The sequence below is a fragment of the Halorientalis brevis genome, assembly GCF_023077655.1.
The window spans coordinates 1-53547 of record NZ_JALLGV010000015.1 but is presented as its reverse complement, the minus strand read 5'-3'; the positions used below and the strand labels follow the sequence as shown (position 1 = coordinate 53547).

General features: G+C 64.5%; 45 protein-coding genes. 21 read left to right on the top strand and 24 right to left on the bottom strand.

All coding sequences use genetic code 11. The annotated features are described in order from the left end of the window. A partial coding sequence (locus MU553_RS23500; protein WP_428222025.1) for an electron transfer flavoprotein subunit beta/FixA family protein occupies positions 1–317 on the bottom strand: 317 nt, incomplete at its 3' end. 351 nt (positions 318–668) lie between these two features. Between MU553_RS23500 and MU553_RS23495 the strand changes: the two genes are divergently transcribed. From MU553_RS23495 to MU553_RS23480, 4 genes are all read left to right on the top strand, one after another. Further along, the gene (locus MU553_RS23495) at positions 669–1658 is read left to right on the top strand and encodes a TAXI family TRAP transporter solute-binding subunit (protein ID WP_247382264.1); all 990 of its coding nucleotides are present in this window, start codon (positions 669–671) and stop codon (positions 1656–1658) included. Between the two features lie 24 nt (positions 1659–1682). Next, positions 1683–4046, top strand: a complete 2364-nt coding sequence (locus MU553_RS23490) for a TRAP transporter permease (RefSeq protein ID WP_247382263.1) — start codon at positions 1683–1685, stop codon at positions 4044–4046. A gap of 135 nt (positions 4047–4181) precedes the next feature. Further along, positions 4182–5750, top strand: coding sequence for a long-chain-fatty-acid--CoA ligase (locus MU553_RS23485; RefSeq protein ID WP_247382262.1), 1569 nt, complete (start codon positions 4182–4184; stop codon positions 5748–5750). A 103-nt stretch (positions 5751–5853) separates the two neighbouring features. Then, positions 5854–6993, top strand: coding sequence for an acyl-CoA dehydrogenase family protein (locus MU553_RS23480; RefSeq protein WP_247382261.1), 1140 nt, complete (start codon positions 5854–5856; stop codon positions 6991–6993). An 80-nt stretch (positions 6994–7073) separates the two neighbouring features. On the opposite strand, the gene MU553_RS23475 is transcribed toward MU553_RS23480, so the two are convergent. From MU553_RS23475 to MU553_RS23455, 5 genes are all read right to left on the bottom strand, one after another. After that, on the bottom strand, positions 7074–8213 hold the full coding sequence (locus MU553_RS23475) for a thiolase family protein (RefSeq protein WP_247382260.1): 1140 nt from the start codon (positions 8211–8213) through the stop codon (positions 7074–7076). Then, a complete protein-coding gene (locus MU553_RS23470) occupies positions 8214–9377 on the bottom strand; it encodes an acyl-CoA dehydrogenase family protein (RefSeq protein ID WP_247382258.1) in 1164 nt (387 codons plus the stop codon). Positions 9378–9451: 74 nt separating this feature from the next. Next, positions 9452–9868, bottom strand: a complete 417-nt coding sequence (locus MU553_RS23465) for a Zn-ribbon domain-containing OB-fold protein (RefSeq protein WP_247382255.1) — start codon at positions 9866–9868, stop codon at positions 9452–9454. Beyond that, positions 9868–10830 (bottom strand): hypothetical protein, encoded by a 963-nt coding sequence (locus MU553_RS23460; RefSeq protein WP_247382253.1) that lies wholly within the window; start codon positions 10828–10830, stop codon positions 9868–9870. The genes MU553_RS23465 and MU553_RS23460 overlap by 1 nt, the downstream gene beginning before the upstream one ends. Next, entirely contained in the window at positions 10827–11996 is a 1170-nt protein-coding gene (locus tag MU553_RS23455) for a thiolase domain-containing protein (RefSeq protein WP_247382251.1), read from the bottom strand. The genes MU553_RS23460 and MU553_RS23455 overlap by 4 nt, the downstream gene beginning before the upstream one ends. Before the next feature lie 102 nt (positions 11997–12098). Here MU553_RS23455 and MU553_RS23450 point away from each other — a divergent pair, with 102 nt between their 5' ends. The 4 genes from MU553_RS23450 to MU553_RS23435 all read left to right on the top strand — a co-directional run bounded on the left by MU553_RS23450 (position 12099) and on the right by MU553_RS23435 (position 16341). Beyond that, on the top strand, positions 12099–12989 hold the full coding sequence (locus MU553_RS23450; protein WP_247382248.1) for a 3-hydroxyacyl-CoA dehydrogenase family protein: 891 nt from the start codon (positions 12099–12101) through the stop codon (positions 12987–12989). Then, positions 12982–13794 (top strand): enoyl-CoA hydratase/isomerase family protein, encoded by an 813-nt coding sequence (locus tag MU553_RS23445; RefSeq protein WP_247382246.1) that lies wholly within the window; start codon positions 12982–12984, stop codon positions 13792–13794. Before MU553_RS23450 ends, MU553_RS23445 begins: the two co-directional genes overlap by 8 nt. Positions 13795–13920: 126 nt before the next feature. Continuing rightward, positions 13921–15240 carry a methyl-accepting chemotaxis protein gene (locus tag MU553_RS23440; RefSeq protein WP_247382245.1) on the top strand — a complete coding sequence of 440 codons (1320 nt, stop codon included), beginning with the start codon at positions 13921–13923 and terminating at the stop codon, positions 15238–15240. A 309-nt stretch (positions 15241–15549) separates the two neighbouring features. Then, on the top strand, positions 15550–16341 hold the full coding sequence (locus tag MU553_RS23435; protein WP_247382243.1) for an IclR family transcriptional regulator: 792 nt from the start codon (positions 15550–15552) through the stop codon (positions 16339–16341). A gap of 351 nt (positions 16342–16692) precedes the next feature. Here MU553_RS23435 and MU553_RS23430 read toward each other — a convergent pair whose 3' ends face one another. The 5 genes from MU553_RS23430 to MU553_RS23410 all read right to left on the bottom strand — a co-directional run bounded on the left by MU553_RS23430 (position 16693) and on the right by MU553_RS23410 (position 22189). After that, positions 16693–18636: an archaea-specific SMC-related protein gene (locus tag MU553_RS23430; RefSeq protein ID WP_247382241.1), complete on the bottom strand. Its 1944-nt coding sequence runs from the start codon at positions 18634–18636 to the stop codon at positions 16693–16695. Between the two features lie 138 nt (positions 18637–18774). Continuing rightward, positions 18775–19398, bottom strand: coding sequence for a rod-determining factor RdfA (rdfA, locus tag MU553_RS23425; protein WP_247382239.1), 624 nt, complete (start codon positions 19396–19398; stop codon positions 18775–18777). 837 nt (positions 19399–20235) lie between these two features. Then, positions 20236–20616 carry a Zn-ribbon domain-containing OB-fold protein gene (locus tag MU553_RS23420; protein WP_247382237.1) on the bottom strand — a complete coding sequence of 127 codons (381 nt, stop codon included), beginning with the start codon at positions 20614–20616 and terminating at the stop codon, positions 20236–20238. 55 nt (positions 20617–20671) lie between these two features. After that, positions 20672–21838, bottom strand: a complete 1167-nt coding sequence (locus MU553_RS23415; RefSeq protein WP_247382235.1) for a thiolase C-terminal domain-containing protein — start codon at positions 21836–21838, stop codon at positions 20672–20674. 30 nt (positions 21839–21868) lie between these two features. Continuing rightward, on the bottom strand, positions 21869–22189 hold the full coding sequence (locus MU553_RS23410; protein WP_247382233.1) for an EthD family reductase: 321 nt from the start codon (positions 22187–22189) through the stop codon (positions 21869–21871). Positions 22190–22279: 90 nt separating this feature from the next. Here MU553_RS23410 and MU553_RS23405 point away from each other — a divergent pair, with 90 nt between their 5' ends. After that, entirely contained in the window at positions 22280–23143 is an 864-nt protein-coding gene (locus tag MU553_RS23405) for a 3-hydroxyacyl-CoA dehydrogenase family protein (RefSeq protein ID WP_247382231.1), read from the top strand. Position 23144: 1 nt separating this feature from the next. On the opposite strand, the gene MU553_RS23400 is transcribed toward MU553_RS23405, so the two are convergent. After that, complete coding sequence (locus MU553_RS23400; protein ID WP_247382230.1) at positions 23145–24269, bottom strand: acyl-CoA dehydrogenase family protein; 1125 nt, start codon at positions 24267–24269, stop codon at positions 23145–23147. 157 nt (positions 24270–24426) lie between these two features. Between MU553_RS23400 and MU553_RS23395 the strand changes: the two genes are divergently transcribed. Further along, entirely contained in the window at positions 24427–25986 is a 1560-nt protein-coding gene (locus tag MU553_RS23395) for an acyl CoA:acetate/3-ketoacid CoA transferase (RefSeq protein WP_247382229.1), read from the top strand. Here the strand turns inward: MU553_RS23395 and MU553_RS23390 are convergent, their stop codons facing one another. Beyond that, positions 25987–26739 (bottom strand): IclR family transcriptional regulator, encoded by a 753-nt coding sequence (locus MU553_RS23390; RefSeq protein WP_247382228.1) that lies wholly within the window; start codon positions 26737–26739, stop codon positions 25987–25989. It abuts the gene before it with no gap. Between the two features lie 595 nt (positions 26740–27334). After that, complete coding sequence (locus MU553_RS23385; protein WP_247382227.1) at positions 27335–28141, bottom strand: IclR family transcriptional regulator; 807 nt, start codon at positions 28139–28141, stop codon at positions 27335–27337. 666 nt (positions 28142–28807) lie between these two features. Here MU553_RS23385 and MU553_RS23380 point away from each other — a divergent pair. After that, on the top strand, positions 28808–29782 hold the full coding sequence (locus tag MU553_RS23380; protein ID WP_247382226.1) for an asparaginase: 975 nt from the start codon (positions 28808–28810) through the stop codon (positions 29780–29782). Between the two features lie 254 nt (positions 29783–30036). Here the strand turns inward: MU553_RS23380 and MU553_RS23375 are convergent, their stop codons facing one another. Continuing rightward, complete coding sequence (locus MU553_RS23375; RefSeq protein WP_247382225.1) at positions 30037–30936, bottom strand: polysaccharide deacetylase family protein; 900 nt, start codon at positions 30934–30936, stop codon at positions 30037–30039. 305 nt (positions 30937–31241) lie between these two features. On the opposite strand from MU553_RS23375, the gene MU553_RS23370 reads away from it, so the two are divergent. Both MU553_RS23370 and MU553_RS23365 read left to right on the top strand, forming a co-directional pair. Further along, the gene (locus tag MU553_RS23370; RefSeq protein ID WP_282594436.1) at positions 31242–32582 is read left to right on the top strand and encodes an extracellular solute-binding protein; all 1341 of its coding nucleotides are present in this window, start codon (positions 31242–31244) and stop codon (positions 32580–32582) included. Between the two features lie 52 nt (positions 32583–32634). Next, positions 32635–33549: an ABC transporter permease gene (locus tag MU553_RS23365; RefSeq protein ID WP_247382223.1), complete on the top strand. Its 915-nt coding sequence runs from the start codon at positions 32635–32637 to the stop codon at positions 33547–33549. A 21-nt stretch (positions 33550–33570) separates the two neighbouring features. Here MU553_RS23365 and MU553_RS23360 read toward each other — a convergent pair whose 3' ends face one another. Next, positions 33571–35325, bottom strand: coding sequence for a TCP-1/cpn60 chaperonin family protein (locus tag MU553_RS23360; RefSeq protein ID WP_247382222.1), 1755 nt, complete (start codon positions 35323–35325; stop codon positions 33571–33573). A 148-nt stretch (positions 35326–35473) separates the two neighbouring features. Between MU553_RS23360 and MU553_RS23355 the strand changes: the two genes are divergently transcribed. Together MU553_RS23355 and MU553_RS23350 are read left to right on the top strand one after the other, a co-directional pair. Further along, on the top strand, positions 35474–36310 hold the full coding sequence (locus MU553_RS23355) for an ABC transporter permease (RefSeq protein WP_247382220.1): 837 nt from the start codon (positions 35474–35476) through the stop codon (positions 36308–36310). Positions 36311–36429: 119 nt separating this feature from the next. After that, on the top strand, positions 36430–37203 hold the full coding sequence (locus MU553_RS23350; RefSeq protein WP_247382218.1) for an SDR family NAD(P)-dependent oxidoreductase: 774 nt from the start codon (positions 36430–36432) through the stop codon (positions 37201–37203). Between the two features lie 4 nt (positions 37204–37207). Here MU553_RS23350 and MU553_RS23345 read toward each other — a convergent pair whose 3' ends face one another. The 3 genes from MU553_RS23345 to MU553_RS23335 all read right to left on the bottom strand — a co-directional run bounded on the left by MU553_RS23345 (position 37208) and on the right by MU553_RS23335 (position 40019). After that, entirely contained in the window at positions 37208–38383 is a 1176-nt protein-coding gene (locus MU553_RS23345; protein WP_247382216.1) for an ABC transporter ATP-binding protein, read from the bottom strand. Next, on the bottom strand, positions 38380–39510 hold the full coding sequence (locus MU553_RS23340; RefSeq protein ID WP_247382214.1) for an ABC transporter ATP-binding protein: 1131 nt from the start codon (positions 39508–39510) through the stop codon (positions 38380–38382). Before MU553_RS23340 ends, MU553_RS23345 begins: the two co-directional genes overlap by 4 nt. 77 nt (positions 39511–39587) lie before the next feature. Next, positions 39588–40019, bottom strand: a complete 432-nt coding sequence (locus tag MU553_RS23335; RefSeq protein ID WP_247382212.1) for a universal stress protein — start codon at positions 40017–40019, stop codon at positions 39588–39590. A 96-nt stretch (positions 40020–40115) separates the two neighbouring features. On the opposite strand from MU553_RS23335, the gene MU553_RS23330 reads away from it, so the two are divergent. Both MU553_RS23330 and MU553_RS23325 read left to right on the top strand, forming a co-directional pair. Further along, entirely contained in the window at positions 40116–40868 is a 753-nt protein-coding gene (locus MU553_RS23330) for an SDR family NAD(P)-dependent oxidoreductase (protein ID WP_247382210.1), read from the top strand. A 60-nt stretch (positions 40869–40928) separates the two neighbouring features. Next, entirely contained in the window at positions 40929–42308 is a 1380-nt protein-coding gene (locus MU553_RS23325; protein ID WP_247382207.1) for a dihydroorotase, read from the top strand. A 4-nt stretch (positions 42309–42312) separates the two neighbouring features. Here MU553_RS23325 and MU553_RS23320 read toward each other — a convergent pair whose 3' ends face one another. Further along, complete coding sequence (locus tag MU553_RS23320) at positions 42313–43551, bottom strand: Zn-dependent hydrolase (protein WP_247382205.1); 1239 nt, start codon at positions 43549–43551, stop codon at positions 42313–42315. A gap of 114 nt (positions 43552–43665) precedes the next feature. Here MU553_RS23320 and MU553_RS23315 point away from each other — a divergent pair, with 114 nt between their 5' ends. Beyond that, positions 43666–44427, top strand: a complete 762-nt coding sequence (locus MU553_RS23315; RefSeq protein ID WP_247382203.1) for a LamB/YcsF family protein — start codon at positions 43666–43668, stop codon at positions 44425–44427. A 5-nt stretch (positions 44428–44432) separates the two neighbouring features. Here MU553_RS23315 and MU553_RS23310 read toward each other — a convergent pair whose 3' ends face one another. From MU553_RS23310 to MU553_RS23300, 3 genes are all read right to left on the bottom strand, one after another. Further along, entirely contained in the window at positions 44433–45788 is a 1356-nt protein-coding gene (locus MU553_RS23310; protein ID WP_282594435.1) for an acetyl-CoA carboxylase biotin carboxylase subunit, read from the bottom strand. 90 nt (positions 45789–45878) lie between these two features. Beyond that, positions 45879–46844 (bottom strand): 5-oxoprolinase subunit C family protein, encoded by a 966-nt coding sequence (locus MU553_RS23305; RefSeq protein ID WP_247382202.1) that lies wholly within the window; start codon positions 46842–46844, stop codon positions 45879–45881. Then, positions 46841–47743 carry a 5-oxoprolinase subunit B family protein gene (locus tag MU553_RS23300; protein WP_247382200.1) on the bottom strand — a complete coding sequence of 301 codons (903 nt, stop codon included), beginning with the start codon at positions 47741–47743 and terminating at the stop codon, positions 46841–46843. The genes MU553_RS23305 and MU553_RS23300 overlap by 4 nt, the downstream gene beginning before the upstream one ends. A gap of 144 nt (positions 47744–47887) precedes the next feature. Between MU553_RS23300 and MU553_RS23295 the strand changes: the two genes are divergently transcribed. From MU553_RS23295 to MU553_RS23285, 3 genes are all read left to right on the top strand, one after another. Beyond that, positions 47888–48133, top strand: coding sequence for an acetyl-CoA carboxylase (locus MU553_RS23295; RefSeq protein WP_247382198.1), 246 nt, complete (start codon positions 47888–47890; stop codon positions 48131–48133). Between the two features lie 261 nt (positions 48134–48394). Next, positions 48395–50422 (top strand): hydantoinase/oxoprolinase family protein, encoded by a 2028-nt coding sequence (locus tag MU553_RS23290; protein WP_247382196.1) that lies wholly within the window; start codon positions 48395–48397, stop codon positions 50420–50422. Then, entirely contained in the window at positions 50422–52398 is a 1977-nt protein-coding gene (locus MU553_RS23285; protein WP_247382194.1) for a hydantoinase B/oxoprolinase family protein, read from the top strand. Before MU553_RS23290 ends, MU553_RS23285 begins: the two co-directional genes overlap by 1 nt. 168 nt (positions 52399–52566) lie before the next feature. On the opposite strand, the gene MU553_RS23280 is transcribed toward MU553_RS23285, so the two are convergent. Next, positions 52567–53016, bottom strand: a complete 450-nt coding sequence (locus MU553_RS23280) for a GNAT family N-acetyltransferase (RefSeq protein WP_247382191.1) — start codon at positions 53014–53016, stop codon at positions 52567–52569. Positions 53017–53547: the final 531 nt, after the last annotated feature.

The window sequence follows — 53547 nt, the reverse complement described above, 5'->3', positions numbered from 1 at the left end:
GCAGCCAGCAGGTCGGCTTTGGAGTCGGTGTCGAGGTACTCGGCGCTCTCGATGGAGTCGTCCCAGACGCGCACGGCACGGTCGGCGCCCTTCGCGAGGGCCATCCGGATGGTCTCCTCGGACCGTTCCGGGCCGATCGTGGCGGTGACGACTTCCACGTCGTCGTTTTCCTCGCTGATCTGGACGGCTTCCTCGACGGCGTAGTCGTCCCACTCGTTGAGGTCGTATTCGAGATACTGCTCGGCGATGTCGTCGCCCGAAATCTCGAACTCGTCTTCGACTTCCGCCACCTCCTTTACCGTGACAAGAATCTTCATACTCACCTGAGACTCTCGATTGATCCCGGTTAAACGTTTCCGAATGGCCACCCGTTAGCGTTCCTTAAATATCAGTGGAAATTAATATATTCTAACCCATCCAGGCGGCCCGTCGCCAGTCGTCAACGAGTGGTAAATTCCACCGTGAAACGTGCAAATATTGGCACACGGCACAGGGATCGGCAGCTCCGACGACATTGGTTGTTAGCTCTACGCAGTGAGTTCACAACACATTTCGCATAGAAAGTCATTTAGGACATGAATGTTAATGCCGTTTCTATGCGTGGTAATCGCAAAACAACGGGTATAGCCAGACGGTCATTCCTCAAGCGATCGGTCGGGACGGCTGGAATGGTCGGAACGGGCGCCCTCGCGGGCTGTTTCGGTGACTCGGGTGGCGCGAGCGAGACGGCGCCTGGCTCTGACGGCGAGATGATCATGAAGACGGCGTCGGAGACGACGGCGGCCTACTCGATGAGCCAGGTCATCTCCTCGGCCGTCAGCCAGAACTCGGACGTGAAAGTCGACGCGCGACCGAGTCAGGGAACGAACCGCAACGTGTCCGAGGTCGTGCAGGGCAAGACGGAGATCGCCTACGTCCAGAACTGGACCGCGAACAAGATCCGTCAGGGCGAGAAACCGTTCGGCGATCTCGCGTACCAGCCGAACCAGGTGTTCCACCTGTACGATCTGGCGTGGTTCCTGGCGACCGCGAACGACGGCTGGACGAGCGTGACCGACATCACGGCGGACTCGAACGTCTCGCCGACCCCAAGAGGTGCGGGGACGGCGGAGATGCTCGAATACGCGCTCGATTTCGCGGTCGACGACTACAACCGAACGAGCGTCAGTTACGGCGACCAGGCCGGCGCGATGAGCGAGGGTCGGCTGGACGTCGGGGCCGCGACGTACGTCAACCTCTCCATCGAGCCGGGATGGCTCCAACAAATGAAAAGCACCGTCGATCTCCGGGTGCTTAACTGGCCCGAGGAGATCGTCTCGGAGCTCGAAGACGATCCGGCGATCGTCGTCTCGGACATCGACATGAGTCAGTTCGACGATTACGGGTACACGCCGGAGACGCTGAGCACCCCGACGCTGGCGTACAACTTCATCGTTCGCGAAGATCACGACTACGACACGCTGAAGTCGTTCCTCGAGACGCTGTGGGAACAGCGCAAGGGCCTCCAAGAGCAGACCGGACTCCTCGCACCGATGGCGAACGGCGACTCGTGGGTGAAACACGCCTACACTGGGATTCCGTTCCACCCCGCTGCGGCTGACTTCTACGAGGAGAAGGGCCTCTGGTCCGACGAGTTCGAGCGCGGAACAGCACAGTAGAGCGGCTTCCCTCACAATTCAGTCATGACCGAAACACCCGACGATTCAGCAACGTCACCACGTGGGCTGCGTACTGCCTTTTTCGAGCGCTCCGTCCCGGAGATGTTGCTGTTACCCTTCGTGTCGCTCTTCGCGGTCGCGCTCACCGGATACACCGTCTACTACGCCTGGGCCCGACCGTTCACACAGATCATCCACGGAATGGTGTTCTTCCATTTCGGCCTCTCACTGTACTACCTCTATCTCGCGTACGAACACGTCGCGAAGGGGACGTCGGTGGTTGACGGCCCGCTCGTCAGCAGATTCGGCGACTCCGTCCAGCGCCTCTACGTGCGACTCGACGCAGTGGTGTGTCTCGCGGCGACGCTCGTGTCGGCCGGCGCTGGGTACTACTTCGTGACCGGGTACGACCGGCTGACCGGGAACGCCATCCTGATGGGTTATTCGAACACGGACCTCACGCTGGGGCTCGTCGTCGTCGTGCTGGCGATCGACGCGACGCGACGAGCCTACGGCTGGTCCATCGCGCTGGTCGGCGTCGGGTCGGTCCTCTACGCGCTGTTCGGCTCGGCGTTCCCCGGCTTCCTCCAGCACACTGGCCTGAGCCTGCGAGACGTGACGCTCTACGGTGCGGCCCAGCTCGAACGCTCCGGCGTCTACGGGTTCATCACCCAGGCCGGGGCGAAGTACGTGGCTATCTTCATCATGTTCGCCGGCCTGGCCAGAGCGTACGGCATCCTGGACGTCATCCTCGATCTGAGCCAACGCCTCGGCAAGCGCCTCCGCAGCGGGATCGTCCACGTGGCCGTCATCTCCTCGATGGCAATGGGATCGATCACCGGGAGCGCCGCGGCCAACGCCGCGACGACCGGGAGTTTCACCATCCCGATGATGCAGCGCCAGGGCGTCCGCGAGGACTTCACGGCTGCCATCGAAGCCGTCGCCTCCAGCGGCGGTCAGATCATGCCGCCCGTCATGGGCGTCGCCGCGTTCCTGATGGCGGACTTCATCGGCGCGCCGTACGTCCGCATCATCCAGGCCGGCCTCATCCCCGCGCTCCTGTTTTACTTCAGCGTCGGCGTCGCCGTCCAGTTCGCCGTGCTTCGGTACGGCTGGACCAGCGACGAGGGCGAGGACACCGGCGGCATCCTCGAAGTCCTGTTCAGCAAGCACGCGCTCGTGATCGTCTCGTACTTCGCCCTCGCCGTGGGGGCGTTCTACGCGAGTCGCCGGGTCGCAGACCTGCCGCTCGCGCTGTCGGGCGTCGCGACGCTCGGCGCGCTCCTTGCCGGGCGGTACGTTCACGGCGCGATTGCCACCTCAATGAGCGGTGGGCTGACGGAGCTCGTCGACGCCGTCGAGGGGTTCTTCCAGGCCCGATACTTCCTCGTCCCGATGGCAGTGCTGGTCTACGCGCTGGCGGTGATGCAGCTGTCAGCGCTGGCGACCGGGCTGTACACTGTCCTGACGCTGATCGCCGTGATGTACGTTCGCGACGTGACGCTGCTGGTCATCGGTGACGAACCGGCCGACGACTGGGTCACGGGGGCCGACGACGGAGCCCCGACGAACTCGACCGTCAGTGCGGTCGTGAACCAGCTGTTCGCGACGACGGTGAAGACCCTGCGCGGGTTCATGAAGGGCGCCCTCGACATGGCGCCGCTGGTCGGCGTGCTGGCCGCGATGGGCGTCATCATCAAGATGCTCACCCAGACCGGGCTGTCCGGGAAAATCAGTCTCCGGATGGTCGCGCTGGCGGGCGGCGTCCTGCTGATCGCGCTGATCCTGGCGATGCTGACCAGCATCCTGTTCGGCCTCGGGATGCCGACGCCGGCCGCCTACGTACTTGTGGCGGCGCTGCTGACGGCGCCGCTGCAGGAACTCGGCGTCGCAGAGATCACGGCCCACCTGTTCGTGTTCTACTTCGCGATGCTCTCGGCGATCACGCCACCGGTCGCCGTCGGGGTCGCCGTCGCCTCGCGCATCGCGGACAGCGGCTTCCTCACCTCGGCGAAACAGGCGCTCCGCATCGGGATCGCGGGCTTTCTCATCCCGTTCTCGCTCGTCGTGAACGACAGCCTCGTCACGTGGACCGTGACCGGAACGCCCGTGGCCGCGTTCTGCGTGTTCGTCGGCGTCATCGCGCTGACCGCCGTCACCATCGGCTTCGACGGCCGACACGTCCTCGGGATTCCCCACCGCGTCGTCTACCTCGTTCTCGCGCTCGGGGCGCTGTACGGTCCGGCACTGTCAGGCTACGTCGGACCGAGCACCGCAACGATGCTTCAGGTCGCGACCGCGACGATCGCTCTCGTCGGCCTGGCGCTCGCCCAGCTCGACCGGCTCCCCAGCGCAGTCACGCCTGCGACAGAACTGCGTAACCGGTAACCCCCACCTCCTTCGGGACCGCGTTTCTGATCGCTCTCCTTCGCTGACTGAACCGCCCGCGTTCTGCTGACGCCACGGGGAAGGCTCACAATCGAGAAGGCTTTTGTATCGAGGTGGCAAGGCTAGCACACTGTCATGACGAATCTGGTTGCGGAAGTGGCGGATACGGTATCGTCGACGCCCGACTCCGTGGCGATTTCCTTCGACGGAAACGAGCAGACCTACGAGACGTTCTGGGAGCGCACCGGACAGTTCGCGGCCGCGCTCAACGAGCAGGGAATCGGTGAAGACGATCGCATCGCCATCTACCTCCCGAACCTGCCGCAGTTCGTGACCGCGTTCTACGGGGCGCTCCGGACGGGGAGCATCGTCGTTCCGATGAACCCGCAGTACAAGGCCCGCGAGATCAGCCACCTCCTCGCCGACAGCGGCGCGAAAGCCGTCGTCACCCTCTCTGCGAACGCCGAGGCGGTCGCCGAGGTCAAGCCGGAGACCGACGTCGAGACCGTCGTCAGCGTCGGCGAACCGGTCGAGAGCGCGACCGACTTCGAGGCGTTCCTCGCCGACGAGACGGTCCCCGTCGTCGACCGCGCCGACGACGACGTGGCCGTCCAGCCCTACACCTCCGGGACGACCGGCAAGCCGAAGGGCGTCCTCCTGTCGCATCACAACCTCGCGTCGAACACCCGAGCGAACATGACGCTGCCCGAACCGTCGATCGGCCCCGACGACGACCTCGTCGGGACGCTGCCGCTGTTCCACATCTACGGGATGTCGGCCGTGATGAACGCCGCCGTGTTCACGGGCGCGACTTACTACCCCGTGGCCGAGTGGGACCCGCAGACAGTGTTCGACCTCATCGAGACCGAGGCGATCACCGTGATGTACGGCGTCCCGGCCATGTTCAACGACATGATCAACCAGCCCGACGCGGACGCGCGCGACCTCTCGTCGCTCCGGTTCGTCAACTCCGGCGGCTCCAGCCTCCCGATGGAGGTCCTCGAGCGGTTCGAGGACCTGTTCGAGACGCAGTTGTTCGAGGGGTACGGGCTGACCGAGACGAGTCCGGTCACGCACGCGAACCGGCCCGGTGCACGTCGCAAGGGGAGCATCGGCCAGCCGGTCGAGAACGTCGACGCCAAGATCGTCGATCAGGACTTCGAGGAGATGCCCAGAGTCGAGGAAGGCCCCGTCGACGAGTCGGACGTCGACCTCGACGAAATCGTCGGCGAACTCGTGGTGGCCGGTCCGAACGTGATGCAGGGCTACTACGGACTCCCGGCGGCCAACGAGTCCGCTTTCACCGAGGCCGAGGGTAAACGCTGGTTCCACACGGAAGATCTGGGCTACTGGGACGAGGAGGACTTCGTCTACGTCGTCGACCGTGAGAAACACATGATCGTCACGGGCGGCTACAACGTTTACCCGCGGGAAGTCGAGGAACTCCTCTACGAACACGACGCGGTCGCCGACGCGGCCGTCGTCGGCATCGACGACGACCGTCGCGGCGAGACGGTCAAGGCCCTTATCGTCCCCGCACCTGGGTACGAACCTGGGGACGACGTGACCGCAGACGAGATCAAACAGTACGCGCTCGACAACCTCGCGGAGTACAAACACCCGCGGATCGTCGAGTTCCGCGACGAACTGCCGCGCACTACCACCGGCAAAGTCCAGAAGTACGAACTGCGGAAGGACGGCTAACGGCGCGGCCTGGGGTTTCCATCTTGTTACTGGTTGGGGACATAATCTAACGGCAGTTCAGAATATCAGAATATATTTTACATGCCACGCGTAACTTCCCCACATGGCGTTCCAGCTATCGGACGAGCACCGCGCAATCCGGCAGGCCGTCCGTGAGTTCGGCGAGAACGAGATCAAACCAGTCGCGAAGGAACACGACCAGGAGGGATCCTACCCGATCGAGCTCCGCAAGAAGGCCGCGGAGTTCGACTTCGTCGCCCCGCACATTCCGCTCGAATACGACGGCGCGGGCATGAACCTGCTCGAGGCGGTCCTCGTCACGGAGGAACTCTGGCGCGCCGACCCCGGCATCGGGAGCGCCGTCGGCTCGGCCGGCTTCGGGACGAACATGATCATCAAGTACGGCGACGAGTGGATGAAAGAGGAGTGGCTCCCCAAGATCGCCAACGGGGAGGCCGCCTCCTACTCCGCCATCTCGGAACCGGCCCACGGGTCGAACGTGGCCGGCATCGAGACCCGCGCGGAGAAGGACGGCGACGGCTACGTCCTCAACGGCAACAAGATGTGGATCACGAACGGCACGGTCGCCGACGTGGGCGTCATGATGGCCAAAACCTCGCCCGACGAGGGCCACCGCGGCATCACCGCGTTCCTGGTGCCGACCGATCTGGACGGCTTCAAAACCGAGAAGATCGACAACAAACTCGGCATTCGCGCCTCCGACCTCGCGGAAGTCATCGTCGACGACGTCCGCGTCCCCGCGGAGAACGTCATCGGCGAGGTCGACGAGGGGTTCTACCAGCTGATGGACTTCTTCGCCTCCGGTCGCACTCGCGTCGCGTCCCAGGCCGTCGGGGCCGCCCAGGCGGCGCTCGACGCCGCGCTCGACTACGCCGGCGAGCGCGAGCAGTTCGGCCAGAAGATCGGCGAGCTCCAGGCGATCGAACACAAACTCGCCGAGATGGCCACGAACGTCGAGGCCGCTCGCTCGCTGACCTATCGCGCTGCCTCCCAGGTCGAGAACGGTGACGACGACCTCGCGGCCAAGTTCGCCAGCATGGCGAAGCTATTCGCCGGCGAGCACGCCGTCGACGTGGCCGACGAGGCCATCCAGGTGCACGGCGGCGCCGGCTACGTCTCCGACCACCCCGTCGAGCGCTACTACCGGGACGCTCGCATCACGAAGATCTACGAGGGCACCAGCGAGATTCAGAAGAATATTATCGCCGACCGCCTCCTGTAACGACGACGGGACGTCACTTCTCGTAGGACAAGTCGTGTCCGTCCCGCTTTTCGCGCGCCGAAACCCAGCGAGCCGCCGGCTCAGGGAATCCGGAACTCGATGGCGATGCCCTGCCCGTAGCCGATACACATCGTCGAGAGTCCGCGGTCCGCGTCGCGGCGGTGCAGTTCGTGGATGAGCGTCACGGGCAGGCGGGCGCCCGAAGCCCCGAGCGGATGGCCGATGGCGATGGCACCGCCGTTGACGTTGAACACGTCGTCGTCGATGCCGAGTTCGCGCTGGCAGTACAGCGTCTGGCTAGCGAAGGCCTCGTTCAACTCGACCAGATCGTAGTCGTCGATGGTCGTGCCGGTGCGGTCCATGAGGCCGCGGACCGCCGGCACCGGGCCGATACCCATGATCTCGGGGTCGACGCCGGCGACGTCGTGAGCGCCGACTTCGGCCATGATCTCCAGATCGTGCTCGTCGGCGAACCGCCGAGACGTGAGCATCACGGCGGCCGCGCCGTCGGAGATCTGCGAGGCGTTGCCCGGAGTGACCGTGCCGTCGTCTTTGAACACCGTGGGCAACTCGGCTAATTTCTCTGTCGTGGTGTCCGGGCGCAGGCCCTCGTCTTCGGTGACCACTTCCTCGCCGGTGTCGATGGGGAGGATCTCCTCGCCGAAGCGCCCCGCTTCCGTGGCCGCGACGGCGCGCTGCTGGGAGCGAGCGCCGTACTCGTCCTGTGCCTCGCGGCTCACGTCGAATCGCTCGGCGACGGCCTCGGCGGTCATGCCCATCTGGAGCGCGTCGGTGTCGTACTGCTCGCGGATGCCGGGGTAGGAGTCGATGCCCTTCTCGCGCTGGACGCGCGACATGTTCTCGACGCCGCCGGCGACGATGCACTCGCGCTGGCCCGCCCGGATGGCGTCCGAGGCGGCGGCGATGGCCTGTGCCGACGAGCCACAGAGCCGGTCGATGGTGGTCGCGGGCACGCTCTCTCCGAGGTCCGAGAGGAGCGCGATGACCCGCGCCAGGTTGTTCCCCTGCTCTTTGACCTGCTTCGCACAGCCCCACTGCAGGTCGTCGACGTCCGCGCCCGTCAGGCCGGTCTCGGCGAGCAGTTCGTTCACGAGGGGAACCGAGAGGTCTTCGCTCCGCACGTCCGCGTAGACGCCGCCTTGCTTGCCCTGTGGGGTCCGACGGGCAGCGACGACGACTGGATCAGTGTCTGCGGTCATTTATTCGAATGCGGGGATGCCGGTGAGGTCGTGGCCGATGATGAGCGAGTGGATGTCGTGGGTCCCCTCGTAGGTGTAGACGGTTTCGAGGTTCGTCACGTGACGCATCGGCGAGTAGTCGGCCGTGATGCCGTTGCCGCCGAGCATCTCGCGGGCGACGCGGGACTGCTCGCGAGCCATCCGGACGTTGTTGCGCTTGGCCATCGACACCTGCTCGGGGCGGAGGTCACCGCGCTCTTTGAGCGTGGCCAGCCGGTGGGCGAGCAACTGGGCGTTCGTGATCTGGGTGGCCATCTCCGCGAGCTTCTCCTGCTGGAGCTGGAAGCCGCCGATGGGCTTGCCGAACTGCTCGCGATCGGTCGCGTAGTCGCGGGCCGTCTCGAAACAGTCCATCGCGGCGCCGACGGCGCCCCAGGCGATGCCGTAGCGCGCCTGCGTGAGACAGGACAGCGGGCCTTTCATGCCCTCCACGTCCGGGAGGACGTTGTCTTCGGGGACGTGGACGTCGTTGAGCCCGATCTCGCCGGTGATCGACGCCCGCAGCGAGAGCTTCTCGTCGATCTTGTTCGTGGTGACGCCGTCCCGATCCGTCTCGACGAGGAACCCGCGCACCGGAGTCCCGTCGCTCGACCGGTCTTTGGCCCAGACGACTGCCACGTCGCTGATGGGGGAGTTCGTGATCCAGGTCTTCGCGCCGTTCAGGACGTAGCCGTCACCGTCGCGTTCGGCGTGGGTCTCCATCGCGGAGGGGTTCGAGCCGTGTTCCGGTTCGGTCAGCCCGAAACAGCCGACGGCCTCGCCGGCGCCGAGTTTCGGGAGCCACTCGTCTTTCTGCGCGTCCGACCCGAAGGCGTGGATCGGGTACATCACGAGCGCGCCCTGGACGGAGGCCATCGAGCGCAGTCCCGAGTCGCCGGCTTCCAGTTCCTGCATCAGGAGGCCGTAGGCCGTCTCGCTCAGGTTCGGCAGGCCGTACCCCTCCAGGTTGGGCGCGTAAAAGCCCAGCTCGCCCATCTCCGGGATGAGGTCTTTCGGGAACGTGCCGTCGATCCAGTGCTGGCCGACGTCCGGCTTGACCTGTTCTTCGACGAACTCGCGGGCGGTGTCACGCACCATGCGCTCTTCTTCAGTCAGTTCACTCTCCAGGTCGACGTAGTCGAGCATATCGTCCAGGTCGGAGGCGATGACATTAATAGTTCGGTCCGGCGTCGAACGGGAGCCCCGCCGGGCACTCGCCTTCAGTCGAGGGGCCTGAACTTGGCACCGTAGCGGACGATGCCTTCCTGTTCGTAGATGCGGCGAACGACGGCTTCGACGCGCGTCCCGCGTTCGACCGACGACGGCTCACAGTCGGTCAGCATCCCCGGGACGCGTGCGCCCTCGTCCAGTTCGACGACGGCGACGGCGACGTCTCCTTCCTGGGTGCTGTAGTCGGCGAACTCGGGCGGCATGCCGCCCTGGAGGACCGTTCGGGCGACGACCGTGCCCGTTCCCTCGGGCTCGACGGTCTCGAAGTCGGCCGTGGAGTTGCACGCCGGACAGGCGCCTTCCGCGGGGAAGGTGTGTGCGCCACAGTCCGGACACCGCCCGAGGACGAGGCGGTAGCGCCCGTCGAGATTGCGCCACCACGACGGCACGCTGAGGTACGCCCCCATCAGTCGTCACCTCCCGTGGCGACGACGTGGCCACGCTTGCGCGCGTACTCGGCGTAAGAGACGTCGGCTGTCTCGCGGTCCCAGGTCGCGTCGAGCGTGCCGGTCACGCGGCCGGCCACCGCGCTGGCGCCGTCGCCGTACGCGACGAGCGTGACCTCGTCTCTGTCGTCGGCCCACGCGGCCAGGAGTCCGAAGAACGGGCTGGCTGCACCGGTATCACCGAGGTCGCTCGCGGTCTGGTAGACGTCGACGTCACCGTCGAGCCGACGAGCGATGCGGTAGGGTCGCTTGCCGTCGGGGGCCGTCGGCGCGACCGCGGTCGGCGCCTCGTCCAGCGCTTCGACCGCGCCGGCGACGACGGTCCCGTACGCCTCGCGCTCGTACGCGGTCGCGTCGTACGTGTTCACGGCCGCCTCTCCTCGCTCGCGGAAGCGCGTCCCGGGGAACTCCTCGGTGTAGGTCGCCGTCTCCACGATCTCGACGGGGCCGTCCTCGGCCAGGAGGAAGGCGACGGCGCCTGCACCGGCCGCGTGGTCGACGGCGTCGTCCGGTTCCCCGCGCGGTGCGTCTGCGGCGACCACGAGCGTCGGCCCCGCCGGCACGGACGTGCCCCAGCGAAGCGCCCTGCCGCCGGCACCGGTCGATTGCGTGAACGCGGCCGTCTCGACGCCGTGATCGAGCCCCAGTATCTCCGCGACGGTCGCCGCCACGTCGCCCTCGTCGACGGGCGGCGTAGTCGACGCGAACGCGAGCCCGATGACCTCGTCACGGTCGTGATCCGATCCGGCCAGCGCGTCCGTCGCTGCTTCGACGGCCATCGTCACGGCGTCCTCGTCGGCCGCAGGGACGGCCTTTCGCTCGACGCCGGGCGCGTCGAACGAGTCCCAGGCCTCGACGAACGCGTCGGCGTCGATGCGGAACCGCGGCGTGTACGCGCCCGCGCTCTCGATGGCGTCGGTCACGCCCATCCCTCCTCGAAGACGTGGACGGTGACTGCACCGCCCGAGCCACCCACGTTGTGTGCGAGGCCGCGACCCAGGCCAGCGACCTGGCGGTCGCCCGCTTCACCGCGGAGTTGCTTGAACACCTCGACGGCCTGCCCGCCGCCGGTCGCGCCGATGGGGTGCCCTTTCGATTTCAGCCCGCCAGAGAGGTTCACCGGAATGTCGCCGTCCGGTTCCGTCGCCCCGCTTTCGATGAACGGACCGGCTTCGCCCTTCTCGCAGAAGCCCAGGTCCTCGTAGGCCATCAGCTCCGCGATCGAGAAGCAGTCGTGGACCTCCGCGAAGTCGACGTCGGCGGGGTCGATCCCCGCCTCGTCGTAGGCCTGCTCGGCGGCGTCCGTGGTCGCGGGAATCCCGGTCAGGGTGGGCCGCTGGAACAGGCCGACCCGTGAACTGGCCTGGCCGGCGCCGGCGACGCGGATGGGCGTGTCGGTCAGTTCCTCGGCCGCCTCTCGACTGGCGAGGATGGCGACGCTCGCGCCGTCGGAGGTCGGACAGCAGTCGTAGAGGTTGAGCGGCTCGGCGACGCTCGGCGCGTTCATCGCGTCGTCGAGCGAGCACTCGAACCCGAGGTGTGCGTGGGGGTTGTTCGCACCGTTGGCGTGATTCTTCGCCGCGACCCGCGAGAGGTGTTCGCGGGTCGTCCCGTGGTCGGCCATGTGGGCGTCGGCCATCTGCGCGTAGACGCCGGCGAAGGTGGTCCCGGCCATCCGCTCCCACTCGGTCTCGCCGCTGACGCCGAGCCAGTAGCGCGTCTGATCGCCGCTCATGTCAGTCATCACCTCGAATCCGCCGGCGATGGCGACGTCTGCTGCGCCGGCCCGGATGGCGAGCGTGGCCTGGCGAAGCGCCGTCCCGCTCGCCGCGCAGGCATTCTCGACGCGGGTGCACGACGCCCCGTCGAGGCCGACGTATTCGGTGACGGCCGGGCCGCTCAGGCCGAGCTGGCGCCCGCCCACGCCGAGCGTTCCGACGTACGCCTCGTCGACGGCAGCCCTGTCGAACTCCCCGTCGACGGAGGCGACGGCGTCCTCGAACGCCGTCGCGAACAGCGATCGATACGATTCGTGCGGGAACGCCCCGTAGTCCGTCTGGGCCGCGCCCACGAGATACGCGTCTCGCATACGGACGTATTGCGGAACGGACGGTTTACCGTTTTCTCTTTGCCCCACCGTCACACACTGCAGTGAGAAACGCTTTTGCCCGCACTCTCTGAGTGTGCCAGTATGCAGGTCGCAGTACTCGGAGCCGGTAGTATGGGCCACGGAATCGCACAGGTGTCGGCGATGGCCGGACACGACGTCGTCCTCCGCGACGTCGAGGCCGACTTCGTCGCCGACGGGATCGCCGGGATCGAGGAGAACCTCGCCGAGGGCGTCGAACGGGACAAGGTGACCGAGTCCGAGATGGACGCGACGCTCGACCGCATCTCCGGGACCACCGAACTCGCCGAGGCCGTCGCGGACGCCGACCTCGTCGTCGAGGCCGTCCCGGAGGACATGGACCTCAAACAGGAGGTCTTCGCGGACGTCGAGGCCGCGGCGCCCGACGACACCATCGTCGCCTCGAACACCTCCTCGCTCTCCGTGACCGAGATGGCGTCCGCGCTGGAGCGTCCGGAGCGCGCCGTCGGCTTGCATTTCTTCAATCCGCCCCACATCATGGACTTAGTCGAGATCGTCGTCGCCGAGCAGACCAGCGACGAGACGGAGACGCGGGCGATCGAGTACGTCCGGGGAATCGACAAGGAGGACGTGGTCGTCCGAGACAGCGCCGGCTTCGCGACCTCGCGGCTGGGGCTCGCCCTCGGTCTGGAGGCGATTCGCATGGTCGAACAGGGCGTCGCCAGTCCGGCGGACATCGACGCGGCCATGCGGAAGGGGTACGGCTACCCGATGGGCCCCATCGAACTCGGCGATCACGTCGGGCTCGACGTCCGCCTCCACATCGCCGAGCACCTGCGCGAGGAACTCGGCGAGCGGTTCAAACCGCCACAGGCGCTCCGCCGGAAGGTCCGCGCGGGCAACCTCGGCAAGAAGTCCGGCGAGGGGTTCTACGTCTGGGAGGACGGCGAGAAAGTCGGCATGAGCGGCGAGTGGGGGGCCGACGATGAGTGAGTCGCTCGCCGCGCAGTCCTACGATCTGCTCTCCGTGACCGTCGGTGATCACGCCGACCGCGTGGCCACGATCGCCATCGAACGCCCGGACGCTCGGAACGCACTGAACGAGCAGGTCCGGACGGAACTGAAAGACGCCTTCGCGACGGCAGCGGCCGACGACGCCGTTCGCGTGCTCGTCCTCACGGGCGGCGACGGCTCCGGCGCGTTCGTCGCCGGCGCGGACGTGACGGAGTTCCGCGAGCGCGACCTCGTCGAGCAGCGGGAGGCGAGCGAGATGCCGCGCATCTACGAGACCGCCGACGAGCTGTCGATCCCCGTCATCGCTCGCATCAACGGCCACGCGCTGGGTGGCGGGTGCGAACTCGCACAGGCCTGTGACGTTCGCATCGCACAGGAAGGCGCCAAACTCGGCCAGCCGGAGATCAACCTCGGATTGATCCCCGGTGGCGGCGGGACACAGCGGCTGCCCCGCCTCGTCGGCGAGGGGCAGGCGATGCGCCTCATCCTCTCCGGCGAACTCGTCGACGCCACCGAAGCGGCCGAGATCGGACTCGTCGACGAGGTCTGCGAGGCAGACGCCATCGACGAGCGCGTCTACGACCTGGCGGGGGCGATGGCCGAGAAGAGCCCCGTCGCGCTCGAACTGGCCAAATCCGCCGTCCGCGAGAGTTCGCGCATGGGCCTGGACGCCGGTCTCGAGTACGAGTCCGAACTGTTCGTGCAGTTGTTCGCCACAGACGACAAGGACGAAGGCATCGAGGCCTTCCTCGACGGGCGCGACCCCGAGTTTTCGGGCGAGTGAGCGTCGACGGACCTGCCGTTCCCTTTCCGTAGCGTCGGTGCCCCGCTGGGTCTCCTCGGACGAACTGGCCTGTTCAGCGATAATTTGAGAAATTTTATGATTACTGGTGGGCACGATAGGGACAGCATGGCACTACAGACCGATGCCGACCGGCTAGCGCCAGCAGACGAGAGCCGGGCGGCGGCGTTCTGGCGGACCGCGTTCGAGTCGCTCGTCGAAGCGTTTCCGGAAGCAGCGTTCGTCGTCGACACGGACGGCGTCGTCACCCAGTGGAACGACGCGGTGTCGCGACTCCACGGCATGCGCGCTGAGGAAGCCGTCGGCACGAAAGCGTACGACGTCTTCGAGACGAAGGGCGAGTCGGAGACCCTGGCCGAACGCGTCGCCAGGACCGGCGAGGCCGTCCGCGAGAGCAAGATCCGTTCGTCCGACAAGAGCGACGGCAAATCCTCTCACGCGCGGGCTCTCGCCGTCCCGATTACGAACGCGGACGGCGAGACCGTCGGCGCACTGGAGGTTCTCACGGACGTGACCGAGATCATCGAGCAACAGGAATCGCTGCAGTCTCTCCAAACGGAGCTGTCAGAGAGCGTCCGAGGGGCAATGGACGATCTCCGCGGGGCTGCCGAGGAGATTTCGGACGAATCGCGACACATCAGCGACCTCACCCAGGACCAGGCGGCCGACCTCTCGGAGGTCCAACACGAGGTGTCGGATTTCAGCGCGACCGTCGAAGAGATCGCCTCCAGCGCCGAGGAGGTGAGCAGTCAGAGCGAGGAGACCAAAGACCTCGCCACCGAGTCCGTCGAGACTGCGGAGGAGACGATCGACCGCGTCGACGAACTGGCCGACGGCTCGGAGGCGTTAGCCGAGGACGCCCAGCACCTCCGCGAACGCATCGACGAGATCGACGGGATCGTGGACGTGATCGACGACATCGCCGAACAGACCAACATCCTCGCGCTCAACGCCAACATCGAGGCGGCCAGGGCAGACGGCGACAGCGACGGGTTCGCCGTGGTCGCAAACGAGATCAAAGACCTCGCCGACGAATCCCAAACTCGCGCGAAAGAAATCGAGCGGATCGTCGACGAGGTTCGCGAGATGGCCGTCAACACTACTGAGAACGTCGACGAAACCCACGAGACGATCCAGCGAACGGCCGAGGATCTCGAACGCGTCGTCGAGAACCAACAGTCGATTCTCGCGTCGGTGACCGAAACCGACCGCGGCCTCACGGAGATCGCCAATGCGACGGACAATCAGGCTGCGAGCGCTGAGGAGATCGCCAGCATGATCGACGCCATCGCCGACAGTGCGGCGGCGGTAGCGACGGCCATCGAGGACGTCACGACCGCCAACCACGAACAGAGCCAGAAGATCGAAGCCATCCTCGACGACGTCGACCGGATCGAACGAGAGATGGCCACGATCACGGAGCGATAGCCCGCTGCCCGAACCATCGTCGTCCGGCAGGGAGTGACCCCTGCTGCAACAAGTCCGTTTCGCATTAGTAAACATCTAGGTCGGTTGTACGCGCCATCAGGTAACGGTTGCCACGACACGCGTTGACTATGGTAAACTCTCTCGTGGGACAGAACCGGTCTTCTTTCCATCGAGCGTGTATTTTCGCGACATGGCGCGCCGAGTGGGCAGGCGCGATACCGCGGCTACCGTCTGGGTTCGGGCCACGGTTCACGCACGACCGTTTCGCATTAGTGAATCTTTTTAGGGTGGGGAAGTCACTGTCACGCAATGAGCAACCCATCCACTGGCGACGACGGCGCGAACGTCGATGGACGGACGCTGAAGAGCCTGGAGCGATCGTTCGCTATCATCGCTGAACTGAAATCGCGCGACGGCGCGGGCGTCACGGAACTGGCGAACGTGACGGGCCTCTCGAAGAGTTCCGTCCACAAACACCTGGCGACGCTTCGCGCCGGCGACTTCGTCAGGAAAGACGGTGACGTCTACCGTCTCGGACTCCGATTTCTGGACATCGGTGGCCACGTGCGCAACCAGATCGAGGGCAACACGCTCATCCGGGAAAAGCTCCGGGACCTCGCCGAGGAGTCCGGCGAGACGGCACAGTTCACCGTCACGGAGCACGGCCAGGCCGTCGTGCTGTATCGCGAAACCGGCAGCCACGGCGTCTTCTCGAAGGGCCGCGTCGGAAAGCGGTTCGACATGCACCTCACAGCGGCTGGCAAAGCAATGCTGGCCCAGATGCCGGAAGACCAGGTCCGGCGCCTCGTCGAAACCGACGGTCTCACAGCCGCGACCGAGAACACGATCACCAGCGAAGCAGAACTCTTTGCCGAACTCGAAGCCATCCGTGAGCAAGGATTCGCAGTCAACGAGAGTGAAAGCACGAAAGGCCTTCGTGCAGTGGCCGTGCCGATCATGGACCCGAACGACGACGTTCTCGGCGCGTTTGCCGTCGCCGGCCCTGCCCATCGACTCAAAGACGACCGCCTGACAAACGAGATTCCAGACCTCATTCATCGGAGCGTGAACGAACTGGAACTCAATCTCGCTCACTCCTGATCCCCACGCCTCGATTCTCCCGGTCGTACTACTGGAGCCAGCTTTCACCCGTTCGTCCAGCCCGATTCTCGCTTGCACTGATGCCGAATTATAATTCTCCACGTCTAATCGTATTTAATAAATAAACATAAAATACTACTCGAGATAGTGTGTGGAACGTTAGTCATACTCGGAAATTAGTGGCCGTGTGGGTATAATATGCGACTGTTCTGCTGTTCGCTAATACCGAACGGCCGGGCTGGCACCTTCGTGACGTAGCACTGTCAGCCTCTCGCGTTCCATTGCAGGTGTGAGTCGTCGGATCAGCCCTCGGTGCTGTGCGTAAGCCGCTGTGAGAAAGCGAGCGCCGTCTCAGATTTCAGTGATGCGCTCGTAATCGCTGGACAGCGCGGCAGCGTCTTCGGGGAGCAGCGCAACGAGGAGGTAGCCGGTGTAGTCGGCGAGGTACTCGACGAGCGTCGCGATCCGGGCGGAGTCGATGGCCTCCAGGGAGTCCAGGAGGATGAACGGAACGTCGTCGTACACTTCGTGGGCGAGGTAGCCTGCGAGTGCGAAGACGAGTCCCGTCACCTCGCGTTCGCTCTCCGAGAGGTGGTCGACCGTGTCCTCGTACGCGGCCCCCGATTCGGACGTCCGAATGACGTGCAGTTCGAAGACGGTCTTCGTCACTTTGCGGCGTCCCTCGCGCACCTCGCGTTCGACGCGTTCGATCCAGATGCGGTCGAGGTTCGCGTAGTCGAGCATCTCGAGGACGGTGTCCATGTGCTCGTTGAACTCCTCGACGGCGTTGGCTTCGATTCGCTCGATCTTCGTCCGGAGATCCTCGATCTCGGCTTTGACGTCGTCGAGTTCGGCCTCGAGCTCGCTCTGTTCGGCGATCCGGTCTTCGATGTCCGCGATGTCGCCCTCGACGCGTTCGAGGTCGTTCTCGAGCTTGCCGAGTTCGTATTCGAGCTGGTTCGCCTCCTTGTGGAGGTCCAGAACCGCACTGTAATCCTCGTTCTCGAGTTCGTCGACCTCCGCTTCGACGGTTTCGATTTCCTCGGTCAACTCCTCACGCTGTGTCTTGAGGCGCTCGATGGTTTCCTCTCCACGTTCGATCTCGGTCTCGATCTCGGTCAGGCGTCGTTCGACGCGTTCGCGTTCGCGCTGGGACTGTTTCAACTCGCGCTTTCGGTCGTTCAACTCCGAAATCTGGGTGTCGAGGTCGCCCACGTCGCTGATCTTCGTTTGGCTCACCTGCCGTAACTGATCGAGGGTGGCTTCGATCTGCTCGTTTTTGACCTCACTCCCACACGTCCAGCACGTCACCTCGTCGTCGGGGAGTAACTGGTCCGTGAGGTCACCCGAGGAGTCTTCGAGCAGGCCCTGGAACGCGGTCGAGTCCGCGTCGTCCAGCATGTCCTCGTTGAAGCCGATGACGCTCTGGAGTTGGTTCACCTCCGATTCGAGCGCCTGTTTGCGTTCGCGAAGCCGGCTGATTTCAGACTCGATTTCGTTTATCTCACCGACTGGTGCCTCGGGTAACTCGTCGAGTTCGTCCGCCAGTTCGCGTCGTTCCCCTTTGACGGCCTCGAGACTTTCGCGCTCGGTATCGAGGTCGTACCGCACGTCGTCCAGCGAGGATCGCTTCGAGCGGAGTTCGTCGAGTTTGTCTTCGAGTTCGGCCTTTTCTTCGCGAGTCTCTTCGACGTCGGCGTCTGCGTCCTCGAGTTCCGCTTCCTTCGCTTCGAGCTCCGCTCGCTTCTCCTCGATTTCGGTTTCCAACTGCGTCCGCTTTTCTTCCAGCCCCGGCAGTTGCCCTTTGACTTCGTCGATCTCCTCGAGTTCGCGTTTGAGCGATTCTCGCTCCTCCACGAGTCGGTCGATCTCAGTCTGGATCGCCGCGGTGTCGACCGGGCGCATGATGAGTTCGTGCAGGTCGTCGCTGGCAGCGACCGCTCGTCGGGCTTCGTTGGACTCCAGTAAAAAGGCGAACAGATCGGCGAGCGTCGGATCGTCGAGGTAGGGGTCTCCATCGGTGACGACGCCACCCGCACGGCGACTCAACTGCCGCGTATACGTCTCGTCGCCGAGGGTGAGTTCGACGGACGCTTCGTCGGCATCGCCTTTCATCGCGACGTTTTCGCTGCCGAGCGCCGCCATAATCGCCTGGAGGAAGGACGTTCGATTGGTTGCGTTCCGCCCGACGAGGATCGTGGTGCCCGGCGAAAACTCGACGGACGTGTCCTGTATCCCGCCGATGTTCTCCGCCTGTATTCTGGCCTTCGAAGAACTAGTTTGATGTTGTGACATAGGTCCACTATCGATTCTTTCAGTGATAAAATTTTACATCAGGTGGTGGCCTCGCCGCCCGGGTCGTGTGGTGACTCCCTACAGACTTCTGAGCAAAGACGAACGTCTAAGATAGCAATCTTAGATCTGGGGTCGCGGTCACTCCTGATCCGAACACTCACAGCCCCGATCGGTGAGAACCTCGAAAAAGTTCTTGTGCGTCCCGCAGTCCGTGCAGTGGACGCTGATCTCGACGAAGATATCGTACGAGCCCAGGGTGATCGCACCTGCCTGCCGGAGGCTATCGAGCGTGGTTTCCGACACGGCGATCAGTCGGCTCCGGAGTCGGTTGATCGTCTGGCGAGCGTTGTCGAGACGATCTTCGGGTTCGGTCTCCTTTGCTACCTCTCGCCCTTTCGTGAGGTACGTGTGGACCGCCTGGTGGGTGACGAAGTCCTGTTCGAGCTGCTCGACGTCGATGCCGTCGCGTTCCAACTCCTTCCGGACCCGTGTCTGCTCTGCCCGACTCACGTCGTCATCAGTGAGGACCTGGTACAGGTTTTCGACGTCGCCACTCACCTCCCGTCGATCCGTGTCGGCGATCGCCGAGCGCACTACCTCCTCGTTGAAATACGTCGCGAGCTCGCGTAAGCTGTGTGAGTCTCTGCCGTCGCCGAGCCAACGTGCCTCCAACTCACTCCCCATGCCGTCGAGTGAATAGCGCTCGATGACTTTCCCGACCTTGTACCTCGGCGCGTCGCGTTCCTCCGATGAATCAGTCATTAGCGCATCCGTTCGCTGAGGGGACACTAAAATGTACCTCGACGCGTCTCTGCCTCTGGCATTACAATCCTATGGCTGTAATAGCGATGGTCGACACCCACGGGAGAACAACATCGGCGTGGGTCTGAGCGGCGACCGAATTCCATTACACGCCTATTGCTGTAACGGGAATGCGGGGAGCACGGAGCGTTCGCAGTGCTGCGTTCTTACCGAATATGAACGGTGAGGTGCCGGTCCGTCGATGGCGCTTCGTATCCAATCGCTTACCGACCAACGCGAACGACGACAGGCGCCCTATTCCAAGTGAAGTGACGTACTCTGAATTATAAGTAAAATTATGGTTCAAACAAATAGTACTTGATATGAACTTATTTATTTATACCCCTCTCGACGAGGATTATTCTCCGCTGATATAATACGATTTAAATATCTGGAAATAATCGTGATAAGTGGAATACAGCGCACTCAATACCGATTATATCCCTTGTTATTATAGAATTGATGTACTGTCGAATCAAGGTTCGTCTATCTATAACACTACCTATCAAATTTGTAGCTATAACAGCAAAAAATGATAGGGAAGAAATACTATTGTGGTGCGGGTATTGGAAATATATCCTGGAAACATCACGATAAGGTTGCGGCAGTTGGGTGAGTACCTGTCGATCTGACGGGGTTCTTCGAGACTCACCTCATCGACAGACTCGACGTGGCTATCCGAGGGGTCAACGAACGGCTCGATCGACGGACTGTTGACAGTGACTCCGGTCGAGATGACGGCAGCCAAGCGAGAACGAGACACTGCAGGTGCGACGTGATTCCCGGAGCGGTCGCGTACTATTCCGGTTGCTCGAAGGCGACGAATCGCTCACCGTCGGCTGATCCGACGGCGAGTCGCACCGTCTGTCCGATTTCGACGGCGTCGGGATCGACGCCGCGGAGGTGGCCTGTGAGGGTGACGGGTCCGAAGTCCGCGATGGCGGTGACGTACGGACTGTCGTCGCTGAACCGTGGCGCGGGGACGGAGACCACGGTGTACGTTTCGATTTCGCCACTCTCTGAGAGCGGCGTTTTCGAGAGGTCACGACTGTGACACTCCGGACAGAGCTGTTGTGGCGGGATCGACCCGTGGCTCTCCGGACAGACGAGGTAGTACGGGTCGCCGGCCTCGATCGCGTCGAGGAACGCCGAGAACGCGCCGTCGCTGGCGTCAGTCATGCCACCACCTCCGCAGTGGCGAGTTGGCTGACTCCGAACCGGCGGTGATACGTCGTCATTGAACCACCTCGAGGACGTGCACGGTGGCACTGGCGACGGTGCCGCCTGCGTTCTGGGCGACCCCGACGGTCGGCGAATCGAGCGCGTCCGCTCGGGGATGGCTGCCCGAAAGCAGCGTCGCGACGGCGGCGACCTGTGCCGTGCCCGTCGCGCCGACCGGATGCCCTTTGGCCTTCAGGCCGCCCGAGAGGTTGACCGGCAGTCGCCCGTCCCGCGTCGTCTCGCCGCGACGGGCCGCGCCGATCGCCTCGCCCTCCTCGTAAAGGTCGAGCGCTTCCAGGGCGAGCACTTCCGCGATCGTGAAGCAGTCGTGGACCTCGGCGACGTCGACGTCGTCGGGTACCACGTCGGCATCGGCGTACGCTTCCTGTGCCGCGGCGCGGGTCGCGGGCGTCTTCGCGTAGGATTCGCGGTCCTGGAGCGCCATGCGGTCGCTGCCCTGGCCGCTGCCGGTGATCGCGACCGGGGCGTCGAGGCCGTGGTCCTCGGCGTAGGTGTCAGTCGTCACCACCACCGCGCTCGCGCCGTCGCTGATCGGGCAGGCGTCGTAGAGGCCGAGCGGGTCGGCGACGGCCGGCGCTTCGGCGACGTCGTCGACGGTGATCTCGGTCTGCAGGTGGGCGTGATCGTTGGCCAGCGCGTTCTCGTGGTTCTTGACGGCGACGTGGGCGAGATCGGTCTCGTCGCCCCCGTACCGCTCGAAGTAGGCGCGCGCCATAAGCGCGTACGCCGCCGGGAAAGTCACCCCAGGGCGGACTTCGTAGAGGTCGTCGGCCGCGACGGCCAGCCCCGCGGTCGCACCGGCGGTTCCCATGTTCGTCATGCGTTCCATGCCGCCGGCGAGGACCACGTCGGCCTCGCCGTTCCTGACGACGCGGACCGCGTCGCGGATCGCAAGACCGCTCGACGCGCACGCGCCTTCGATCCGCCTGGCGGGCGCCGTCGTGCCGAAGGCCTCGCTCATCAGGGGCCCCTGGTGGCCCTGGTTTTCGGACAGCGTCCCGACGAAGTTGCCGTAGAAGACCTCGTCGACGTCGTCCGGCGAAAGCCCCGCGTCGTCGAGTGCTGCGAGCCCGGCCTCCCCGAAGAGGTCCCGGCCCGGCCGATCGGGGTGTTCACCGAACGGCGTCATCCCTGTGCCAGCAATGCGTGCTCGTGACATGTGTGCTCTCGTGTCTTCCTCTTGTCGCGTTCAGTCGTCGCCGAACTGTACCGTCTCGTCGACGACCAGGACCTCACCAGCGTCGTCGTCGAGGAAGTTTTTCGTGTCCGCCTGGACCCGTTGGCCGGCCTCGCTCGCGAACACGTCGCCGACGCTCGCGTCCGCGTCGAGGTACAGCTCCGCGATCCCGTCGTAGGCGGCCTTGTCCGGGTCGGCGGGGATCGACGTCGCGTACTTCCTGACGCCGGGGAGGGCTTCCGCCAGCGGCGCGTGTTCGGTCAGCCAGTAGTCCACGAACTCCTCGTGGCTCAGCCCGTCCTGTCGGACGAGGAGATTGACAAGTTTCCGCATGGGTACAGGTCACTCGTTCACGACCTTTGTTCTATCGATCCCCGGGCCGTTTCGGCACACTTAGGTTGCACGTGGCAAGAGATTCCTGTGATGACCTTTCAGCTAGAGTCGATCGACCGCGTCGGGGTCGTCGGCGCGGGCACGATGGGTAGTGGAATCGCACAGGTCACCGCCATGGCGGGCTACGATGTCGTGATGCGCGACATCGAACAGTCGTTCGTCGAGAGCGGGTTCGAGACCATCAGCGACAGCCTCGACAGCCTCCTCGACAGCGACAAACTGACCGACGAGGAAGCGACGGCGACCCGAGAGCGCATTACGGGCACGACCGACCTCGAGGACCTGGCGGATTGTGACCTCGTCGTCGAGGCCGCCGTCGAGGACGTCGACGTCAAACAGGACATTTTCGCTGACCTGGACGAGGTCACCGGCGACGAGGCCGTGCTCGCGACCAACACCAGCACGCTCTCGATCACGACCATCGCCAGCGCGACCGAGCGCCCCGAACAGGTCGTCGGCATCCACTTCATGAACCCGGTCCCGGTCATGAAGGGCGTCGAGATCGTCGTCGGCGAGAAGACCGACGCCGACGTGGTCGCACTGGCACACGACTTCTCCGAGGACCTCGGCAAGGAGACCTGGGAGTCCGACGACAAGCCCGGGTTCGTCACCAACCGCGTGCTGATGCCCTGGATCAACGAGGGCATCCGCGCGTTCGACGAGGGCGTCGCCTCCAAGGAAGACCTCGACAAGGGCATGACGCTCGGGACGAACGTCCCGATGGGGCCGCTGACGCTCGCCGACCACATCGGACTGGACGTCTGTCTCCACGCGACGGAGACCCTCCACGAGGAACTGGGCGACCGATACAAGCCCGCGTACCTGCTCAAGCGAAAAGTCGAGGCCGGCGACCTCGGGAAGAAGACGGGGAACGGCTTCTACGAGTACGAGTAGCTCAGTCCTTCAGGTGGCGCGCGATGACTTTTTTCTGAATCTCTGAGGTGCCCTCGTAGATCGTGGTGATCTTGGCGTCGCGGTAGTAGCGCTCGACGTCGAAGTCCTTGGTGTAGCCGTAGCCGCCGTGGACCTGGACGGCCTCGTTGGCCACGTCGACGGCGGTCTCGCTGGCGAAGTACTTGGCCATGCTCGCGGACTTTGGGTGAACGTCGCCCTCGTTTTTGCGCGCGGCGTCGCGCGTGAGCAGGCGCGCGGCCTGCACGTCCGTCTGCATGTCGGCGAGTTTGTGGGCGATGGCCTGCTTCTCGATGATCGGCTCGCCGAACTGCTCGCGTTCGTTGGCGTACGCGACGGCGTCGTCCAGCGCGGCCTGTGCCACGCCGACGGCCTGACTGGCGATGGCGATGCGGCCGCCGGTCAGGATGGAGAACGCGGCCTTGAGACCGGCACCGACCTCGGTCAGGCGGTTCTCGGCGGGGATGCGCGCGTCGTCGAAGACGAGCGTCGTCGTGTCGCTGGCGCGCAGCCCGAGCTTGTCCTCTTTCTTGCCGACTTCGAGCCCGTCGATGTCCTTGGGCACGAGGAACTGTGTGACCGTGTTGGGGTCGTCCTTGTCGGTCTTGGCGAAGAGGATGACGACGCCGGAGCGTTTCCCGTTGGTGATCCACTGTTTCGTGCCGTTGATGACGTACTCGTCGCCCTCTTTGCGGGCTTCGGTGGTCATCTCGGCGGGGTTCGATCCGGCGTGCGGCTCGGAGAGTGCGAACGCCCCGACGGGCCGCCCGTCGACCATCTCCGAGAGCCACTCGTCCTGTTGGTCGTCCGTGCCGAACTGCCGGATACACGACGTCGCCAGTCCGTGGACCGACAGTGCCGTCGCGACGGCCAGGTGGCCACGGGCCAGTTCCTCGTTGACGATGCTGTAGGTGACCTCGTCGGCGTCGAAGCCGCCGTACTTCTCGGGCACCGTCAGGCCCGTCAGGTCGAGGTCGGCCAGGCCGTCCCAGATGTCTTCGGGGAACTCCTGGCTCTCGTCGGCCTCGGCGACGTTCTCGCTGACTTCGTTCTCGACGAACTCCCGGACTGTCTCCTGAATCATCCGCTGCTCGCTGGTGAGTTCCATCGGCACGGGCTACGAACCATGGGGTCCTAAAGAATACGATACGACCGTCGGGCGAGTTGGGCTCGTACAGGGGCCGAAATATATTTGACGGCCTTGATCAGGACACTCACTAAAAGTAGCAAAAGGTTTGTTCCGGGCCTCCCGTACTCCGAACGACATGGCACTCGTAGAACCCGTCGAAGAGGCAGTCGCGTGCATCGAAGACGGAGACACCGTCGGCATCGGTGGCTTCGTCGCCGTCGGCATCCCGGAGTACGTACTGAACGCGTTGGGCGACCGGTACGAAGCGTCGGGCGCGCCGGGCGATCTCACGCTCTATCACCCGGCGGCCGAGGGCGACCGGCAGGGGAACGGCATCTCCCACCTCGTCCAGGACGGCATGCTGGAGCGCGTCATCGGTAGCCACTGGGGGTTCGTTCCGGACCTGATGGAGAAGGTCGTCGCGGGCGAGGTCGAAGCGTACAACCTCCCGTTCGGCGCGATGGATCACCTGCTCCGTGACACGGCCGCGGGCAAACCGGGGACGATCACCAACGTCGGTCTGCGGACCTTCGTCGACCCGCGTCAGGACGGGGCCAAAGCCAACGACGAGACGACCGAGGACATCGTCGAGGTCGTCACCCTCGACGGCGAGGAGTACCTGTTCTACCACGCACAGCCCATAGACGTCGCCATCATCCGCGGGACGACCGCCGACGAGAACGGCAACCTCACGATGGAGCGCGAAGCGCTCACCGCGAACATGCTGGCGACCGCCCAGGCCGCGCACAACTCCGGCGGGACGGTCATCGCGCAGGTCGAGCGCGTCACGGAAGCCGGGTCGCTGAGCGCCCGCGACATCGACGTGCCCGGCGTCGTCGTCGACACAGTGGTCGAGGCACCGCCGTCCGAGCACAAGCAGACCTACGGCGAGGACTACAGCGGCGCGTTCAGCGGCGAGGTCAGAGTCCCCCAGGACGACGACGCCGAGCAGGCGCCGCTCACCGAGCGGACAGTCATCGCCCGCCGGGCCGCGATGGAACTGGTCCCCGACGCGGTCGTAAACCTCGGCGTCGGCGTGCCCGAGACGATTCCCGTCGTCGCGAGCGAGGGGAACATCAGCGACGAGATCACCCAGACCGTCGAGGCCGGTCCCATCGGTGGCTCGCCCTCGGGCGGCATCAGCTTCGGGACGGCCGTCAACCACGAGGCGCTCGTGACCTCGCCCGAGCAGTTCGACTTCTACGACGGGGGCGGCCTCGACATCGGCTACCTCGGCATGGCCCAGATCGACGCCGACGGCAACATCAACGTCAGCCGGTTCGGCTCCCAACTCCCCGGCTGTGGCGGCTTCATCAACATCACGCAGAACGCCGAGAAAGTCGTCTTCTGTGGGACGCTCACCACGGGCGGCCTGGAGGTCGACGTCGGCGACGGGACGCTCGAAATCGTGTCCGAGGGTGAGGGCACGAAGTTCGTCGACGAGGTCGAGCAGATCACCTTCAGCGGCGACTACGCCGTCGAGACGGACCAGCCCATCGTCTACGTCACCGAGCGCGCCGTCTTCGAGCTCTCCAGCGACGGACTGGTGTTGACCGAGGTCGCTCCGGGCGTCGACGCGGAGACTGACGTCGTCGACAACATGGCGTTCGATCCCGTCGTCGCCGACGACCTCGCGGAGATGAATCCGGCGCTGTTCCGCGAGGAACCGATGGACCTGAGCGAGTACGTCAACTAACTACGCGTAATCCAGATTCACCTGGATCACGTTCGCCGACCGCCGAACGACCTCGGCGATCTGTTCCTGCCGCTGTTCGTCGATCCGACTCCGCGGGCCGCACACGCAGACCGACGCCTGGACGTCGTCGGCTTTGTCGAGCACCGGCGCGGCGATACACACCATGCCCGCGATGCGCTCACCGTCGTCGACCGCGTACCCCTGTTCTCGGATGCTTCCGAGTTGGTCGAAAAGGACCTCCCGATCGGTGATCGTCCGGTTCGTGACCGCGACGAGTCCGTGGTCGTCCAGGATTTCCTCGACGCGCTCGGGCGGCAGGTACGCGAGAATCGCTTTGCCCGGCGCCGTCGCGTGGAGGGGCATCCGGGCGCCGGGATACGCGAAGAGGCTCACCGCGTCGGCGCCTTCCTGGATGGCGATGAGCACGCCCTGTCCGTTCTCTTCGATCATCAGCGTGACGTGCTCTCTGGTCTCTTCGGCGACCGTCTCGAGTTCCTCCGCTGCGGCGGTGAACACGTCGAGTCGATGGCGCTGCCGTTGGCCGACCTCCAGGAAGCGCGTCGAGGTTCGATAGATGTTGTCGGTTTTCGTCACGTATCCCGTCGCCGTCAGCGCCTGAAGATAATCGTGCGCGGTGCTCACGGGCATGTCGAGTTCGTCGGCGACCGCGGATCCCCGAAGGCCGCCTTCCTCAGCCAACACGTCGATGATCTCGAACGCCCGATCGACCGTCTGTCGTGAGCCGCTGGCCATGATACCGAAGACACGTCCCTCAAAGCTGGAAAGCCTTTCGAAATTGTCGAAACAAAGTACCGGCCGATCTTCCGATGACTGTGAGGAAAGCTACTCAGTGGTGTCGCAAAACATCTTCAGGTGACCCACGATCCGTCGACATGGGCTCCGACCGCAGATTATTACCTGTCCGATCGGTCGGCCGAACCAATACACCGAGCGATCGTCGATCCGACTATTTCGGAGACACGTATTGGCGGCGATAGCCACCGGAATCCGGTTCTGGTCGCCTCCATAGCTGTGTGGTGCCGGTAACGTGTCTTCAAGAAACTCGAAAGTGGATCGAGGGGCGGAACAGCGATACGAGAATCGGACTGGAGTCGCCACTACCCATTACGATACTACTTTTGTAATCGGATGCTGGCAGGAAGCGTCTCGGACTGGTGCGACTCACTCAGGTCCGTCACGAAGCAGCCGAGTGAAGTCCGCTGCTTCGGCAAGAGTCTGAAGCAGCGTTACAGAGCAGATGACGCCGTGCTGTCCGCGCGGGGGTGATCTTCCTGCGACGGTGGTGTTACAATCCTATGGATGTAACGGCAGATCCGAGATGACGGATTCAAAACTGGTGGGACTGGGTGTCCATGTTGATGTTGAACTCGATGACGTCGGCCGTGTTCTTCACTTTCTCTGGAAGCTCCTCCCGGAGGCGGTCACCTTGCATTCGACTGCGAGGGCCGGACAGGCTGATCGCACCGAGAACGTTGCCGTCTGGGCCGTCGATCGCGGCGCCGACGGCCCGCAAGCCGTCGACCTCCTCCTCGATGTTGTATGCGAACCCACGCTCCTCGACCGCTGCCAGTTCCTCGAACAGGCCGTCCAGGTCCGTTATCGTATTGCTCGTCCGGGCGTCGAGACCGTGTTGCTCGACGATCGCTTCGACGCGTTCGTCGGGGAGCCGTTCGAGGATCGCTTTGCCCGCCGCCAGGTGGTGGAGATTCAGGGATCGTCGCTCCATCTGATCGGAGTAGGTGTTCCCCATCGCGTTTTCGCCGCGTTTCAGGTAGACCACGATGCCGAGCCCGTGTTGCTCTGTGATCAGTTGTGCGTATTCGCCGGTTTCCGCGACGAGTTTGTCGAGTTCTTCCTTGCCGAATCGGTAGAGCAGACTTTCCTGTCTAACGTGTTCGCCGATGAGGATGAAACGAGGGCTCAGATCGTACTCGTCCCCGCGCTTGATGACGAAATCGTTCGCGCGGAGCGTTGCGAGGTGGTTGTACGCGCCCCCTTTCGAGAGGTCGAGGTAGTCGGCCATCTCGGTGACGGTCGCACCGTTGAGATTTTTCAGCGCGTTGACTACGTCCAGCGTCGTCGTGGACGTCTGTAGGGTCCTGGGCGAATCGGACTCGACTGGATCCGTTGGCATGAGTAGTCTACAAGCCGGGCTGATATATCGTTTGCGTACGACAAACGCGACCTGTCGGCTTGCCTCCGTAAACCCGGCAGATGGTTGCCGAACACGGCCAGTTATGAAAAATCAACGCACAGACTGGGGGCCTTTCCCACGGTACTCATGAACACACACTCGATCCGGCCTCTCGGCTGTGCGATGGCGTTTGCCGGAGACAAACGGGCGTCGGGTGGGTTCCATCCCGCGGAGGTGGTGGTGAAAGAAGCGGTCTCCGTGCGTGGTTCTGCGCTTTCACAGCGGCGACGACTGGCAGTGCGAGTCCGCATGAATCTTGTCGCGCGGCGTCCGCTGGATCGGATCGAAAATGCGTCGGTCTGCACTGTGTGGGTTCTCCAGCGGTGTCTGTGACCATGTGATCTCCGCGGCGTGCGTGCCTGCGGTGGTTTCGTCTCGCCCCGATTGCTGTTTGCGACGTGCGAACGGTTGGTCTGTTGACTCTCCAGGTGCATGGCCCGCCTACACTCCCGGCCGGCTTCTGCCTGACCGCGGCGTGTCAGTCTCGACGTCAGGTGTTTGTTCGCGCTTGGTGACGTGAATCACGTCGCGGGTGCGAGCGAAGCTGTCAGCACATGCGACCCCTCCGAAACACCTAACACCACATGTACGTATCAGTACTGCAGTGTGAAGCCTACGATTAGAGTTCTCAGTACGGGTGGGACGATCGCAAGTACCGACGGTGACGAGGGTGCACAGCCGAAGATCGATGGCACGGAAATCCTCGGGGACGCAGCCGAAGCGCGAGAGTATGCGTCGATCTCCGTCGAGGAGGTCGCTCGCATCCCGAGCTTCGACATGGACTTCGAGACGATGTCGTCTATCGTCGACAGAGCGCACGCGGCGGCTGCAGACGGCGTCGACGGGGTGGTCGTGACACACGGCACCGACACGATGGAGGAATCCGCATTCTATGCAGCGCTGACGTCTTCGGCCGACGTGCCGATCGTGTTCACCGGAGCACAGCGCCGACCCGACGAGCCGAGTCCGGACGGGCCTGCGAACCTCATCAACGCCGTCCGTGCCGCGGCACACGACCGTCTCCGGGCGGCGGGCGGATCGTACGTCGCCTTCAACGACCAGCTCCACGCGGCCTGTCGTGTGACGAAGGCCCATACGTCTCGGGTCGAAGCGTTCGAATCGCCCGATTCCGGGCCGGTCGCGTCATTCGACCGCGCCCGCGTTCGGTTCCATCACGAGCCACTCGCCTCGGAACCGACGTGTGACCCCATCGTCCCGACGGCGTCGGTTCGGATAATCCCGAGCGGCGTCAGCACGCCACGCGATCCGATCGACGACGCGATCGACGCCGGCGTCGATGGCCTCGTTATCGAAGGGACTGGCATCGGGAACACGACGAGCGCTCTCGGCGACGCGATCGCCGACGCGATCGACAACGACGTCGCGGTCGTCGTCGGGACGCGGTGTCACGCCGGCGCGACGCTCCCCGTGTACGGGAGCGACGGCGGCGGCGAAACGCTGCGGCAACACGGGGCCGGGTTCGCGGACGATCTCTCCGTCCAGCAAGCGCGGATCAAGCTCGCACTGGCGCTGTCGACTAGCGAGAACCCGCTCGACTGGTTTCCAACTCACGGCGAGTGACCGCCGACGGTCTGTCATAACTGGCCTGCTGCTGGACGTGGCACTGTAGCAGCCGGGGGTCTCACCTCGATCCGTTGCTCACGATCGTGAGGGCTGAGTCGGCGACTTGGACCAGTTACGCAGGTCGGCTCGGCGAGACGTCGCCCGCACAGGCTCACGGCTCGAGTGGCACAGTGAGAACGGGACGGCGCGCGAAAAATGCAGGAGTACCCAGGTAGACATGCGAGTACTCGGGCCGTGCGTCCGGTTTCGAGTTAGACGTATTTCCCTTCGCTCTCGTACACCGACGGGTCGTCCTCGAACTTGTTGGCGATCGTCTCCAGCGTCGAGAACTGTGCGTTCTCGTGTTCTTTGACGTACTGGATGAAGTCCTCGAGGAGCGGAATCATGTGGGGCTTCCCGTGGACGTCGGGGTGAATCGTGAGGGTGTACACGCCAGCACCGCGCCGGTTGTAGAGGAAGTCGAACTGCGCTTTGTACAGTTCCTCGTAGATCATCTTGGGGCTCGCGTATCCCATGTTGTAGTTCGGCTGCTTGATGAACATCATCGGCGGAATGTCGTCGCGATACCAGCTGATCGGAATCTCGACGACGTCCGTCTCCTCGCCGTACTCGTAGGGGGTCATCCAGGTCTCGGGTTCCTGGTCGTACTGGATAGGCTCCCAGTCGTCGCCCTTCCGCATGTACCCGGGCTCGAACTCCCGCTCCATCAGGCTGCTGTCGTAGAGGAAGTCGTACTTTTCGACGAGTTCCGGCGTGTTTTCGCTGAACTCCCACCAGCTCGCCCGGTGTCCGACCGGCTTCGACCCGGTGACGTCCTCGATGAGATCGATCGATTTCGCGATGATCTCGTCTTCCTGTTCGCGCGAGAGGTCAGTCGGGTTCTCGTGTGAGTACCCGTGGACGCCGATTTCGTGCCCCGCGTCGGCGACCTCCTGCACGTTGTCACGGAACGTCTCGATGGAGTGGCCGGGGATGTACCAGGATCCCTTGATCGCCTCGGATTCGAGGAGTTCCAACATTCGCGGAATGCCTTCGTTCCCGGCCGAGAGCCCGCGTGAGAGGTCTGCAGGTGAGTCTTCGCCACCGTACGAGCCGAGCCAGCCGGCAACACAGTCTACGTCAATGCCGATTGCTACGTCTATATCTCCCATAGCTACGAGAGAACTCGGGCAGTGTCATGTAATAAACACTCATGTGGGGGTGTATTTTGCCGCTAAGGCTCGACCAGAATTCGGCGCAATACGCATATAGCCTGGGAACATGGGTGAATACGTTGTCTGGACTAGTCGTCGAAGGCCAATGAGAGCGACACCGTCGGCCAGGTCGTGCGTACGGGACCTGGCACTGGAAACTAAACAAGGCTGAATATCTGTGCAATATATTGTATACAATCCAAGATATAGGCGCACAACCGAAAAGTATTAAATACATTGGTGTATGTGTGGTATTGTATAATATGGAAGGCGTTAACAGACGTAACTTTATGAAGTACGCTGGCGCTGCTGGCGCAGCCGGAATGCTCGCGGGCTGTTCGGGCGGCGGTGGCGGCAACGGCGACGGCAAACGGCCCGTCGAGTGGATGTCCACGGCATGGGGCGGTCGCGAAGGGCAGGTCGAGAAGTTCGAGGAGATGACCGACATCGATCTCAATACCACCACTGCGACGATCCCGACGATTCAGCAGCGAATCCTCGGCGGCGAGCGAGAGAGCGTCGACGCCTACACGGTCGAGTCGTCAGGTGCTGGGGCCCTGGCCCAGGCCAACGACGCGACGTTGCCGGTCCCGACGGCGGACCTCGACAACTGGAACGAAGACCAGATCAGTGACGCGTTCACCGCGCCGGGCGAGCGTCTGAGCCACCTCGGCAAGCAGACCGAGACGATCAACGACCTCCTCTGGGCGGACGACGAGCAGACGGAGCTCCTGTTTCCCCCGCACGTGTACAACTTCGACGCGATCGGCTACAACCCGAAGTTCGTCGACGACGTCTCGCTGTGGAGCGCGCTGTTCGACGAGCAGTACAAGGGGAAAGCCTCGATCGGTGAGACCGCGTCGATCACCATCCCCGAGACGCTCATGCACATGCTCGACAACGACATCATCGACGGGGACGTGGGCGACCTCAACAACCCGAACAAGGACCAGCTCGACGCCGCGGTCGACTTCCTGATCGAGCAGAAAAAGGCCGGGCAGTTCCGGGCGACCTGGACGGCCTACGGCGCGTCCGTCACCCAGATGGCCAGCGAAGAAGCCATTATCGGCGACATCTGGCAGCCGGCAGCGATGGACATCCGTCGCCAGGGGACGCCGTGTACGTACGCGACGATGGACGGCAGCGGCCTCCAGGGCTACCGCTACTGGTACGGCGGGATCGGGCTCACGAACCCCGGCGCGAAAAATCGCGGGAACGTCGAGGAAGTGCAGCGACTCATCGACGACGTCCACTACGGCGCGTGGTTCCCCGGCTTCATCCAGGGCTGGGGCTACTCGGTCCCCCACTACGAGAACAAGGAACTCGTCCGCGACGGCTCCGACGACTCCGGCGACGGCATGGGGCCGGAGTACTACGACTGGGCCTACGAGGGCAAGGCCACCTACGACGCGGTGGACGAGCCGGCGCTGTTCGACCCACAGCAGTACGACTGGTCCGACGAGGAGGGCAGTCCGAACTCGGAGGGTTCGACCCGCGACAGCGGCACCATCGAAGAACGCTTCGACAACTCCGGGTTCTTCATGATCTGGCCCGACAACGCGGATCACATGCTCGAGCGCTGGCGTGACTTCCAGGCCGCCTGAGGACAGGTGAGTCACCGCACATGTATTCAATGACATCTTCACGGAGTCCCCAATGAGCACGGAAGAGGCAGTCGACGATGGACCGGCGCCGAGTAGACCCAGCGGCGAGGGCGGCGTCCTCGGTCTCAGCGAGGAGTACGCGCTCTCCTTGCCGACCGTCGTCTGGTTCGTGGTGTTTCTGGTGCTACCGATCGCAGTGATCGTCTACTACAGTTTCCTCACGTACTCGACGTTTGCCGTCGTCCAGGAGTTCACGCTGTACTCCTGGCAAGAGACGGTGTTCTCGGACACGGTCGTCGACACGTTCGTGCGGACGCTCGTCGTCGGCGTCGCCGTGACCCTGGTGACGCTGGTGTTCGCGTACCCGATCGCGTACTACCTGCGATTTCAGACGAGCGAACTCATGGGGATCATCCTGCTGCTGTTCATGGTGATCCCGTTCTGGACGTCCGAACTCATCCGCGTCCTCGGCTGGTACCCCATCCTGGGCCGGTCCGGGATGGTCAACTGGGTGCTGCTGTCGCTGGGCGTTACGAGCGAACCGCTCAGGTGGCTCATGTTCAGCAACTTCTCGCAGCTCGTCGGCTACCTCCAGAACTACCTGGTGTTCATGGCGGCGCCGATCTACATCTCGCTGTCCCAGATCGACGAGGACCTGCTCGACGCGTCCGAGACGCTCCGCGGTGGCCCGATCGCCACCTTCCGGAACGTCACGTTCCCGCTGTCGCTCCCCGGCGTGGCCATCGGCAGCATGTTCACGTTCGTGCTGGCCGTCGGGAACCTTACCGTCCCCTCGTTCCTGAGTTCCGGTGAGAGCACCATCACAACGCTGATCTACCTCGAAGTGAACCGCGGGCTGAACTACCCGAACGCCGGTGCGATTTCGATCGCCCTGCTGGTGGTCATCTTCGCGTTCGTGTTCGCCCTGTTCCGCGTCGTGGACATCAGCGACATCGCCCAGAGTTAACCGAAAGACTCGCTTTTTCTCTCAGTCCCAGATCGTGCCGTCCGTCTCGGCGAGGTACTCCTCGTGTTTCTCGCCGCGGTCGTCGAAGATGACGTCGTCTTTGCCGGCCGGCTCTCTGGTGAACTCCGCGTCGAAGGCGTCGTCGATCCTGAGCACCAGCCCCGCGAGTTCGACGGCGGTCCGGTAGCCCTGCAGCGTCGTCGCGTACGTATCGAGTATCCCCGCCTCAGTCACGTCACCGACCCGGCCCGCCGGGAGGACGAGCCCCGTCTCGTACCCGCCAGCGTCGGCACCGGCCCGGAGATCGGCGACGACCGACAGCGGGTCCATCCCGCTGTTTTTCGCCAGCCCGAACGGAATGCGTTCCACAGCGTCCGCGAACCCCGCCATCGCGAGCTGTTCGCGTGACGCCGTCGCCGGAGCCGCGGTGCGAACGTCCCGGGCGATCCCGACGTCGATGGCCCCGCCACCGGGAACGACGCCACCAGGGCTGGGCCCCGCGCCGCGAGCCATGGCGACCGCTCGCGCTGCTTTCCGGAACTCTCGGGTGGCTTCCTCGCCGACGTCGCCCCAGCTCCCACAGAGGAGCGCCGTGACCGACTGCGGTTGCGCGCAGTCGTCGACGACGACGATCTTCCGTCGCTTCCGTCGTTTTCGGCGCCTCTCGACCATGAGCTGGGTGACGGTCCCGGCGTGGCCGAGATCGTCCGGCGCGACGTCCGTCGGGTCCTTCACGACAGTCCCCCCGGTCGCGCGGGCGAGCCGCGTGAGGTTCTCCCGGTTGACGCCGCGGATACCCATGACGTCGTTGGCCGCCAGCAGTTCGAGGAACTCGCTGCTGATGCCGAGGCGGGTCACGACCACGTCCACGCCGAGGTCGACCAGGCGGTCGACGATTTCGTGCCGGCGCGCGGCGTAGACGTCCTCGAACGACTGGACGTCGGTCGACCCGTCGAGGTGAATCGTCGCCTCGGCCTGGAGGTCGGGGTCCATGAGGCCGCCGGACCGACCGTCGCCCACGTCGTTTCGCTTGTAGCCGCCGACGACGAGCACCGTCGCGTCCTCGATCTCGGTCGGCATGTCGTCGTGTGCGACCTCGTTCCGCGTGAGCACGGTGCCCCGGACGAGTCGCGAGTCCGCGATCGAGCCGGCTTTGACCTGCGTCACCGCGAGCCCGTGTTCGTCCGGGTAGCCGACGACGTCGACCGCGTCGACGGCGTAGCTCGCCCACTCGTCTCTGCGCCCGCCCACGTCGTTGCCGGTCATCACCGTCGTCGCCACGCTTCTGGCGACTGCGTGCGGGTCCGGAAACGCCTCGGGGAGACGACGGGCGTCGTCCAGCGACCGTTCTGCGATCGACAGGGCGTGGACGTATCCTCGCTGGACGTCGGTCGGGTGGACTCCCTGATCGAGCAGGGCCGCCGCTTCGTCGAGCAGGGACGCTGCCAGAATCAGCGTCGACGTGACGCCGTCGGGGACGACGGCACCCTCGACGCTGGTCTCTCCGGGGTGCGCTGGCCCGGCGATCCGGCGCACGATCGGGGCGATGGGGTGTTCGAGCGGCAAGCGTTCCAGGATCGACGCGCCGTCGCTCGTGACGACGTAGTCGTTGTGTGCGACCTGCTTCGGATCGGGGTCGTTCTGTGCGGCGACCTGGTTTCCGACGAACTTGTCGTTCGAAAGCGGCCCGAGCGTCGTCGCCAACGCCCCGGCGATACCGCGGATTGCAACGATGTTCGCGTCTGGGAAGGATAGGTCACTACCATCGGTCGACATGACCGTCAAGTGGCGTCCGGATTGTAAAACGGTGTTGCTCGCGCCGCTCCCCTTTCGACCCCAGCGCCGACCCGACCCTTCGGAAGGGAATGGCAACCGTGGCGGTACTTCCCAAGGACTTATTAGTCAGTCAATCTTGTATTGGACGATGGCTACTCGACAGACGCAGCGGGACAGGTCAGTCCTCGCTTCGTTCCTCGGCCGCTTCGACAAGAAACGGATACTCACCGCCTACTTCGCCCTGGCAGTGTTGTACGTGTACGCGCCGATCATCTCCGTGATGCTGTTTTCGTTCAACACGGGCGGCGTGACCGCCCCGTTCGACGGGTTCACGCTGCAGGCCTACACCGAACTGTTCGCCAACCAGAAGATGGTCGATGCGATCGTGCGGTCGCTGCAACTGGCGCTCGTGGTCACCGTCATTACGACGGTGCTCGGGACCGCTACGGCGCTCGCGTACCGATACGATTTCTGGGGACAGCGCGGCCTGCTGTACCTCATCACGCTCGGTATCATCACGCCGGGCATCACCTACGGGATCGGCGCGCTGTTGCTGCTGACCGAAGTGCTGTCGTTCAGCCGCGGCCTGTGGCTGGCAGTGCCTGTGCACGTCGTCTGGACGCTCCCGTTCGCCGTGATCGTGCTGCTGGCGGGGTTCCCGCCGAACCTCCGGGAGAACGAGCGCGCCGCCCACGTGATGGGTGCCAACAAGCTCACGACGTTCCGGAAGATCGTCCTGCCGCAGATCCTGCCGACCGTCCTCGGCGCGGCCGTGTTTGCCTTTACCCTCTCGTACAACGAGGCCGAACGCGGCCTGCTGCTCGTGGGGCAGGAGACGACGATGCCGATTCAGGTGTTCACCGTTGCCTCTGCCGACCGGCCGACGGCGGACCTGTTCGCCCTCGGGAGCGTGACGACGATCTTCTCGACCGTGCTACTCGTCGTCGCCGGCTGGATCGTCATTCGCAGCGCGACGAAGAACTGATCGTCTCCGGGTTGTTTTCTGATTCGCCAGCCGTCACCTGCCACTGGAGAGCCCGCGACCGCCTGCACCGGTGACCCAGCCGATAACTATAATCTCCAGCCACCTGAGTAACGGAGTGTATGTCGACAAGTCGACTTGCCGGTCGAACAGCGGTCGTAACGGGCGCGAGTTCGGGAATCGGAAACGCCATCGCGGCGACGTTCGGGCGCGAAGGCGCGAACGTCGTCGTCGCCGACGTCCGGCGGGAGCCGAAACTCGACGCCGAGACGTCAGTCTTCGAGAAGCTCGCGGCCGTGGACGCCGACAGTACGTTCGTGGAGACCGATGTCGCGAGCGAAGAGGCAACGCAAGCTGTCATCGATCGCGCCGTCGACGAGTACGACTCGCTCGACGTTCTCGTCAACAACGCCGGCATCTATCACCAGTTCCAGACACACGAGACGCCGACGGACGTGTGGGACGACATCCTCGACGTCAATCTGAAAGGGACCTTCCTGACGAGTCGGGCGGCGCTCCCCCAACTCCGGGAGAGCGAGAACGGGAAAATCATCAACCTCGCGTCGATCTACGGGCTCGTCGGGGGCGAGAACAGTGCGGCCTACTGCGCGTCGAAGGGCGGCGTCGCGAACCTGACGCGTCAGATGGCCCTGGACTACGCGGCCGACGAGATCAACGTCAACGCGCTCGCGCCGGGCATCATCAAGACCGCCCAGAACGCCGAGTGGCGCGAAACCGACGACGAACTACTGGCCGACTGGCACGGCGCGACGCCGTGGCCACGCTTCGGTGAGCCCGACGACGTCGCGGACGCCGCCCTGTTTCTCGCGAGTGAGGAGAGTGATTTCGTGACGGGTCACGTGCTGTCCGTCGACGGTGGCTGGACAGCCCGCTGAGTCGCTATTCGCCGAGGACGTCTTTTGCCAGGTCGATGTCCGGGAGCACGCTGGTGCGTTCCAGCAGCGTCGCGTGCTGCGGACTCCAGCTGATCTCGATCTCGTCGTCCTCCACGGCGACGATCTCGGAACTCTTCAGCTGCAGTTCCATCGGGTCGGCCCCGTCGACCTGTGCGGTGAGGAGCACGAGCGTCCCCGACCCCGGTTGGTGGATGACGTCGTCGACGGTGCAGGTGAGGACGTTTTCCTCCCCGGCGCCGAGTTCGAGGTACTGGGGGCGCACGGAGAAGGGAATCTGCGTGCCGACGAGCGACGCCGGATCGGATTCGAGGTTGTCGGTGCTGGCCGCGAACGTCCCCAGTGGCGTTTCGATGTCGGCCTCGAAGCCGCCGTTGGTCGTCCCGACGAGTTCGCCGGTGAAGACGTTCGAGTCGCCGACGAACGTGGAGACGAACGCCGTCGCGGGTTCGTTGTACACCTCTTCGGTCGGCCCGGAGTGTTCGATCTTGCCGTCGTTCATCACGATGAGCTGATCGCCCAGCCGCATCGCCTGGGTCTGGTCGTGCGTGACGTAGACGAACGTCGTATCGATGTCGCGGTGGATGCGCAGCAGTTCGCGCTCCATGCGCTTTTGCAGCTTGTAGTCCATGTCACCGAGCGGTTCGTCCAGCAAGAGCAGCTTCGGCTCGAGGACCAGGCTCCGCGCGAGTGCGACCCGTTGTTTCTGGCCGGCCGAGAGCTCTTCGGGCGATCGGTCCCCGAGGTCCGCGAGCCGCATGATGTCCAGCATCTCGCTGACGCGCTCGTCCCGTTCGGCCGCGGGCGTGTCGAGGCGATCGAGGCCGTAGGCGATGTTCTCTCGCACCGAGAGGTGCGGGAACAACTGGAAGTCCTGGAACACGAGTCCGATGTCGCGTTCGTAGGTCGGGGCGTCGGTGATGTCGACCCCGTCGAGGTGGATCGACCCCTCGGTGATCGGGAAGCGACCGACGATCGAGTGGAGCGTCGTCGACTTCCCGCAGCCGCTCGGGCCGATCAGGACGCAGAAGTCGCCGCGCTTGATGTCGAAGCTGACCTCTTCGACGGCCACGGTGCCGTCCGGGTACACCTTCGTGAGGTCGGTGATTTCGAGGATCGATTCGCCGCTCGTCTCCGGGTCCAGCTGTCGTGTTTCGGTCATTGTCGGAGCAGGTCCTCCATCGTGAGCGTCTGCGTGACGCTCATGCGCTCGAAGAACTGCGCGTCGCTGTCACTCCACCCGACCTGAATCGTGTCGCCGTAGCGATCCAGGGGGACGTTCCCCGGGCGGATCACGTAGAAGTCGCGATCGTAGCCGTCGAGGGAAAGGGCGATCTCGGTCTGTTCGCCCATGTACGTGCTTCCGACGGGCGAGGCTTCGAGCGTGTTCGTCTCGTCGCTGGCGGCCTCGCCGATCGTGACGGTCTCGGGTCGGATCAGCAGGATGCCCTCCGCACCCGCGCTCGCGCGGTTCACGTTGGTCGCCGCGACGGTCCCGAAGGCGGTGTCGACGGTCGCGCTGTCGCCGTCGGTTTCGCTGACCGTCGCTCGCGCCGGGTTACTGTCGCCGACGAACTGGCCGACGAACGCCGTCTTGGGCTCGCTGTACACCGCCGCTGGGGTGCCGACCTGCTCGATCATCCCCTGGTTCATGACGACGAGCTTGTCGGCCAGTTTGAGCGCCTGGTCCTGATTGTGGGTGACGTAGACGAACGTGCTGCCAAGGTCCTCGTGGATCTGGCGCATCTCCAACTCCATCTGCTTCTGGAGTTTGTAGTCGAGGTCCGCCAGCGGGTCGTCGAGCAGCATCGTCTCGCACTCGCGGATCAGCTGCCGGGCGAGTTCGACGCGCTGTTGCTGGCCGCCACTCAACGCGGACGGCAGGTCGTCTCTCGTCTCCGGGATGGCGAGCATCGCGAGCAGGTCGTCGATCCGTTCGTCGAGCGCCGCCTCGTCGACCGACTCGGACTGCTGGCGAACGCCGAAGGCGATGTTCTCCGCGACGGACATGTGTGGGAAGAGCGCGTCCTCGAACTCCTGAAAGACGTAGCCCAGATCGCGATCCTGGACGGACATCTCCCCAGCGTCGTCACCGCGGAGCAAGACGCGCCCCCGATCCGGCGTCGTCAACCCGGCGATCGTTTGCAGGAGCGTGCTCTTGCCACAGCCGCTCGGCCCGACGATCACACAGAACTCGCCGTCTTCGATCTCTAAGTCGATACCCTGCAGAACCCGCTCGTTTCGAAACGAAATGTCGAGCGAATCAACTCTGACGTCTGTCGAACCCATTGAAGCTACATGCAGCACCATCTAATATAATTGTATTGGACACAATTAATCCAAATTACATTGAAGCAGCGGCAAGATCACTCCATCGAGATAGTACACGGAACCTCGACCTGACGCAGGACTTTCTGTGAGACGCTTCCCAGGAGCGCCTTTCCCGCCGCCGAGCGTCTGTGACCGCCCATGAAGACGTGGTCGACGTCGCTCTCGGTCACGTAGGCGGTGATTTCGGTCGAGGGATCGCCGATGGCCGCCTCGATCTCGGGCTCGACGTCGTGCTCCTGGAAGATGGCTGCACAGTCCTGGACGACGGCGTGTTTCCGCGCGATCTCGACAGGATCGGCCGCCTCGTAGCCGAACTCTTCGAGATACGTCTCGAACTCGGCCTCGCCGAAGACGTGAAAGAGGCACACGTCTGCGTCCAACCCGGCGGCGATCTCGGCTGCGGTCGTCGCAACTGGTTCCATCCGGGACAGTTCGTCGTCGACTGCGACTAGGACAGTATCGACCATGGCCTGACGTACCGAGGCAGTCGTATTAAAGAATCGGGCTGAACACAGGTCAGCCCGGGGAGAAGTATAAATAAGTCGGGACCGACGGTACGCGACATGGCACGGCTAGACGGAACTGCAGCACTGGTTACCGGTGGGAGTCGCGGCATCGGACGCGGCATCGCCGAAGCACTTGCCGCCGCGGGCGCGACGGTCGTCGTCAATCACCCGCCGCAGGAGGACGACTCATACGGCCGGGGGGTTGTCGAGGCGATCGAAGCCGACGGCGGCGAGGCAGCCGTCATCCAGGCGGACGTGAGCGACGCCGCCGAGGTACAGGCGATGATCGAGACGTTCGAGGCCGACTACGGCGCGGTCGACGTCCTCGTCAACAACGCCGGCATCCTCACGCAGTCTCGCGTCGCGGAGATGCCAGTCGAGATGTGGGACGAAACCATCGCCGTCGACCTGCGAGGCGTGTTTCTCACCACGCGGTTCGCCCTCCCGGGCATGCTCGACCAGGGCGCGGGCAAGATCATCAACGTCGCGTCACAGCTCGGCCTCAAGGGCGGCGAAGAACTCGTCCACTACTCGGCGGCGAAAGGCGGCGTGATCGCGATGACGCGCGCCCTCGCCCGCGAGGTCTCACCGACCGTGAACGTCAACGCGATCGCGCCCGGGCCGATCGAGACGAGCCTGCTCGCGGACATCTCCGAGGAGTGGCGGACCGCGAAGGAAGCCGAACTGCCGATGGGACGACTCGGACGGGTCGACGACGTCGCCCCGACGGCGGTGTTCCTCGCGAGCGACGAGAGCGACTACTACACCGGTCAGGTGCTGAGCCCCGACGGCGGGGACGCGATGCACTGACCAGTCGACCGACTCCCCCACGCGAACACTGATAGTACCGCAGCGCACAGCTACACCGGTATGTCAGTAGACACAGTTATCGCCGGGGGGACACTCGTCACCGCCGACCGAACGTTCGAGGGCGCGCTCGCCATCGACGACGGAACGATCGTCGGCGTCGGTGCTGCCGAGCAGTTGCCGGACGCCGACGACGTCGTCGACGCGACGGGAAAGTACGTCATGCCGGGCGTCGTCGACCCGCACGTCCACGTCGCGGACCCCTTTTCCATCGACAGCTACGAGACCGCCTCGAAGGCCGCCGCGCTTGGCGGGACGACGACGGTCATCGGGTTCGCCTTCCAGGGCTGGAACCCGGCCACCGAGGCGTTCGACGGGAGCTACTCGCTGCCCGAGGCGATCGACTCGGTGCGCGAGCGCGGGGCGGACTCGCTCGTCGACTTCGGCGTCCACGGCGCAGTCACCGAGGAGACCGACGAGGGCCTCGAAGACCTCGCGGAGGTCGTGCCCAACGGCGTCCCCTCGATCAAGATGTTCACCGCCTACGACGTCGGCCTCTCGAACGGGTTCATGCACCGGGTGTTCGAACGGCTGGCGGCCCTCGACGGCGTCGGCGTCCTCCACACCGAAGACGGGTCGGTCTGCGACGTGCTCACCGAGGCGTGCAAGCGCGAGGGGAAGGGCGATCCGGTTCACTATCCCGCGTCCCGCCCCGACTACGCCGAGGCCATGGCGGCCGACGACGCCGTCAGGATGGCGCTCGAAACCGGCGCGAAGTACTACGGCATCCACACCTCTTGCCGGAAAGCCGCCGAGGTGCTCGAAGCGGCCCGCGAGGACGGCAGTCGGGTCCGTGCGGAGACGTGCGTCCACTTCACGACGCTCGACGAGTCCGTCTACGCGGAGCAGGGCACGCTCCCGCTGTTCGCCCCGCCGATGCGGACTCCCGACGACGTCGAGGCGATGTTCGAACACCTGCAGGCGGGCTCGCTCGACGTGGTCTCGACCGATCACTGTGCGTACACGGAAGCGAGCAAGCAGGTCGACGACTGGTGGGACAGCCCCTTCGGAGCGAATCTGCTCCAGACCGGCTTCCCCGTGTTCCACGACGAGGCGGTCACCCAGCGCGGCTTCGGCTATCCGACGCTCGTGAGACTCGTGTCGACTGCGCCGGCCCAGACGTTCGGCCTCCCGGAGAAGGGAACGTTGACGCCCGGCACGGACGCGGACGTCGTCGTCTTCGACCCGGACGCGTCGTACACGATCGACGCGGCCGACAACGAGTCGAAGGCGGACTTCTCGATCTTCGAGGGCCGCGAGGTCACCGGTCGCGTCGAGAAGACGTTCGTCCGCGGGACGCTCGTCGCCGACGACGGCGAGATCGTCGCCGACCCTGGCCACGGGCAGTTCGTCGAGCGAATCCAGCCGGACTGGTCGGCCTGAGCGGTCAGTCGCTGGCGACGCCAGCGAGATCGAGTGCGGCCGTCGCGAGCGTGTTCGCGGCGCGATGACAGTCGTCCCAGCTCGTGTACTCTGCCTCGGAGTGGCTCTTGCCGCCCTCGCTGACGGCGAACACCATCCCCGCGTCACAGACTCGGTGCACGTTCGTCGCGTCGTGGACGCCGCCGCTGGGCAGGCGCACGGCGTCGTACCCGAGGTCGGCGGCCGCTCGTTCGACGCTGTCGACGCACCGATCCGGAAAAGAGACCGGCGTCGCGGTCGCTCGCTCGTCGATCTCCCAGTCGACGCCTTCCTGGGTCGCGGCTGCCTCGGTCGCCGCGTGGATGCGGTCGACAGCGTCGTCGAGCACGTCCCCGGAGGGGTCACGAACGCCGTACGTGAACGTGGCTGTGCCGGGGACGACGTTGATCGAGTTCGGACTCACGTCCAGCGCGCCGACCGTCGCGACGGTGCGCTCGCCGAGCGTGCTCGGGAGCCGCCGGACCTGTGTGATCACGTCGGCCGCGGCGACGAGCGCATCTTTGCGGTGGTGCATCGGCGTCGCCCCCGAGTGGTTCGCCTCGCCGCGGAACGTAATCGCTCCCCACCGGAGCCCGACGATGCCGGTGACGACGCCGACGTCGGCCCCGGTCGCCTCCAGCGACGGCCCCTGCTCGACGTGCAGTTCGAGGTACGAGTCGTACGCCTCGCCCGGTTCCGCGGGCGTCGACCCTTTGTAACCGATGCGTTCCAGTTCGTCCTCGACGGTGGTGCCGTCGTCGTCGGTCCGAGCGTACTCCGCGTCGATGTCGTGGACGCCGGCCCAGACGCCGCTGCCCTGGAGCGTCGGCTGGAACCGCGACCCCTCCTCGTTCGTCCAGTTGACGATCTCGATGGGCCGCTCGGTCCCGATCCCGCGCGCGTCGAGTTCGCGGACGAGTTCCAGCGCGGCGACGACGCCGAGCGCCCCGTCGTAGATGCCGCCGTACGGCTGGGAATCGAGGTGTGATCCGACCAGGACGGGGGCGACATCGCGTGTGCCCTCGCGCCGACCGAACATGTTGCCGAACGCGTCGACTCGGGTCGAGAGGCCGGCCGCGTCCAGCTGCGCTGCGAACCAGTCTCGTACTCGCTTGTCCGCGTCTGAGAGTGCGAGTCGGTGGAGCCCGCCGTTCTCGGTCGCCCCGATCTCGGCCTGGGCCTGCATGGTGGCGACGAACCGCTCTCTGTCCAGGAGTAACTCCATACACTGCCCTCGGAACGCAAGCGTATGAACGTCCGCCCTGTCCGGGCAGTCGACGTGGGGAGTCGCCCCGGTACTCGTCACAACATATAAACGCAGTTCCGCCGAGACTGACGTATGGTCGCAATCGACCTCAACTGTGACATGGGTGAGAGTTTCGGCAACTACACGATGGGCCGCGACGCGGAGGTCATGCCGTACATCACGTCGGCGAACATCGCGGGCGGCTACCACGCGGGCGACCCGCACGTGATGCGCGAGACGGTCGCGCTGGCCGCTGAACACGACGTCGGGATCGGCATCCATCCCGGCCTCCCGGACAAGATGGGGTTCGGGCGCCGGACGATGGACGCGACGCCCGAGGAAGTCCGCGACTACGTGCTCTACCAGCTCGGCGCGCTGACGGCGTTCGCCAAACGCCACGGGGCCGAGGTCCAGCACGTCAAACCACACGGTGCGATGTACTCGATGCTCTCGGAGAGCCCGGACCACGCCCGCGCGGTGATGGAGGCCGTCCTCGAGGTGGACCCGTCCCTCGTCTACCTGGCGACGGACATGAACATCTACGAGGTCGCCCAGGAGTTCGACGCCCTCGACGCCGTCTTCGAGGGCTACGTCGATCTGGACTACAACGCCGACCGGACGCTCATCGTCGAGAAGGAAGTCGCGCCGAAAGACCCCGATCTGGTCGCCGATCGCGTGGTGAACATCGCGAACCACGGCGAGATCGAAGCGGTCGACGGGACGACGCTCGATCTGCCCGCCGAGAGCATCTGTATCCACGGCGACGGCCCGAACGCCGTCGAACTGCTCGAAGCGATCCACGACCGCCTCGACGAGGAGAACGTCGACATCGCGCGCCTCGACGAGTTGGTGTAACCGCCCTACTGTTCGTCGGCGAACCCGTCGAACTGTTCGTCGACGTACTTCGTCGTGTGCTGGCTGTCCCGGAACGTTCCGTCGCCGAGGACCGCCAGGTGGAACGGAATCGTCGTGGCGATGCCCTCGATCTCGGTTTCCCGGAGCACGCGCGTCGCGCGGTCGAGCGCCTCCTCGCGGGTCGCTGCGGTGACGATGAACTTCCCGACCAGCGAGTCGTAGAACGGACTCACCGCGTCGCCTTCGTCGACGCCGTCGTCGACGCGGACGCCGATGCCAGTCGGCCTGCGATACGTTTCGAGGTCGCCGGGGGTCGGGATGAACTCGTTGCGCGGGTCTTCGGCGTTGATCCGGAACTCCACGGCAGCGCCGCGGGGGTCGACGTCGTCCTGGGTGAACGACAGTTCCTCTCCGGCAGCGACCCGGAACTGCTCTTTGACGAGGTCGATCCCGGTCGTCGCCTCGGTGACGGTGTGTTCGACCTGGATGCGGGCGTTGACCTCCAGAAAGTAGAACTCGCCGTCCTCGTAGAGGAACTCGACGGTGCCCGCGTTCACGTAGTCCGCCTCGGCGACGCCCCGGGTGGCTGCCGCGCACAGTTCCTCGCGCGTGTCGGCGTCGAGGACGGGCGAGGGCATCTCCTCGATGAGTTTCTGCTGATCGCGCTGGACGCTACAATCGCGTTCGTAGAGATGCCTGACGTTGCCGTGGGTGTCGGCGATGATCTGGACTTCGATGTGGCGCGGATTCTCGAGGAACTTCTCCACGTACACCGCCGGGTTGTCGAAGTACGCTTCCCCTTCGCGTTTGGCGTCGGCGAACTTCTCGTCGACGTCCCCTTCGGATTCGACGACTTTCAGGCCGCGCCCGCCGCCGCCGCCGTCAGCTTTGATGGCGAGCGGGTAGCCGTGTTCCTCGCCGAACGCCGTGACGTCGTCGGGGGACTCGGCGGGGTCCGTCGTCCCCGGCACGATCGGGACGTCAGCGCGGTCCATGATCTCCCGTGCCTGCGTCTTCTCGCCGAAGTTGGTCATCACGTCGCTCGGCGGGCCGATCCAGATGAACTCGCTGTCCTCGACGCGCGCGGCGAACTCGGTGTTCTCGGCGAGGAAGCCGTAGCCGGGGTGGATGGCGTCGACGTCCGCCTCGGTTGCTGCGTCGATGAGCGCCGCCTGGTCGAGGTAGCTCTTGCTGGCCATCGACGAGCCGACGTGGAAGGCCTCGTCGGCGCGCCGAACGTGTTTGGCCGTCTCGTCGGCGTCGCTGTACACTGCCACGGTTTCGATGCCGAGTTCCTGTGCTGCCTGGATCACTCGGACGGCGATCTCGCCACGATTGGCTACCAGTACCGAATCGATCATACCTAGCAACGGTACTGTTTCCCCCATATAGTTACCGTGTTACATTGACTCGCGTTGTCGAAAAAACAGCCAGCGGAGCAGTTGCGTCCCTCAGAGCGTGTCGCGCAGGGTCTGGAGCGTTTCGTCCTGTGCGGCCCGAACCTCCAGGGCCGTGTCGACGTCGACGGCCTGGAAGTTCACCGTACTGTGCACGCGACACTGCGAGAGCGTTCCCCGGTCGGTGCTGATGAGCGTGCCGACGGTCGCGTAGCCGCCGCCCGTGACGGCGTCGCGCATGAGGACGATGGGCTGGCCGGCCATCTGGATGGAACCGATGGGATAGCCCAGGTCGACGACGTTCGTCACGTCGGTCCCGGCGCCGAACGGCTGGTCGCGTTCCTCGAACATGTCCGTGATGTCGGGCCCCTCGAAGCGGTAGCCGACGCGGTCGGCCTCGTCGCTGACTTTCCAGTCGGCGTCGAGGAACCGCTCGCGGCCCTCGTCGGTGAGCCGGTAGTCACACAGGCCCATGACGACGCGCACGTCGATCGACGAGTAGTCCGGTACGTGTTCGTCCGGCACTGCGGTGCCGACCTGCTCGGGACGACTCTCGTGGTCGGCGACCTGCAACGTATCGCCTGCTTCGAGTTCGCGGCCCTCGTAGCCGCCGAGGCCGATGAGCGTGTACGTCGAACTGCTCCCCATCACTTCGGGCACGTCGAAGCCGCCGGCGACGGCGAGGTACGATCGGACGCCGTCCTGGCTGAACTCGAAGGAGAGTTCCTGCCCGGCGTCGACCTCGACGGCAGTCCACGTGGGGATCGGCTCGTCGTCGAGCGTCGGCGACATGTCCGCGCCCGTGACGGCGATGAGCGCCGACTCGCCGAATTCGAGGTCACAGCCCTGGTAGGTCATCTCCAGGGTCGCCGCGTCCTCGTCGTTACCGACGAGGTAGTTCGCGACCGCGTGGGCGAACTGGTCCATCGCGCCCGAGGGAGGCATGCCGATGTGGTAGTGGCCCGGTCGACCGGCGTCCTGGACGGTCGTCGAGAGCCCGGGGTTCAGGACGTCGATCATGCCAGCACCTCCAGGAGCCGCTCGTTGTACTCGTGTGGGTGCTGGAAGAACTCGTCGGGCTCGAACTCGACGACTTCGGAGGTGTACTCGTAGCTGCCGTCCTCGATTGCCTCGCGGATGGCGTCGTACTCCTCGCGGTCGATCTTGCGGAAGTTGAGGATGTCGCCCGGGTTCGGGAGGACCATCGATTCCTCGAAGTCGGCCAGTTCCTGCTCGACGTCCAGCACTTCGACCGGCGTCCGCCCGTAGAGCTGGTAGCCGCCTGCGCCGAACACGGGATAGATCGCGGTGAACGCGCCGCCGAAGCCGACCGCGCGGGCCGGGGTGGCCGTCCGCGGCTGTTCGTATTTGGGTACCTCGATCTGCTCGTCGCGCGGGCGCATCTGGAAACAGAACGGGAGGCCGGGGACGAACCCGACCATCGTCACCATGTGTGGGGCGCCGGCGTGGTGGTCGATGAACGCCTCGACGCTGTCGAAACCGTTGATCCGCGCGGAGTACTCCAGGTCGGTCGCGTCGGGGTCCTGGTGGCGGTCGCGGAAGTCCATCAGCGTGTCGTGGGTCCACGGATCCTCGTACAGCACCGGGATGTCGTAGACGGTCGCGTCCCACTGGTAGTCGGTCAGGTCGATGTCGTCCTCCAGTGCTTCGAGCTCCGCGATCACGTCGGCCGGCGTCACGACCCCGGGGTCGAACTGGATGAGATACGATGCGTTCGACGGCGCGACCTCGAGGATGCCCGGGATGTCCCGGGCGCGAATCTCCTGTGTGATCGCCTGTGCTTTGAAGTTGGCGTCGAAGCTCATCTCCTCGGCGAGTTCGACGAACACGTAGTCGTCGCCACCGTGTTCGTACCGAGGTGACGGTAGCTCCTGTCGCTCAATGCCTGAATCGGCCATCTCTCTCCCAGAAGCGCGATTGGGACCTATAAGTATCGGTTCCTACGGCCGTTTCACCGCGTGATCGAGTACCGGCTGGCATCGGCTCATTGGTCAATTTATATATGCGAGGAGCGGTAACTCAGGGTGACGCGTAACACAACCATGACGACCCACTATATCGAAGCCCCAATGCCAGGCGTGTTCTATCGACGTTCCGACCCGGACGAACCGCCGTACGTGACCGAAGGCGACGCCGTCTCTGCTGGCGACGTCGTCGGCCTCGTCGGGGTCATGAAGAACTTCCACGACGTGACGGCGGACGACGACGGCACGGTCACAGCGGTACTCGCGGAGAACGAACAGGAGATCGAAGCGGGCGACGAACTGCTCGAGATCGAGGTCGAATAACCCCATCTCGGCCGGGAACCGCTCGCCGTTTCCGCTTGCGGAGCAGAGGGTATCGCCTTCGAACCGGCTGGACGCGGCGTGAACGCCCACCGTTTTTGCCGATCTTCCTGCGTTCAACATCGAACAGTCGACTTAGAGACGTGCGCAATAATTCTGAAGAGATTAAACAACGTCCTCTTTTCAGTCTGAATATTGGATTGAATACGAAAAATAAAAAGTATTAAATATAGTTCGGCACACCTTGACATGTGAGATGATACTATGAACCGTGCCGGTGTCGACATCGGCGGAACCTTCACCGACGTGATCGTGTTCGACGAAGAGAGCGGCGAGATCGAGATCGCGAAGACGCCGTCGACGCCCGACAATCCCGCGGAGGGCGTGATCAACGGGTTGACGAAAGCCGAGACCGGAATCGAAGATCTCGACTTTTTCTCTCATGGGTCGACGGTCGGGACGAACGCGTTGATCGAGCGGGAACTCCCGCGGATCGGCCTCATCACGACCGAAGGGTTCCGTGACGTCCACGAGATCCGCGACGCGACGAAAGACGAGATCTGGGACGCCTACGAGGACGTCGCCGATCCCTACGTCCAGCGTCGGGACCGACTCGGCGTCTCCGAGCGGATCGATTACGACGGCAGCGTCGTCGAACCGCTCGACGAGGACCGGGCACGGGAGGTAGTCCGCATTTTCGAGAAGCGCGGCATCGACACCATCGCGATCTCGCTGATCAACGCGTACGTCAACGGGGATCACGAGCGCAGACTCGAGGAGATCGTCGCAGACGAACACCCGGACGCGTTCGTCTGCAGTTCTCACGAGATTCTCCCCGAGATGTTCGAACACGAGCGCATGAGTACGACGGTCATCAACGCGGCCCTCGTGCCCGTCGTTCAGGAGTACCTCACGGACCTCTCGACGCAGCTCGCCGACCGCGACTATCACGGCGACGTCCTCGCGATGCACTCCGGTGGCGGGGTCATGACGACGGACGCGATCGCCTACTACGCGGCGCGCATCGCTAACTCCGGCCCGACTGCCGGCGCCATCGCCGGCCAGTACATCGCCGAGCAGTGCGGCTTCGAGAACGCGATCGGCTTCGACATGGGCGGGACCAGCGCCGACGTGTCGCTCACTCACTCCGGCGACATCGAGATGACCGACGAGTGGGCCGTCGAGTACGGCTACCCCATCATGTTCCCCTCGACGGACATCGAGACGATCGGTGCCGGCGGCGGCTCCGTCGCCTGGATCGACGAGGGCGGCTCGCTTCGCGTGGGGCCGAAGAGTCAGGGTGCCGACCCCGGCCCCGCTTGCTACCTCCGCGGGGGCGACAAGCCGACGACGACCGACGCGAACGTCGTCCTCGGGTGGGTCGACCCCGACAAGTTCCTCGGCGGCGACATGGAAGCGACCGCCGAACCCGCAGAGCGCGTCATCGAACGCGACATCGCAGAGCCGCTGGGGCTCGACCTCACCGAGGCGGCGTCGTCCATCGAGCAGATCGCCGTCGCGAACATGTGTAACGCGGTGCGCCTCGTGTCGACGAGCAAGGGGTACGACCCGCGCGACTTCGCGCTCGTCGGCTTCGGCGGCGCGGGGCCGCTCCACGCTGCCCACGTCGCGAAACAGATGAACATCCCCAAGGTCATCATCCCGCCGTACCCGGGGATCAACTCCGCGCTCGGGTGTCTCCTGGTCGACGTCGAGCACGACCTCTCCCGGACGTTCATCGCGGACGCGACGGCGGACGTCGTCGACGACATCGAGGAGACGCTCGCGGAGATGGAGTCGGAGATCTACGAGCGCCTCGCCGAAGAGGGCGTCGAGGACGACGACATGCGCATGGACTACGAACTCAAGATGCGCTACGCCGGGCAGTGGCGGTCGCTCGACGTTCCGTGCTCGCGGCCCATCGAGAGCATGGACGCCATCCGCGAGCAGTTCCACGAACAGCACGAGCAGGTGTACGCCTACTCCGACGAGGAGCAGCAGGTCGAACTCTACGGCCTGCGCGTCACCGGCCGGGGAATCGTCGACAAGCCCTCCTTCCCCGAACTCGAAACCGAGGGACTCAACGACGCTCACATCGGCACTCGGGAGGCGTACTTCGAGGTCGCCGGCGAGTACGTCGAGACCGACGTGTACGACCGCTCGAAGTTCGGCGTCGGCGCGTCTTTCGAGGGACCGGCGATCGTCGAGCAGATGGATTCCACCGTCGTCGTCCCGCCGGGTACCGAAGCGGAAGTCGAGAACACAGGCAACCTCATCATCACGGTGAAATAATGTCCGAATCGCAACCACAGGCTGACATCGACCTCGACCCGGTCACGTTCGAGGTGCTGCGCAGTTCGTTTACGAACCTCGTCGACCGGATGGCAGAGCAGATCCAGCGGACGTGCTACTCGTTCGTGATCTACAACCGGGACTTCAGTAACAGTCTCAACGACGCCGAGGGGAACACGATCATGCAGGGGTCCCAGGACATCGCAGTCCACGTCGGGACGCTCCACTACACCTGCAAGGAGACCCTCGAGTTCTTCGAGGGGAACGTCAATCCCGGCGACGTCTACATCGTCAACGACCCGTACCTCGGCGGCACGCACATCAACGACGTGCGCATCATGCGCCCGGTGTTCTACGACGGCGAACTCATCGCCGTCACGCAGTCGAACGGCCACTGGGCCGACGTCGGTGGGCCGGCACCGGGGTCGTTCAACATCAACGCCCAGCACCACTTCGCCGAGGGGATGCGGATTCCGCCGCTGAAGATCTGGGACGCCGGCGAGTTCCAGGAGGACGTGGCCAACCTGCTGGTCACGAACATGCGCCTCTCCGAGGACCGCCTCGGGGACATGCGCGCCCAGACGGAAGCGACCAGGATCGCCGCGGATCGCCTGCTCGAACTCGTCGAGAAGTACGGGATCGACACGGTGAAGACGGCCTTCGACGAGTCGAAGAACTACGTCGAGCGCATCATGCGCGAGCGGATCAGCGACCTGCCCGACGGCACCTGGCGAACCCAGGACTACATCGACGCCGACCCGAACAAGGAGGAAGGCTACGTCACTATCGACGTCGAGATGACCATCGACGGGGACGAGGTCCACTACGACCTCTCGGGGTCCGACGAGTACGTCGGGAACTTCCTGAACTCGACGTTCGGGACCTCCTTCTCCGCGGTCGTCGCGGGGACGAAGATGTTCTTCCCCGATGTCCCGCTCAACTCGGGCATGTACAACGTCGTGAGCGCCGATCTCCCCGAGGGAACCGTCGTGAACGCACCGGAGCCCGTCGCCGTCACCGGGTCGGTCGCTGGCGCGTACGAGAAAGTCATGAACGCGATTTTCGAACTCTGGTCGGAAGTCCTCCCGGAGCGCGCGATGGCGTGTGCGTTCAACCTCGAGTACCTGCTCGCGGGCGGCCAGGACCAGCGACCCGGCCGCGGCGGCGAGGAGTTCATGTGGTACGACTGGATGGCCGGCGGCTGGGGCGGCCGCGACGGCAAGGACGGCGCGACCGCGACGGCTCCCGTCTTCGGGGCCGGCCTCGCCGTCCAATCCCTCGAAGGGCAGGAACGGGACACCCCGCTGCTGACCAGCGAGCACTCGATCGTGACTGACTCCGCAGGCCCCGGCGAGTACCGCGGCGGCTGCGGCGTCCGGAAAGGCGGCCAACTCCTCGCGTGCGAGAACAGCGTCATCTCCTACTGTTCAGACCGCGCCCGCTCCATCACGTGGGGCATCAACGGCGGGCTCCCCGGGATCCCACACGGCGTGACGCTGGAGCAGGGCGACGACGACCCCGAGGAAATGGGGACGGTGTTCTCAAACCACCCCATCGAAGAGAGCGACGAGTTCGTTCGGCCTTCCTCCGGTGGCGGCGGCTTCGGCGACCCGCTCGACCGCGACCCGGCGGCGGTCCTCGAAGACGTCAAGGACGACTACGTCTCCGTCGAGCGCGCGAAGACGGACTACGGCGTCGTCATCGAGGAGATCGACGCCGATCTCTGCGACTACGAGATCGACGAGGAGGCGACGGCCGAGGAACGCGAACACATCCGAACGAACCGCGAAGACTGGCTCCGCGAAGACCCGGACGCCGTCGCACAGCGGTACCGAGACGGCGACCTCGACCAACTCGATCTGATCCGGCAGTACGGGGTCATCCTCGACTGGTCGAACGGCGAACTCCTCGAGCGAACCACCGAACAGTTCCGCGAGATGCTCGTCGAACGCGCCGAATCCGAGTGGGCGCAGTGAGCCCCTCGTCCGGTTCCATCCCGTCTCACGCCTGATCTGACCACGGCGCGGACACGTGGTACCACCACTCCTGCTTTCGATCTCGAACTGTCGTGACGAGCGTCCCAGGCAACCGAGCGCGATCGGACGCCGTCGTCGACCGTCGAGTCCCACAGAAACGGAGGCCAGTCAGTACAGGCTCACAGCGGAGAGATCCGTTTTGAACGTGTAACAGTACTTCTCCATCCCTTCCTGCTCGTAGAACGCGTGTGCCTCGTCGCGCCAGTGGCCCGACGCGAGTTCGACGCACGAGCAGTCCTTCGAATCTGCCCACGACGCGACCCACGAGAGCAGTTCCCCGCCGTGTCCGTTCCCACGGTGTGGCTCGTCGACGACTAGCTCGTGAACCCACGCGTGTTTGCCGTGGTACATATTCGTCTCGATGACCACTCCTGCGAGCGCTCGAATGTCACCGTCTTCGCTTCGGAGAGCGAACAACTGGTACCCGCTTTCCTCACGCATCGTGTCGTACGTATCCAGAAATGTTTCCTCTCCGATGGGCCGGAGCTGTTTCAGGACCGGGTACGCCTCCAGGAGTTCCTCTTTCGTCGTCAGTTCGCTGATGCTCTTACTACACATACCATGTGAAGAAGTGACACATACTTATCTGTTGTGTTCGAATCTCGCCGTACATGTAAGCGGCACACCAAAAGCCGGGCTTGGGGCCGACCGCCACTGAACTCAGTTCGATACAGAATGTGTAGCATGAAATAGAAACAACTACATGGGATTATATCAGATTGTGTATGGTCATGGCTGCAGAGTCCTTGTTGGTCGGGTTTCCCTTCAGACAGGCGTCTGGCGTCGAACCGGCGAGTTCCGGACCGGAGTCGGCGACCCGGTTCGGGCGACAGCGCAACCACGATAGCGGCGCTTTCGCCCACCTGTGGGCAGTCCCCAATCGCTATCGCCAGGGCGATGGGCACGACGATACCAGACGTGGACGCGCTCAGACCCCTCGATTTCGTCACCGGCAGTTACTGAGTGAACTACCCTACCCTACTCGCTCACGGCTGACGCCGTTCGCTCCTTGAGGGTAGGGCTTCCTGTTTCCACGACGCGCTTTGCAGGAACAACCGCAGTTTCCGCAGGGAGCGCAGTCTCCACAGG

Coding starts and splice junctions, on each gene's coding strand:
- MU553_RS23335 (WP_247382212.1), bottom strand. CDS start 40,019: ATGGTCGATACTGTCCTAGTCGCAGTCGACGACGAACTGTCCCGGATG.
- MU553_RS23360 (WP_247382222.1), bottom strand. CDS start 35,325: ATGTCGACCGATGGTAGTGACCTATCCTTCCCAGACGCGAACATCGTT.
- MU553_RS23280 (WP_247382191.1), bottom strand. CDS start 53,016: ATGTGTAGTAAGAGCATCAGCGAACTGACGACGAAAGAGGAACTCCTG.
- MU553_RS23405 (WP_247382231.1), top strand. CDS start 22,280: ATGACCTTTCAGCTAGAGTCGATCGACCGCGTCGGGGTCGTCGGCGCG.
- MU553_RS23430 (WP_247382241.1), bottom strand. CDS start 18,636: ATGTCACAACATCAAACTAGTTCTTCGAAGGCCAGAATACAGGCGGAG.
- MU553_RS23465 (WP_247382255.1), bottom strand. CDS start 9,868: ATGGGGGCGTACCTCAGCGTGCCGTCGTGGTGGCGCAATCTCGACGGG.
- MU553_RS23290 (WP_247382196.1), top strand. CDS start 48,395: ATGAACCGTGCCGGTGTCGACATCGGCGGAACCTTCACCGACGTGATC.
- MU553_RS23295 (WP_247382198.1), top strand. CDS start 47,888: ATGACGACCCACTATATCGAAGCCCCAATGCCAGGCGTGTTCTATCGA.
- MU553_RS23480 (WP_247382261.1), top strand. CDS start 5,854: ATGGCGTTCCAGCTATCGGACGAGCACCGCGCAATCCGGCAGGCCGTC.
- MU553_RS23285 (WP_247382194.1), top strand. CDS start 50,422: ATGTCCGAATCGCAACCACAGGCTGACATCGACCTCGACCCGGTCACG.
- MU553_RS23320 (WP_247382205.1), bottom strand. CDS start 43,551: ATGGAGTTACTCCTGGACAGAGAGCGGTTCGTCGCCACCATGCAGGCC.
- MU553_RS23415 (WP_247382235.1), bottom strand. CDS start 21,838: ATGTCACGAGCACGCATTGCTGGCACAGGGATGACGCCGTTCGGTGAA.
- MU553_RS23300 (WP_247382200.1), bottom strand. CDS start 47,743: ATGGCCGATTCAGGCATTGAGCGACAGGAGCTACCGTCACCTCGGTAC.
- MU553_RS23375 (WP_247382225.1), bottom strand. CDS start 30,936: ATGGGAGATATAGACGTAGCAATCGGCATTGACGTAGACTGTGTTGCC.
- MU553_RS23370 (WP_282594436.1), top strand. CDS start 31,242: ATGGAAGGCGTTAACAGACGTAACTTTATGAAGTACGCTGGCGCTGCT.
- MU553_RS23450 (WP_247382248.1), top strand. CDS start 12,099: ATGCAGGTCGCAGTACTCGGAGCCGGTAGTATGGGCCACGGAATCGCA.
- MU553_RS23400 (WP_247382230.1), bottom strand. CDS start 24,269: ATGGAACTCACCAGCGAGCAGCGGATGATTCAGGAGACAGTCCGGGAG.
- rdfA (WP_247382239.1), bottom strand. CDS start 19,398: ATGACTGATTCATCGGAGGAACGCGACGCGCCGAGGTACAAGGTCGGG.
- MU553_RS23390 (WP_247382228.1), bottom strand. CDS start 26,739: ATGGCCAGCGGCTCACGACAGACGGTCGATCGGGCGTTCGAGATCATC.
- MU553_RS23365 (WP_247382223.1), top strand. CDS start 32,635: ATGAGCACGGAAGAGGCAGTCGACGATGGACCGGCGCCGAGTAGACCC.
- MU553_RS23495 (WP_247382264.1), top strand. CDS start 669: ATGGTCGGAACGGGCGCCCTCGCGGGCTGTTTCGGTGACTCGGGTGGC.
- MU553_RS23325 (WP_247382207.1), top strand. CDS start 40,929: ATGTCAGTAGACACAGTTATCGCCGGGGGGACACTCGTCACCGCCGAC.
- MU553_RS23455 (WP_247382251.1), bottom strand. CDS start 11,996: ATGCGAGACGCGTATCTCGTGGGCGCGGCCCAGACGGACTACGGGGCG.
- MU553_RS23440 (WP_247382245.1), top strand. CDS start 13,921: ATGGCACTACAGACCGATGCCGACCGGCTAGCGCCAGCAGACGAGAGC.
- MU553_RS23395 (WP_247382229.1), top strand. CDS start 24,427: ATGGCACTCGTAGAACCCGTCGAAGAGGCAGTCGCGTGCATCGAAGAC.
- MU553_RS23330 (WP_247382210.1), top strand. CDS start 40,116: ATGGCACGGCTAGACGGAACTGCAGCACTGGTTACCGGTGGGAGTCGC.
- MU553_RS23420 (WP_247382237.1), bottom strand. CDS start 20,616: ATGACTGACGCCAGCGACGGCGCGTTCTCGGCGTTCCTCGACGCGATC.
- MU553_RS23350 (WP_247382218.1), top strand. CDS start 36,430: ATGTCGACAAGTCGACTTGCCGGTCGAACAGCGGTCGTAACGGGCGCG.
- MU553_RS23410 (WP_247382233.1), bottom strand. CDS start 22,189: ATGCGGAAACTTGTCAATCTCCTCGTCCGACAGGACGGGCTGAGCCAC.
- MU553_RS23340 (WP_247382214.1), bottom strand. CDS start 39,510: ATGGGTTCGACAGACGTCAGAGTTGATTCGCTCGACATTTCGTTTCGA.
- MU553_RS23305 (WP_247382202.1), bottom strand. CDS start 46,844: ATGATCGACGTCCTGAACCCCGGGCTCTCGACGACCGTCCAGGACGCC.
- MU553_RS23385 (WP_247382227.1), bottom strand. CDS start 28,141: ATGCCAACGGATCCAGTCGAGTCCGATTCGCCCAGGACCCTACAGACG.
- MU553_RS23315 (WP_247382203.1), top strand. CDS start 43,666: ATGGTCGCAATCGACCTCAACTGTGACATGGGTGAGAGTTTCGGCAAC.
- MU553_RS23435 (WP_247382243.1), top strand. CDS start 15,550: ATGAGCAACCCATCCACTGGCGACGACGGCGCGAACGTCGATGGACGG.
- MU553_RS23355 (WP_247382220.1), top strand. CDS start 35,474: ATGGCTACTCGACAGACGCAGCGGGACAGGTCAGTCCTCGCTTCGTTC.
- MU553_RS23490 (WP_247382263.1), top strand. CDS start 1,683: ATGACCGAAACACCCGACGATTCAGCAACGTCACCACGTGGGCTGCGT.
- MU553_RS23485 (WP_247382262.1), top strand. CDS start 4,182: ATGACGAATCTGGTTGCGGAAGTGGCGGATACGGTATCGTCGACGCCC.
- MU553_RS23445 (WP_247382246.1), top strand. CDS start 12,982: ATGAGTGAGTCGCTCGCCGCGCAGTCCTACGATCTGCTCTCCGTGACC.
- MU553_RS23345 (WP_247382216.1), bottom strand. CDS start 38,383: ATGACCGAAACACGACAGCTGGACCCGGAGACGAGCGGCGAATCGATC.
- MU553_RS23310 (WP_282594435.1), bottom strand. CDS start 45,788: ATGATCGATTCGGTACTGGTAGCCAATCGTGGCGAGATCGCCGTCCGA.
- MU553_RS23475 (WP_247382260.1), bottom strand. CDS start 8,213: ATGACCGCAGACACTGATCCAGTCGTCGTCGCTGCCCGTCGGACCCCA.
- MU553_RS23470 (WP_247382258.1), bottom strand. CDS start 9,377: ATGCTCGACTACGTCGACCTGGAGAGTGAACTGACTGAAGAAGAGCGC.